Here is a 56959-nt window from a genome sequence, read left to right as displayed (position 1 = left end):
GCTGCTCGATAATAGGCTGATGATTCCAGTTGTTCCCGTTAAACCATGTCATTGTATATTTCCCAAACGTAATACTGTCATACATACCGGAGGACACATAGTTTCCTTGTGCATTTTTGGTAAACAACTCAACCTTCGCCTTAAAGTTGTTAGCAGGTAAAGTTTGAATCTGCGACAAGGACGTTACACTGTTAGCGAAAGCTTCATACGGCTTGATTTTCCCGATTGGCATGCTTTTCGCTTTCGCTGCTGCTATGATCGTATCCGCTTTAGTGCCAACACTGGCTTCATCAGGGTAAGTGGAGGTAGGGCTGGCTACGTCCTTTATATAAAGCGTTGTGTTTGAATCTGCAAAGCTCGCGATCGCAGTCTGCGCACCATTTGCATGATCCGCATCCAAATGGGAGAGAGCAATAAAAGACAATTTGGCCGATCCAAGTACGGAGGTCAAGTATGGCGCTACATAGGTTGTGAAATCCGCACTCGTTCCTGTGTCAACCAGCCCGTAGCTGGCCGTAGTGCCGCTTATTGTTTTGACTAGAGTGGCATTCCCTTTACCGCCGAGGTTAATAAAATAGACACCGGCTTCCGTAGGAGCAGCTGCAGATAATACCATCGGTAATACAAACAGGCTCATACAAAGCAGTACAACCATTGCCGCCTTCATTTTCCATTTTGCTTTCATGACATCCTCATCTCCTTTTCGATTTGGATCAACGATCGTATGGGCTCGATCGATGGAGCTTCCCCTAAATGATCCTTATTCACCTCCTTTCAACATGCTGCCCAGTTGTGACAACGCTTACAAAACGACGGGAACTGAATTCCGGACTCCATATTCTGGTTTAGATAACATATTTTATTTCATCATACAAAGCGCATTATTACTTGAACATACACTATTATTTCATGTGAAATATACTTTATTTCACTTGAATCTGCGGTGTCAGTGAAAACTGACTGCCGGACGCCATGTTTTTGTTGAATGTAAAAAAATAAACACAAAAAAACCGTTTTTTCCTGTAAAATGAAAGAAAGAGGCTGAATCAGTCAAGCACGCACATTCAATACCGGCACCTCTCAATCTGTCAAAGTTGTAATGATGAGAATGAGTGAGATAGCAGGGAAAAACATTACTTTAATAGTGGGAGGAATTTTCGTGAGCGGTTCGCAAGAGCAGAGCTATCGGAATCATAAAATGTTTTCGCCTTTGTATCATTTTGGAGTGATGCTGATCGCGCCGATCGTATGGATTGCGTCGGTCGTGTACTTGATCAAGGACCGGTTCAGCTATGCGTCCGTTGTGCTATTCGGTCTTTCCGTCTGCGTCGTGCTGCTTGCCGTGCTTGTGCGCACGTATGCGCTCAAGCTTCAAGACCGCATCATTCGGCAGGAAGAGAATTTTCGGCACATGTTCTTAGCGGGCAAGCCGCTGGATGCCAGGCTGACAATGAAGCAGATCATTGCGCTGCGCTTCGCCGAAGACGAAGCCTTTCCGGCGCTTTGCACGAAAGCGGCCGAAACGGGCATGTCGCCCGATGAGATCAAGAAATCCATTACGCGCTGGCGCGCCGATCATTACCGGGTTTGACGGCAGCGCGCTTCCTCGCATGAGCGCACATGATGGAATGCTGGACAGGTCGTGCTCCATTGCTTGGCCCGATTTAAGACTTAACGCCGCAGCGTTCGACGCCGCGGCGTTTGTCATGCGCTGGAGCGGGGTGCGGTGCAGCGTCGTACATAGGCAGCGCCCGGTACATCGCTGAGCTCGTTACGCCAGCTTGGCCCCGAGCCGCTTCACCTGCTCCAGCCATTTGGCGCGCTGCGCATCGGTGGATGGCCGAACGGCGCTAATTTCGGTTATGCGCACCGGCGTAATTCCGCAGAACTGCAATATGTTATGCTTCATCACCCGGTGTCCGGCATGCCTATAAATCCACCGGTTGTACCAGGACGGCGTATCCATCGTCACGATCAAGCGCGCCGTTTTACCGGTCAGCAGCTTATCCCACAACGGGGAATGCTCGCGGTATTTGTAAGCGAAGCTAGGCAAAAAGACGCGGTCGATGAAGCCTTTCAGAATGGCCGGCATCGTGCCCCACCAGGTCGGGTAGACGAAGACGAGATGATCCGCCTGCCGGATGTGCTCCTGTGCCTCCACCAGATCTTGCTCCAGTTCCGTTCGCTGCCGGTAACCGTATTTCAGAATCGGATCAAAGCGGATTCGGCTCAAATCAATGGTGTGCACCTCGGCGCTGCGGTCGGCCGCGCCAGCCCGGTAAGCGTCGGATAACGCGGAGCAGAAGCTGTGCGGATCGGGATGTCCGTTAATAATGACGATCTTCGGTTTCATGTGGATATTCCTCCTTGGAAAAAGCGCGGTCAAGCGGATGATCGCTGATCTTTGCGCTGAATTGCGATATGATGGGTGAGGCGGGAAACGATATATTCAGTGTAAGGGTCTGCCTGTTATAAATGAATGATCGATGACGCAAAAAACATGCGAATTCGCGCAAGGAGGGGTTCCATTTTGAAAGATGCGGGAGTGGCCGCTTCGATGGTATATCCGATCATGAAGACGCTGGTGCGCAAAGGAGTTGACACGGGGGCATTTTGCCGTTACGTCTCGTTCGATGAACGTTTGCTCCAGGACGCGGAAGCGCGCATCCCGGCGGAGGAGCTGGAACGGCTGATGCTGGCGGCCGCCGCATATACGGAAGACGAGCATTTCGGACTGTATCAGGGACAGGTGATGGAGTTCGTCGATCTGGGCATTCTCGGCTATGTCATGATGCATTCGCCCACGATTGCCGATGCGCTGGATGCATACGAACGGTACAACGCCATCGTGTATAGCGGATTCCAGCTGACGCGGGAAGTGCAGGGAGACGACTTGCTGCTCCGGCTGTTCTTGCAGCATTCGCGGCCGATGTCCCGCCATTGCGTAGAAGATATGGCAGCGTCGGTCTATCACTTGATCCTCCGCCTTAGCGACCGGCGCATTGGATTGCGCGGCGTGCAATTCGCTCATGACGCCCCGAGCGATGCGAGCCCGTACGTGCCGGTGTTCGGGCTCGCGCCGCAGTTCGGCTGTGAGGGGAACATCCTGCGCATGAGCGCCGAGGTGCTGGCGTATCCGGTGCTGTATTCGGATGCGAAGCTGCTCCGCCTGTTCGAAAGCATTGCGCAGGAGACGGAGGCGAAGCTGACGCAGTCGGGGTTGTTCTCGCAGCAGATCGTCCGGTGGATCCAGCAGTGCATACCGCTGTATGTCCCTTCGCTGCAGCAGACGGCGGAATCGTTCCGGACGAGTCCGAGAACGCTGCAAAACAAGCTGAAGCTGGAACGTACTTCCTTTAACGATCTGTCCGCCAAAGTACGCATGGAACTGGCCATGAGCTATCTGAAGCGGCAGGAATATTCCGTCGGCGAGATCGCCTATGCGCTGCATTATTCGGAGCCCAGCGCGTTCCAGAGCGCGTTCAAGAAATGGACGGGAATCACGCCCGGGCAGTACCGTGCCCAAGCGAAGCAGGGCCGCTCCGGCGTGAACCGGTAAAGTTTGTTTATAACGATCTCGGGTATTGACTTGAATGGAAGGAACCTTTATGTTGTAACAGATAAATATTTTATATAGAGAGATTTTTCGGAAAAGGAAGTGGAAGTATGAAGCAATACAACACGAAGGCCATTATGGCGTCGCTGCTGATTTGCGGTTTTGTCGGCATGTTCAGCGAGACGGCGCTCAACATTGCGATCAGCAACTTGATGGAGATATTCCAGATTTCCGCGTCGACCGCGCAGTGGCTGACAACGGGATTTCTGCTGACGCTCGGCATTCTGATGCCGATGACCGGATTGCTGCTGCAGTGGTTTACGACGAGGCAGCTGTTTATCGGCTCACTCGCCAGCTCGATCGCAGGTACCCTGATCGCAGCGCTCGCGTTTAATTTCGAGATGCTGATGGTCGCCCGCGTTATGCAGGCGATTGGCATGGGGCTGCTGATCCCGCTCATGTTCAATACGATACTGGTCGTGTATCCGGCGGAGAAGCGCGGAGCCGCGATGGGCTTCGTCGGCCTCGTCATCATGTTTGCGCCGGCAACCGGCCCGACCGTAGCCGGACTGCTGATCGAATATTTGACTTGGCATTATATTTTCTGGCTCTCCTTGCCTTTTCTGGTCATTGGGCTGCTGGTAGGACTCAAATATTTGGAAAATGTCACAGAAGTCACGAAGCCGCGGATCGATCTGTTGTCCGTATTGTTCTCCACAATCGGCTTCGGCGGCGTCGTGTTCGGATTCAGTAAAGCGGGAGAAGGCGGGGGAGGGTGGTCCGGCTCTGTCGTGACCGTGTCCATTGCCATCGGACTGGCGGCGCTCGCGGTGTTCGCGCTGCGGCAAATTTTTATGCGCGAGCCGATGATGAACCTGCGCGTCTTCAAATACCCGATGTTCATCGTCGGGCTTCTGATGGTGCTGTCCTGTATGATGATCATATTGTCGAGCATGATTATTTTACCGATGTACTTGCAAAAGGGTATGAAATTATCTGCGTTCGCCGCAGGACTCATCCTGCTGCCGGGCAGCGCGCTGAACGGGATTTTATCGCCCAAGATGGGCCGTTTGTTTGACAAGTACGGGCCCAAATGGCTCGTTATTCCCGGTCTTATTATTGTCGCGGCGACGCTGTGGTTTTACTCGGGGATTACGCCCGCTTCGTCGGTCGCCTTCATCGTTGCGCTGCATATCGGCTTAATGATCGGCATTTCCATGGTATGGATGCCGGCGCAGACGAACGGCTTGAACCAGCTGCCGCCGGAGCTGTACCCGCACGGCACGGCCGTCATGAACACGCTGCAGCAAGTCGCAGGCGCCATCGGTACCGCGGTGGCCATCAGCATCCTGACGAACGGCATGGAGAAGTATCTTAGCGAATCGCCTTCGCCGAATGAGCAGACGGAACTGGCTAATGCCATGACGTTCGGCTCCCAGCATGTATTTTCATTCGCGATGACCGTGACGGTCATCGGATTGGCCACAGCGTTCTTTATTCGACGCGTCATCGTTCATCGCGCGGCCGTCAATCCGATGCATTAATACGTCATCGCAGCGGACGATAAGGCCATAACCGTCCTCGAAGGCCATAGACTCCTACCGGCATAAGTTTGCTGGTAGGAGTTTGTTTGTTATAAGGGTGCAGCAATAACGCAGCTTCAAACATTTTTTTATGATGTTGTCACAACCGGCTCCTCTTGCCCGTCATACCGGTACAAAACCGAAAGGGATGAGTTGGATGATGAAATACGACGTAGCTGTTGCAGGTGGAGGCATTGCCGGGTTAACCGCAGCGATCTATGCGGCCAAGGCGGGAAAGCGGACGATTGTCATGGAGAAGCGGGAGCGGCTCGGCGGGCGAGCCGTTACCGACAAAATCAACGGAGCCTATTTCAATTTGGGCGGCCATGCCTTGTACTTTGGCGATGCGCAGACGACGTTCCGCGAGTTGGGAGTCCGCTTGCAGGGCAATCAGCCTTCGACGGAGGCGCTCGGCATTTGGAAAGGAAAAGTAAGCACATTTCCCATGGGGATCGGATCACTGCTCGGTACGCCGCTGCTTTCCTTGAAAGGCAAAGTGGAGCTTGCCGGATGGCTTGCCAAATTCGGCAAGCTGGATATGCGCGCATATGACCGGATGAGTCTCCGTGAATGGATGGAGCATAGCGTGCATGATCCTATGGTACGCCATATTTTTTATTCTTTGCTGCGTACGGCAAGCTTTGCGGCCGCGCCGGACTTGCAAGCGGCAGGTCCTGTCCTGCAGCAGCTGAAAAACGCCCTTCAAGGCGTGTTGTATCTCGATCGGGGCTGGGGTACAATGATCGATGAATTGACCCGAATCGCCTTGGAGCATGGCGTTCAAATCGCAACAAGCAGCAAGGTCATTTCGGTCGGGCATCGCGGCGGCGCCGTGCGGCACCTCCTGTGCGAGGACGGAACGCAAGCGGAAGCCAGCCATATTATTCTCGCTATGCCGCCTGCCGCCGCTTATCGGCTTGTGCCACAGGCGGAAGCGACGGCGCTGCATACGTGGAAAGAACAAGCGATTGAAATTACGACGGCTTGTTTGGATGTAGCGCTGCGGCGTCTCCCGAAGCCGAAGCAGCAATTTGCGTACGGCATCGACCAGACCGTGTTTCTTAGCAACCAGTCCCGCGCGGCTTACTTAAGCGACGATGGCGCGCAAGTGATTTCACTGTTGAAGTATCAGGGCACAGACCCGAATCCCCAACAAGATTTGCTTGAGCTGGAACAAACGCTGGATCTCGTTCAGCCGGGCTGGCGGAGCGAGCTCGTAGAGAAGCGGTTCCTCCCCCGAATGACGGTTTGCCATGATTTTATGCATATGAAACGCGTAGAGAGCCCGGGACCGGCCGTTCCTGAAATTGCAGGGCTGTACGTGGCCGGGGAATGGGCGACGCATGGCGAGATGCTGGTCGATGCGGCGACGGCAAGCGCCAAACGAGCCGTGCAGCATATACTCTCGCACAAGGATACCGGGAGGGCACCTAACCATGAGCACAGAGACGCTATATAAAGCTTACAGAACTCCTCTTTTTTCGATGGCTTATCGGATGCTCGGCAGCGTCATGGATGCGGAAGACATCGTACAGGAGGCGTTTATTGCTTATGATCAGCTGCCCGACGCCGCTTCCATTCGCAATGAAAGGGCGTTTTTGTACAAAATCGTAACGAACCGCTGCCTGGATCTGCTGCGCTCATCCGCCAAAAAGCGAGAGCTGTACGTCGGTCCGTGGCTGCCGGAGCCGCTGCTTCCGACGGGCGCCGCAATGGCGGACCCGTCGGACATCTATTTGCAAAAAGAAACGATTTCCACGGCGTACCTGCTGCTGCTGCAGCAGTTGAATGCGGTAGAACGGGCGGTATTTTTGCTGCGGGAAATCTTCCATTATTCGTATGACGAAATCGCCGATATGATCGGAAAGAGCAGCGCCAACTGCCGGCAAATCTTTCATCGCGCCCAGAAGAGCATCCATTTCGATCCGGAGCATGTGCCGCCCGTTTCCGTGGCGGAGCGGCAGATCAAGGAGTTCGTCAACTCCTTGATTCAGGGCAACACAGGCAAGCTGCTCGAGCTGTTAAGCGAAAATGTGGTGTTCTATTCCGACGGCGGCGGCAAAGTCAAAGCGGCTCAAGTGCCGATCACCGGTCTGCAGCGGGTTGCCGCCTTGCTGCAAAATTTGCTTCAAATGTATGCGGGCAAAATGCGGTACACGTTCGAGCTTGTGAACGGGATGCCGGGCATCCGGCTTATGACCGACGACGGGCTGCAATATATATTTTCGTTTGCCTTTCGCCAGCAGCGGATCGAAACGATCTATAGCGTAGCGAATCCCGAGAAACTGCGGCATGTATAAAGCATGCATAGAGCATTGACGGGTCGATTGTTTTTCAATATAATGAAAATCAAGTTCATAAGGCGATGGAGTTCGCCATAACCGCCTGCGAAGGCTAATGACTCCTACCAGCGTATGTTTGCTGGTAGGAGTCTGTTTATTTTCAGACGTATAACAAGAAGGAGAGCGGCGCACGTTATGGAAAATGTGGAAGAGCAGAACGCAAACGACGGGGGAAGGTTTGGGCGGCCGATGGCGCGATGGTATGCACTTATCAAATGGATCATTCTCGGCAGTGGCGTAGGGATGTTGACCGGAACCGCGTCGGCGCTGTTTCTTGTTAGTCTGGACTACGTCACCGGACTTCGAATGGAGCATACCTGGCTGTTGTTCTTACTGCCGGTCGGCGGCGCGATTGTCAGTTATGTGTATGCCGCGTACGGCAAAAATAGCGCAAAGGGCAATAATTTGATTCTGGAGCAAATTCACGGCGGCGGCGAAACGATTCCGCTGCGTATGGCGCCGCTGGTGCTATTCGGGACGCTGATGACGCATCTGTTCGGCGGTTCGGCTGGCCGGGAAGGCACGGCTGTGCAAATGGGAGGCAGCTTGTCCGAATGGCTCGGCAAGCTGCTGCGGGTGAACGCAGCCGATCGGAGGCTGCTGCTGATCTGCGGCATCAGCGGCGGCTTCGGCTCGATCTTCGGCACCCCGTTAGCCGGTACGGTGTTCGGCCTCGAAGTGCTCGCAATCGGCGTGATCAGCCACGAAGCGCTCGTTCCCGCCTTCGTCGCCAGCTTCGTCGGGAACCTGGTCACGACGAAGCTCTGGGGCGTGGCGCATCTTCATTACGACGCCGGCGCCGTTCCCGGACTGACCGCGGCGGTGCTGGGCAAAGTGATGATCGCGTCCGTGCTGTTCGGCCTGGCGAGCGTCGCCTTCAGCGAGCTGACCCATGCCTTGAAGCGCGGGTATGCCCGGGTCTTCGCGAACCCTGTCTTGCGAAGCGCGGCCGGCGGCGTGGTCGTCATCGGTCTTGTTTATGCAGTGGGAACGCGGGATTATTTGGGGCTCGGCATTCCGCTGATTCAGCAATCGTTCGAGCAGGATGTTGCGCCGCTGGCGTTTCTGTGGAAGCTGGTATTCACCTCGCTCACGCTGGGAGCAGGGTTCCAGGGCGGAGAGGTGACGCCTTTATTTGCGATCGGGGCGACGCTCGGCAACGCCTTGTCTTCCATACTGGGACTGTATGGGCCGTTTCTGGCCGCGCTTGGATTTATCGCCGTGTTCTGCGGGGCGACGAATACGCCGATCGCATGCTTCCTTATGGGGATCGAGTTGTTCGGCTCAGGCGGCGCGATTTATATGTTTATGGCGTGCCTCGTCAGCTACGTCGTCTCCGGACATACGGGCATCTATACGTCGCAGCTTATCGGTACGCCGAAGTACAGTGGCGCTCCTGCCTTGAAGGGCTCGACGCTGGCGGCGCTCAAGCAGTTGAAGGCAGCCCGGGGCAATCCGGAGAAAGCACGGCATAAGTAAGGCGGAGGGCTGTCGTCTTTTTACAATACGGCCCCTGAAGTTTGTGGTATTCTGGGGCTTAACGAACGTGAAAACGGGAAAGCGAGGAATTTGCCCATGACCATCCATATTGCATTGCTGCGCGGGATCAATGTAGGCGGCCACAACAAGATCAAGATGGCGGAGCTGCGGGAAGCGCTGGGAAGCCTGGGTCTTGCCCGGGTGCAGACCTACATTCAGAGCGGCAACATCTTGTTCGAATCGGACGAGACGGAGGAGACGCTGCGTGAGCGGATCGAGCAGGAAATCGACAGGACGTTCGGGATTTCGCTCCATGTGATTTTGCGGACGGCAGCGGAAATGAGAGGAATCATGGAGAAGCTTCCTTTCACGGCGGCGCAAATCAGCGAAGCGCAGGCGTCGGCGGAGGGCGAGTGCCTGCATGTCTCCATGCTCGGGCGCGAGCCGGTTACAGAGCGGGTGGACAAGCTGAAGGCGTTTGACTTCCAGAATGACCAGTACCGGATCGAGGGCAGGGACGTCTATCTGTTGTTCGGCAGCAGCATCCGCAACTCGAAGCTGGCAGTCCAAGTGGAGAAGCTCGGTGTCGCGACGACGACGCGCAATTGGAAAACGATCAGCAAGCTGGTCGAATTGGCCGATCACATGGAGCCTAAGGCCTAGCGGAGCACGGGATCGATAGGGACTGCAACGAATGACGGAACATGCCGCACGCCGGCGTGTTTTATTTTTGTACATATTTTACAAAATTCGACATTTTTCTTGACAGATTTCGGCATTCGGCAGTAAGCTATTACCGTTAAAGAAAAGTAAACAGGGCCATCGGCGTTCTGCGATTACATCAAAAACGAGGTGATGACAGTTGAAACTGCATAAGAAATACGAGCATCTTACGTTTACATTTTTAATGGCGCTGGGGATGTCATGCATTATTTCATTTTTTGCGATGCTGATTAATGCGGGAATTCATTCCTTTTATATACAGAGATGGCTTTCGTCCTGGGGAATCGCCTTCCTGATCGCTTTTCCGACTGCATACTTTTTGCCGCGTTATATCCGAAAGATCATGTCCGTCATTACGTTTGTAGAAGAGAGCCGATAAGAGGGCTGCCGCATTCGCGAAGCACAAAAGCCGCTATACAGCAGGAATTCCTGTGTATGGCGGCTTTTTTATTGTGTTATTGGAAAATAATGTATATTTTATTTTGGACCCACGATTAAAATATAATACTACAACGGAAAGTATAAGTCTATACTTTTTTGCGGATTCCTCTATACTTATCCCTATTCTTGCGAGGAAAAGAGGGATCTGCATGACCATTCATTCAACGGAAGCGGAAGAACGAGCCTACGTGAAGGAGGTCGCAGCCAAGCTTCACGATGCGCTGCGAACGATCGAGAACCAAATCGATGCGACCCGGGTTGAAGTGATCGAAGCCAAGACGTACGTTTGGGCGAACAGGGCCGGGCTCGATCCGGCGGAACGGGCAGCCAACCGGGTCGATATCTCGCTTGCGATCGATCAAGGCGAACGAGCGGTAGAGCGGCATCGGAGGCTGCAGAAGCTCATCCGGTCCCCGTATTTTGGAAGGGTGGACTTTATGACCGCTGGCGGCACGGAAGCGGATGCCTATTATATCGGCGTGCATTCGTTCGGCGAGGAGGACAGCCGGCGCAATGTGATCTATGACTGGCGCTCGCCGGTCGCGAGCCTTTTTTACGACTACCACGCGGGCCGGGCCGCTTATGACGCGCCGGAAGGCGTAGTGGAAGGCGAGATCCGCTTGAAACGGCAGTATAAGATTATAGACGGCGAATTGGAATATATGATCGAAAGCGCGATGCACATTAACGACGAGGTGCTGCAAAAGGAGCTCAGCCGCGTCTCGGACGAGAAGATGAGGAATATCGTAGCGACGATCCAGAAGGAACAAAACATGATTATCCGCAACGAGCATTCCCGCGAGCTGATTATTCAGGGGGTGGCCGGTTCGGGGAAAACGTCGGTCGCGCTGCACCGGGTTGCCTTCCTGCTGTATCGGTACAAAGGGACGATCAGCTCGCAAAACATTCTCATCATCTCCCCGAACAAAGTGTTTTCCGACTATATCTCAAGCGTCCTTCCCGAGCTGGGGGAAGAGAAGATCCTGGAGACCGGCTTTGATGAATTGGCGGCCGGCGAGCTCGACGGCATATGCAGGTTCCAGACGTTCGCAGAGCAGGTGTCCCGGCTCACCGTATCCGCCGACGAAGCTTTGATTGATCGCATCCGTTTCAAAGCCGGCCTGTCCTTCGTTCACTCGATCGAACAGTTTGCGCGGCATTGCGCGGAAGCGTATTTCGTCCCGGTTGATGTATCGTTTCCTTCCGTAACGATTGCCAAGGAAGACATTGTGAGCGCCTACGTTGCGGCGGGCAGCCTGCCCGTCAAGCCGAGGCTGGAGAAGACAGCGTTGATCGTCGCCGGAGCGGCCAGAGACGAGGACGGAAATAAATTAAAGCCGGCGGCGGCCGGCAAAGTCAGAAACGCGATCAAGAAGATGTTCAAGACGCTGAACCTGCTTTCGCTCTATAAAGATTTGTACACATATATCGGCCAGCCGGAACAGTTCAAGCTGCTCGGGCCGAAGACGCTGGAATATGGCGACGTGTTTCCGGCGATCTACTTGAAAATGCTGCTGGAAGGCGTGCAGGGCTTTGATTCGATCAAGCATGTGGTGGTGGACGAAATGCAGGATTACACCGCCGTGCAATACGCCGTCATCGCCCGCCTGTTCCCGTGCAAAAAGACGATTCTCGGGGACGCCAACCAATCCGTCAACCCTTACTCGTCCTCATCGCTCGCCGAGATCCGGCAGGTGTTTCCCGAAGCCGATACCGTCGAATTGGTCAAGAGCTACCGCTCGACGTTCGAAATTATCGAGTTTGCGCGGCAAATCCATCCGAACAGCCGGATGATTCCGGTAGAGCGGCATGGCGACAGCCCCCGAATCATTGCGTCCGGCAATGCGCAAGGGCAGCTGGCGGCGATCGGAACGGCGATCGGTCAATTTCTGCAGTCGGAGCACCGGTCGCTGCTCCTTGTGTGCAAAACGCAGGATCAGGCGGAGCGGCTGTTTCGGGAGCTGAAGGATCAGCACGACGGCCTTTGCTTGCTCGATTTCAACAGCGAGAAATTCCGCGAGGGCATCCTTATCGCTTCCGCGCATATGGCGAAGGGATTGGAGTTCGACCAGGTCGTCGTGCCTTATTGCGATGCGGGCAATTATGCGACAGAGCTGGACCGAAGCCTGCTCTATATCGCCTGCACCCGGGCGATGCACAAGCTGGCGCTGACGTATGACGGGGAAGCTTCGCCCCTGCTGCCGGCAACCTGAAGGCGGAAGGGGCGAGTATACGCCAGCGCAGCCGATGCGGCATCATTACGTGGGCAATCGCTTAATGCTGCGTAAGAAAGGACAGGAACCATACGGCGTGATTTTGTTCATCCGCCGCAGCGCGCCGGAATGCTTCCTTGATGTAAGGGTCTCTCGCCGAATCCGAAATCTCCAGATAAAAATCGACGGTTTCCTGTTCGTCCTTGAATGCGCTTTGTACGGCTTCCCGGTAAGTATCGGGACATTTCTCCGTCATCTGCGGCTTCGGATGGTTGCCGGTTAATGTGACATAGAGGTGCGAGAACGTATGGAAATGCCGAATTTCGTCTTTACGTATTTCAAGAATCCGATCGCGCTGCTTTTCGTCCGGAGCGAGCTTTGCCATATGCTCATAACACAGGATAGCGGTATACTCGCCGTCAATCGCTTTTTCGATTTGCCGAATCAACTGCCCGTCGTACGAAGGACGGGTGTAATCATAATACATGCGGAATACTCCTCTCAGCGGTTATTGCTGATGTCAGCCTATGCGGTTGGCTGGGCATATGCACATTGTCCCGGAGAAGATCGGACGCCTTTACGCGAAAGGCTGCAGTCGTTACAATCGTAATGAGGCGAAACGCCAAGCTTGGCGGAACGAATCCAAACATTATGAATGGGTTGTGGGAGGCATACGATCGCAATGAGTCAACGCTATCGGATTTCAAGAGCATTTCGGGAAGAGGAAGGCGCGAGCGCATCCATCACGCTGGATGAATGCAAGCAATATTTTGAAACCAAGCCCGACTTTACGTATACGAGCGTATATACGATCGAAGGCGCTACCCGCGTCTCCATCGAGGGCGATTTCTTCATGTGGCGCTGCGGCGAAGCGAGCATCCCGTTCCGGCATTATCAGGGAGATCTGTACGTATCGGGTACGAACGAAGCGGTCATCCCGAAGATGCTGGAGATTGCCTCCGAACTGGGAGCAGATGTGGCGGAAGGGTAAGGGGAAGGACGTACAATTCAATTAGGATGGGGATGTTGACATGCGGAAGCTTGTTTTTTTCCTGGGAGCAGCCGGCGCGGGGAAGACGACGCTGGCCAAAGCGCTGGCGAAGAAGCGCCGGGCGGCTTTCTTTGATATGGATACGTTGTCGCGGCCTGCGGCGGAGGCGATCATGTCGTTTTCGGGTCTGGATCCGAACGATCGCGATTCGCCGGTGTACAAGACGCGCTGCCGCGACTTGGGCTACCGTCTGACGATGGATGCCGCTCTGGAGAACCTGGAGCTGGGGATGGACGCCTATGTCGTCGGGCCGTTCACGAAGGAGACGGACGACCCGGCATGGCTGGAGCAGGAGCTGGCGCGAATCGGCGCTTCGCTAGGCGACGTGGACGTCAAGGCGGCCTGCGTCTATCTTCCGGATGCGGAGCATTACCGCGAGCGGATTCAGGTCAGGCGTTCGCCGATTGACGCGTGGAAGCTGGACAACTGGGATGAATTCAGCCGCACGCTGGCGCGGCGTGAACTGAAATGGCCGCTTCCCGAAGCATCGATATTGTATTTCGATAATGCCGGGCCGCTTACGGAGGAGAAAATATCGCGGATCGACCGGTTCGTGTATCCTACTTCGTAAAATAGTCTTTCAAGCCGGCGGCGATGGCAGCCGCCGCTTGCTTCTGGTAATCGGCCGTACGGACGATCACCTCGTCCTTCGGATTCGACAGGAAGCCGAGCTCCACGAGCGCGGCCGGCTTCTCATTTTCCCGCAGCACATGATAGTCGCCGTACGAGATGCCGTTGCTCTTCAGCTTCAGCGACTTGTTCAGCTGGGCTTCGATGGTTCTCGCGAGCGGCTCGTCCTTCGATTTCGAATAATAGAACGTCAGCGTTCCGTTCACCGGCTTCGGAGACGCATTGTAATGAATGCTGATGAAGGCGTCGGCCCGTTTGTTCTTGCTGACTTCCGCTCTTTCCGATAGCGCGGGGTTGTCCTTATCGCTGGTGCGGGTCAGGATGACTTGCGCTCCGGCTTGCCGAAGCAGGTCGGATAAGTAGCGGGCCGTATTCAAATTCAGCGTCTTCTCGCTGGATTTATATTTGGTGCCGATGACGCCGTGATCGATGCCTCCGTGTCCGGGATCGATGACGATGAGTTTTCCCTTCAGCCCTGAGGAGCTTTTCGCTTGGGAAATCGTCGCTGTCTTCGGACGCTTGTCCGTTTCGGCGGCGGCGCTCACTTTCTGCAGGTAATAACCCGCGACCCAGCCGGAGACGCGGCCGGAGCTGATTTTGATCCATCCGTACGATTCTTGGGAGTAAGATACCAAGGTGTCTCGCGCCAAAGTCCCGACGATCTTCGACTTTTGATCCGGTTCGCTGCGTACGTTCAGCAGGGAAGCGAGTACTGTCGCTTTATTCGCGTCCGAGGCTTGCGCAATCGCTTGATGGAACCAGGCTGTGTTGAACATCATCATGATGCTGATCAGGCATGTAATCACGAGTGCTTTGAACTTTATTCGAATCATAAGCCCTCCTCTTCCGAACGGTGTCAATTAATGTATAAATATAGCAGAAACGGGCTGGCACTTAAAGGGCAATATTGCTTATTTTTCCCACGACGGCCCGGCAAGATGCATGCCTCCGCTGCACGGACGAGGGTGAGGCGCGGCGCTGCGGCCGGACGCTTGCTAGAGCGGTTCCGGTTTTTTTGCAAAATGCACCGTTTCTTGTAGCGGTCCCCCATGTTATGATGAAAAGGCATGCGCAAGCATCGAACTTATAAATACGAATCATCTGGAACGGGGATAATCGCTTTGAAAACATTTAAGAAGGTATATATAGAAATTACGAGCATTTGCAATCTTGCCTGCAGCTTTTGCCCGCCCACGGAGCGCAAGGCCAATTTCATTACAACGGAGGATTTCTCGAAACGGCTGGACGAGATCAAGCCGCATACCGATTATATTTATCTTCACGTGAAGGGAGAGCCGCTGCTTCATCCCCGAATCGACGAGCTGCTCGATCTCAGCCATGAGAAAGGGTTCAAGGTCAATATTACGACCAACGGGACGCTGATCGCGAAAAACCGGCATAAATTGCTTGGCAAGCCGGCGCTGCGGCAGATGAATTTCTCGCTGCACAGCTTTGACGGGCATGAGGGCTCGACTAACCGGGAAATGTATTTACGGGAAATTCTTTCGTTCGTGCGGGAAGGGGCGGAGCATAAGATCATCTTCTCGTTCCGTCTGTGGAATTTGACCCAGGACAATATGACCAACTTGCAGCGGAAGCGGAACCGCCAAACGCTTGAAGTGATCGAGAAGGAATTCGGTCTCGATTACAAGATCGAAGAGAAGGTCGTGCCGGGCGAGGGCTTAAAAGTCGCCGACCGCGTCTACTTGAATCAGGACTATGAATTCCAGTGGCCCAGCTTGACGGCTCCCGAAGATGACGGCAAAGGCTTCTGCCATGCGCTTCGCACGCAGGCTGCCATTCTCGTGGACGGGACGGTCGTGCCGTGCTGCCTGGATGGGGAAGGCGTCATCCGGCTGGGCAATCTTCATCAGGCCTCCTTCTCCGATATTGTAGAGGGAGAGCGGGCGAATGCGCTCGTAGACGGCTTTTCCCGCAGGGAGGCTGTCGAGTCGTTATGCCGCAGATGCGGGTACCGCCAAAGGTTCGGGACATAGCTGCCTCGGACAAGAGGGCACTATAGGAATAAGCGATTGGGCTGCCGGGATTGAGACGGCGGCTTTTTGGCGTTGTGCGCAGGAGTGCGAATCCATGAAAATAGGAAAATCGCCCTCTGCGAGTTTCACTTTATCGACGGCCGGTAATCCGTATCATTAGAACCGTAACGGGATCAACTTGGACCGGGTTACCCGAATCCATATCAACGAACGATATCTATTCATAGGAGAAGAGGCTGCGATGAAAACGTATGTGTATATGATCCGCCACGGTGAATCGCCGAAGGCAGAAGGCACGGAGCGAACAAGAGGACTGACGGACCGGGGGCACGCCGATGCGGCGCGATTGACCGATGCGCTGGCGGAGGAGGGAATCGACGTATTCGTCTCCAGTCCGTACCGGCGGGCTGCATTGACGATGGAGCCGTTGGCCCGGAGAGCGGGGCAGCCGATTACGATTATTGAAGATTTGAAGGAACGTATCTTTACGCAGGAAGACGTCCGTATGCCCGATGAGGAGCTGATGCCGATGCTGGAGAAGTCGTTCTCCGATCCGAGCTATGCTTTGCCGGGCGGGGAATCGAACAGCGACTGCCAGAAGCGGGCGGTGGCCGTCCTGAACCAGCTGCTCGCGGCGCATCCAGGGCGCGCCATTGCGATCGGCACGCACGGCGCCGTCATGACCTTGATGATGGGGCATTATGACAAGCGGTTCGGCTTGGAATTTTTGCTTGGCACGACGAAGCCGGATGTGTACAGGATGGAATTTGACGGCTTGCGCTACGTTAGGACAAGGCGGCTGTGGGATCGCGTTCAAGCGGCGGGCCAAGGGACGCCGGAGCGGGAGGCGGCGCTAGAGTCGGAGTAATCTGTGCCGCGGGATGTTATACTGAAAGGAAGACGATTCCGAAAGGGTGGGACAGCTGTGGATGCTTTGGACCAGGCGACGTATCACGTGACGGATACGTGGGATGAAGCCCGCTGGGACGCTGCGGAGCCAATATACGAGCAGTCGTTCCCCGGTGACGGCAAAAAAAACCGCGGCATCATTCGCCGCATGTTTGAACGAGGAATGTGCCAGCTTCACACCATCGCGCAAGGACAGGAAACGGTCGGTATGGCGCTTACCGGATTCGACCGGGAAGCGGATGCCCTGATCATCGATTACTTGGCGGTTCGTCAAACGATGCGCGGCAGCGGCTATGGCGGATACATGCTCGATCGCATCAAGCAGTGGTCGCGCCTCACAGACGCGCAGTGCAGGGGAATCATCGTTGAAGTGGAGTCCGACCAGATAGAGGCGAACCGCCGGCGCATCCGCTTCTGGGAGGCGAACGGCTTCCATCTCACTGACTATATCCATCAGTACATCTGGGTGCCGGAGCCTTATCAGGCGATGTATTGCAACTTCGACGAGACAAGCCCGCTGCCGAAGGACGGAGAGACGCTGTTTCGCAGCATTACGCGATTCCATGAGCGAGCGTACCGCCGCAAGTAAATGCGCTATTGAGATTTCGACGCTTGCACTTGACGTAACGTCATGTTTTATAATTTAGCTGCACGGCAGGAATGCTGGACGAGCTGGTTGTCATTTGGAGAGCGTTTAACCTACTTTACCATGCATAGGAGGAACAGGAATGACGGAACAACATGCGGCAAATCGCGAAATCAGCGCAGCGGAAGATTGTGAATTTGTAAACACGCGGGTGATCAATGCTTCTCCCGCTCTAGTTTACGAAGCCTGGACAAAACCCGAGCATTTGGCGCAGTGGTGGGGTCCGAACGGGTTTACGAATACGTTTCACACATTTGATTTACGGCCGGGAGGGAAATGGGAGTTTGTGATGCACGGACCGAACGGAGTCGATTATCCCAACAAAAGCGAATTTGTCGAAATCGGGCCTGAACGGATCGTGCTGCGGCATCTTGGCGCACCTTATTTTCAGCTCACGGCAATCTTCGAGGATCTTGGCGGCCAGACCAGACTGACTTGGCGCCAGCTGTTCGAAAACGCAAGGGAATATAGCGCCATCAAGCATATCGCCGCTCCGGCCAACGAGCAAAATCTCGACCGGCTCGAAGCGCAGTTGCAGAAGATGTCCGTCTGAGAACCGGAGCAATAAAAAGCGAATACGTTCAATAAACCAGCGGCTGCCCACGACCTTAAATTTTGTGGTCTGCCGCTGGTTTTATATTGGAATCAGTCTAGCGCTTAGTCCCCAAATTGATTCCAGACGACGGTACGGCTTACCGGGAAACGTCCGGATGGGCGGGCCGGAGCGGCCGCCTTGCCGATTGCGACGAGCAGAACCGGTATGTACTGTTCCGGAACATGGAACGTCTCGACGAATCGGGCGGCATCATACCCGCCCATCGGGCAAGAGTCGAGCCCTTTCGCTTTTGCCGCGAGCATGAGCTGCATAGCGGCAAATGAAGCATTGCGGATCGCTTCATCGCGCGGCACGGTCGGGATGTTGGCATAGGCGTAGTCAATCTGTTCGATCAGGCCCGTCTTGATCTTTTCCGGCATCAGACCGGCTTGCACAGCGGGGCCGTAGATCGCTTCCGCATTCCGGTTCGCCTGCAAATTGCCGAGCACGGCAACGACGACGGAGGCGTCGACGACTTGCTGCTGCCCGTACGCGATAGGCAGCAGATTTTGCTTGGCTGCCGGATCGGTGATGGCGAGGAACGTCCAATGCTGCAGGTTCCATGCCGACGGCGCGCTGCCGGCAATGTCCAGAAGCTCCAGAATCTCTTGCTCGCTTAATGTAAACGCGGGGTCGTACTGCTTGACGGCATGACGTTCCCGGACCACTTCGAAAAAATCGGCTTTTAGGGTGGATGACATAGAAATGATTCAGCTCCTTAAGCTTGGGTTGACTTGCTGATTGTTATTGTTTCCTGCCGCACGAACCCTTTATCCAGTCGGCGTGGCGGCGCGCGGCTTCGCTTTGTTTCGGCGGGAGCGCATATTCGCCCCGGTCACGCCGGCAAGAATGAGCGCCGATCCGATCGCATGGTACCATGTGATGTTCTCGCCGAGAATCAAGGCTCCCGCCGCGAGGGAGACGACGACGGACAAATTGGAGAAGACGCTCATCCGGGAAGCCTCCATCTTCGACAAGGCGTAATTCGCCGTCAGGGCGGTCACAAGCGAGGACAATATCCCGAGATAGCCGATTGAGACGAGGAAGCCGCCTGACGCAAGAGGGGCGACGAACGAGCCAAGCGTCCCCGCGGCGGCGTGACCGGCAAGCGCTACGGCGCTAAACGCAGCGAAGCCGACGCCGAGCGTCAAGTATGTAATTTCCGCCGGGCTGAACGTTCGAAGCAACGAGCGGGCCAGCACACTATAACCGGCGAATGCAAGGCCCGACAAGAACAGCAGCAATATCCCCGTTACGTTCGACCAGTCGATGCCGCTTCCTTTCATCGTAAAAATGAACACCACACCGAACACCGACAAGAAAATGGACAGCTTCTGCCGCAAGGTGGTCGCTTCTTTCAAAAAAACGGAGGCGAGCAGCAGGGTAAGCACCGGAGTGAACGCATACAGGATGCCTCCCTCGGAAGAGGAGGCGTGCTTCAGCCCGTACGTCTGGAACGTAAAGAACCCGAGCGGATAGGCGGCGGCCAGCAGCAGCGCTTGGCCTGTCGGCTTACCGCGATATTGCAGCTTCACCTGGCCGAGCAAGACCGGGATCGACATGACGGCGAACGATAGGGCGAACCGGAATGCCAACGTATCGATCGGACTCGCATGTTCCAGCGCCATCTTCGTAAACAAGAACGATAGGCCGATAATCGAAGCGTTCACGACAACCATGGCATAAGCAAGCTTCTTTTCTTGAGGCAATAGCAATTGAATCAGTCCTCCTTTCCAATGGACACCGGAATTGCGCTGGCGCAGGCAATCGGCGATCCGGTAACGCCATCGTATGACGAAACGCAGGTTCGAACAATACAGGATTACGGCAACTGTATCGATACAGTTAGGTTGAGCAGTTATATATGCAGGAAAGAAAGGGAGAGGGAGTCATCCGTTTATTGCTCATCGCTACGCGGGGCATCTTTCTGGAGCATCATCTCAAGAGGTTCTTTGTTTGTTGACACATATGTCGGATCGACATATAATTCATGTATCGGCAACATATATCGATTCGACATATATGAGGAGGTATGAGATGTACGAATTGTTTGTGCTGGGCGAGCTGATGACGGGGGAGAAGCATGGCTATATGCTGCAGGAAATACTGAAGAACGCTGCCGGACCCGGTCGGCAGATCAGCTCGGGAACGCTGTACCCGCTGCTGTCCCGTCTTGTAGACAGCGGACTCATTCTGCTTCGGCACGAGGAGGAGTCGGAAGGAGGGAGACTGCGGAAGGTATATGCGCTGACAGAGGCCGGCCGCGCCCGGTTTCACGAGCTGATGGTGGAACCGATCGAATCCCATGCGGACAGCGAGCGTCTCGTAAATTTCAAGATGGTTTATTTCCAGTATGTGACCAAGGACGTTCGGCTTGCTTGTCTGAAGCAGTATTTGGCCCATCTTCAGGCGATACGAACCTATGTGAAAAACTTCGAAGCCCAGCTGCTGAAGCATCGGCCGGAGCCCGCCATGCAGCGCGTCCAGCTGCTGCGCGTCTTTGACCACCGGCTGCATGTAGGCGAAGCGGATATCTCGTGGGTGACGCAGGAAATCAAGCGAATCGAAGGGGAGGAATAACGATGGAGCGGTTATGGACCCGGCCGTTTATTCAGATGACCGTCGCGATGCTGTTCTTGTTTACCGCTTTATATTTGCTGCTGCCGACGATGCCGCTGTACATTAAGCAGCTTGGAGGAAGCGAGTCGCAGGTCGGGCTGGCGGCGGGGGCATTCACGCTGGCCGCCGTCGTGTTCCGGCCGATCGTCGGCGGGCTGCTCGACCGGTACGGCAGGCGGCCGTTTATGATATGGGGGCTGCTCGTCTTTGCGCTGTCGATGTATGCGTACGACTGGATCGCCGGCATTGCGGCGCTCCTGGCTTTGCGGGTACTGCACGGCGTTAGCTGGGCGTTCTCCACCACCGCGGTCGGCACAACGATCACGGATATTATCCCGGCCAGCCGCCGCGGGGAAGGAATGGGCTGGTTCGGCATGGCGATGACCGGGGCGATGGCGATCGGCCCGGTGCTCGGGATCTGGCTGATGAACAACCATTCCTCCCGCGTATTGTTTTTCGCCGCCGCGGCAAGCACCGCCATCGCGCTGCTTGTGGCGTATGCAACAAAAATCCCGTTCCAGCCGAAAGCGGGAGCGGGACGCATCGCCTTATTCGAGAAATCGGTGCTGCCCGTATCGGCTGCAACGTTCTTCCTGGCCGTCGTATACGGCGGGATTACGGCGTTCGTGCCGCTGTTCTCCGAGTCGATCCAGGTGAATCCGGGTACGTTCTTCCTCGTCTATGCACTCGCCCTTACCGCGATCCGGCCCGTCGCCGGCAAGCTGGCCGACCGGAAGGGAGCGGCCTACGTCATCGTGCCTTCACTGATCGTCACGGGCTTGGCGCTGCTCACGTTAAGCGCTGCCGCAGGTCTGGTCGGCATCATTCTGGCCGCCGTATTGTACGGCATCGGATTCGGCTCAGCCCAGCCGGCGCTGCAAGCGGCCAATTTGCGGCTGGCCGATCCGGACAAACGAGGGGCGGCGACGGCCACCTACATGACCGCCTTCGATCTTGGCATCGGCCTCGGGTCCATCGTGCTCGGGTGGGTATCCCAATACGCCGGTTACCCGTTCCTGTTTGCAATAAGCAGCATTTCCGTCGTCATTTCGCTGATCTTGTTCCTTCTGTTCGTCAGACGGCCGTTGACCGCCTCTCAGCCGCGGCACAGCGCCGCGGGGTAAAGGGATGACCGCAGTACATTTCACTGGAATGCCACAAGGAGTCCGCTGTACTGCAGCCGTATGCGATCGCGGCGTTCACTTGGGGTAGTAAGTAAAGCCCGGATGCTTGACGACCGGCGACTTGACCTTTTGCAGCCGCTCGATCAGCTCGGGCCCGACGTTCAGATTGCTTTCCACCAGCTGCTTCGGGGTTAGGGCCATCCACTGGTTTAAGGATACATCGACGAACCGGTCGCTTTTGAATATTTCCAGAAACCAGAGCGTGTCATCGCCGGTGTTCTGAATATAATGGCCGAAGGCGAACGGTACATAGCCGACATCGCCGGCCCGGTAATCGAAGGTGCGCGCCGCGCCGTTGCCGGCGAAGACGGTCATGCGTCCCTGACCGGTAAGATAATACTGCCACTCGTCGTTGTTCGGATGCCAGTGCAGCTCCCGCATTGCGCCGGGCTTGATCTCGACGAGAGCGACGGCGACCGTCTTGGAGATCGGGAAGTTGGTCGAGTCCGCAATGCGCACGGAGCCGCCGGACGTTTGCAGCGGCGTTTGCGCCAGCAGCCGGTGGCTGCAGCTGAGCGGCACGGTGCCATAGGGCGAAGCGACTTCCTGACTGGCCAGCGGGCCCGGCGGATGGTCCTGGTAAATATACACCTGGTTGGATGGGATGGCGTCGAATGCGCTTTCCGGGACGCCGAAATTGGCGGACAGGACGTCCTTGGGGGTATGCGCGAACCAGTCGGAAATCGACAAGGTGTTCAGGTCGGAAAAATGGCCGTCATCGAATACGAGCAAAAATTCGCAGCCTTCCGACAGCCCTTGAATCGAGTGCGGCAGGCCCGGCGGAAAATACCACAGGTCACCCGGTCCGACGTCGGCAATAAAATTACGCCCGTTCGCGTCGATCGCGGTAATGCGCGCACCGCCCCAAATCATGTAAGCCCACTCTGCCTGCTGGTGCCAGTGCAGCTCGCGCACGCCTCCCGGGGTCAGGCTCATATTGACTCCGGCAAGCGTCGTGGCAATCGGCAGGTCCCTGACCGTGATCTCTCGGGACCAGCCTCCCGAATTGAGCTGCATATGCGTGTCGGAGAACGACATCTTCAAATTCGGGAGCAGTCCGGCATCCGTCACCGGAGGGACCAGCATATCCGGATTTTCTAGGTCCCGCATCACATCGCGAGGACCCAGATCCGGTCCTCCTGCGCTGTCAGCCCGGATCGGCTGCGGGACGCTAAGCGGTTTTCCGCTGTTCGGCGGATCGGTTTTCATATAGGTATCCCCTTCCTCCAATACGTGAATATCTTTTGCGGGAAAATTTCGGATGACACGTACGTATATCGTCATTTTATGAGCCCGCAGAGTTGAATATGAAAACGTCCGATAGCGCTCCCGAAGACGCAAAAATCGCGATTCCCGAAGGGTCGCGATGTAAAGGTCATGCATATGCCGGCGCCAAGCGCTCGTCAAGCTCTCCGTGCCGGTGGTGCTGCGCTTAATAACCGTATCCATAGCCTTGCCCGATGCCGTAGACAGGCTGAGGATACTGCGGAAATTGCGGGAATTGCGGAAACTGCGGAATTTGCGGATACCCGTAGCTTGGGCGGTGATACTGGCTGGAATACGGCTGATTCGGGTGAGACGGATTCGGATAAGCCGGATTAGCCGCCGTCTTGCCCTGCACCTGCGTCTGCTTGCAGTCGTTCGGCGGGCCGATGAAGACCGTTCCGGTAATTGGAGCGAGCGTCTCCTTCACCTTGGCTTCGTCAAGGCAGTACGTATGTGCAAGCACACTGGCCGGCGTCAATCGCAGCAGGTCGGAGCCTCCGATGAATTCCGGAATCGGCGCGTCGAAGATGGCGATGAGGTGCGTGTTATCGACCGTGGCGATCTCATAGTGCCACCAGCCCTGCGGCACATTCGCGACTTGCCCCGGCTGAATGGGGAAGTTGAGCAGCTCCTTCGTGAATGGATTCACCAAGGAAACGACGGCGCTGCCGGAGACGCAGTACACGAGCTCCGAAGCGTTTTGATGAATATGCGGCTCGACGACATTGCTCGTGCTGAGAAATATATCGAGCAGCGATACGTTTCCAAGCGTGTTCAACTGTTTGACGGACAAAGCATTGATGTAGTTTTGCTCGTCTTTTTTGAAGAATTGATTGTTGCTCAAATCGAAAGTAAATTGCACCTGCGGCGAGGTGTAATCCATATAGGAGATCGCCATGTTGTTCCCTACCCTTTCCAGTCGTAATGTGGGCTTTTGCCCGATAGCATACCATATGCATTCGCCCAGAGGAGGGTGAACCCGAATAACGACCGGCACAGACGATATAAAAAATGAGATTCATGGCGGTTGACAAACGGATTCGCATGGCCTATTATTGTCAATAATCAATTCAAAATTCAAATGTTGCGATTAGAAATAGTAGAAGTGAGTTAACCTTTCAGAGAGCCGTTGGTCGGTGCGAAGCGGCAGCGTTAATCATTTCGAACTCGTCTATGAACTGCTACCTGATATGTAGGGTAAGCCGGAGTTCCACCGTTACAGGGATAGATGGTGATGGCCATCGAAGGAGCTCATTTCGCAAGAAATGAATTAGAGTGGTACCGCGGGTTCAACCTCGTCTCTATACGTAGAGACGGGGTTTTTTTGTTGGTTAAATTCCGGGTTTAACCGACCCCGCTTCATATATAGATAATCCATTTTCCCAGGAGGAACCGAGAATGAACCGTAAAATTATCGTATTCGACACCACGCTGCGCGACGGAGAGCAAGTGCCCGGCGCCAAGCTGAACATACATCAGAAGATTGAGATCGCCCAGCAGTTGAAGCGGCTGAACGTAGACATTATCGAAGCCGGGTTTCCCGCTTCGTCCGCAGGCGACTTTCATGCGGTGCAGGAAATCGCCCGCAGCGTAGGCGACAGCGTATCGATTACGGCGCTCGCCCGTGCGGTGCAGAAGGACATCGACGCCGTCTACGAGAGCGTGAAGCTGGCGCAAAACCCGCTCATCCATATCGTGCTGGGCACCTCCAACATTCATGTGGAGAAAAAGTTCAATCGCTCCAAGGATGCCGTCCTGCAGATGGGCATCGACGCGGTCAAATACGCCAAAACCTTGCTGCCGAACGTGCAGTACTCCACGGAGGACGCATCAAGATCGGATTTTGAATATTTGTGGAAGACGATCGAAGGCGTCGTGAAGGCGGGTGCGACGATGATTAACGTGCCGGATACGGTAGGCTATGCCGTCCCCGAGGAATTCGGCGACCTGATCCGCAGACTGAACGACCGCCTGAAAAATTTGAACGACAGCGTCATCCTCAGCGTGCACTGTCATAACGACCTGGGACTGGCGACGGCCAACACGCTGAGTGCGATCAAGAACGGCGCGCAAAAAATCGAGTGCACGATCAACGGCCTCGGCGAACGGGCCGGCAACGCTTCCCTGGAAGAGGTTGTGATGGCGCTGAAAGTAAGAGAGGGCTCCTACAACTGCCACACCGGCATCAACACGAAAGAGCTGCTGAGAACCTCCAGACTGGTGAGCCATCTGACGGGATTGGACGTACAGGTGAACAAGGCGATTACGGGCGAGAACGCCTTTGCCCACTCCTCCGGCATCCATCAGGACGGGTTGCTCAAGGATAAGCAGGTATACGAGATCATGTCGCCGGAAGATGTCGGAGCCGAGAGCATGGAGTTGATCTTGACGGCGCGTTCCGGCCGCCATGCCTTCAAAAACGCCGTGGAAAAAATGGGCTTCGATACGAGCGACGCCGCGGACTTCGAGCTGTTGTTCGAGAAGTTTTTGACACTGGCCGACGCCAAAAAAGAAGTGTACGATCACGACGTCTTCTACCTTGTCACCAATCACCGCACGTTGGGCGACGGGAGCACGCATCTGTACGAGCTCGAGTCGTTCCAGGTCGTAAGCAACGATCTGTATCCTACGGCGACGATCAAGCTGCGAAAAGGCACCGAGACGATCAAGGGCAGCAGCGTGGGCGACGGCCCGGTCGATGCGCTGTACAGCGTCATCAAAAATTTGGTCGGTCTGGACGTACAGCTGAAAGATTATAAAATCAGCAGCTTATCCCGCGGCAAGGAAGCGATGGGCCGCGTCAACATTCGCATCGAATACGAAGGCCGCATCTACTCCGGCCGCGCCATGGATACGGATATTATTAAAGCGAGCGCCAACGCGTTCCTGAACGGGATCAACGCCGTGCTGCTCGACGCGGCGAATAACTAAAGCGAGGAACGAACTCACCGCGATCATGCACACATACCGTCACACAGCAATCCCCCGCAGGCATCAGTTATCGCCTCGCGGGGGATTGCTGTTGTTCCGGCATAGGTTTTGCTGCGGCTCAAGCATTGCGGCTGCGGACATATTGCAGCGGGGTGGTGCCGACCGCAGCCTTGAAGTCTTTGCTGAAATGGGCTTGATCGGCATAGCCGAGCGCCAGCGCCAGCTGCGCTATATCCATGCCGTTTTCCAGCAATTCGCCGGCTTCATGCATCCGGTATCGCTGGATGACCCATTTCGGGCTCACGCCGACATCATCGTGGAACAAGCGCTGCAAGGTCCGCTTGGGAACGCCGAAACGGTCGACGAGCTGATCGACCTTGGTGATGCCGCGGTCATGAATGACGGCATCGATGATCTCGTTCAGCAGCTCCACCGTATCATCGCGCTGCGGCATGCTGCGGCGCAGCAGCGATTCAACGAGTCCGATCCGCTGCTCTGGATCCTCCAGCGCGAACAGCTGCCGTTCGTAATCGCGGCTGTCGATGGCGAAGCATTCCGTGACGGGAACGACGCGGTCGGTCAGGGCGGACATCGGTCCGGGGTAGTAGAAGCGGAACGCTCCCGGCCGGAACAGTACCCCTACAATTTGTCCTTCCCCTTGGAGCACGTGAGCGGATTTCTTGCTCTCGATCCCGCTGATGCGGGATTGGCCCCGCTCGAAGACGACGTTGACGCCGGGATGCTGCAGCACCTCCTGAGCATAGGGAGGTTGTCCGCGCAAATCCCACTCGATGAGCCAATAATGCTGTACGACAAAGCGGAGGTCGTCGGAAGGAAGACGGCGAGTCAGCGAGAATTTCGTTTTACCTGTATCGTAGTGCAGTATTCCTCTATTCGGATTGCGTTCCTCGGTCACAGCGGGTTAACCTCCTTGCCTTGGCGCGTTTTTACAAGAATCTGGCGGCGCTCCGTGCTATTGTTTCTATGGAATGGACGATTCTGCGGCAGGCGGCTGCCGCTGCGGGACAATTCGTTCATTCTCATGAAAGGAGACGATGGCGATGAAACTGGAGTATGTCTTTTATATTGGCGCGCATCCCGATCAAGTGTGGGACGTGCTGTTCGACCCGGCACGTTCGTTTCAGGCGTTTCTGGGCGGGGTCATCCGCTCGACCTGCCGCGTGGGCGATCGTATCGAGTTTGTAGGTCCCGGAGCCGACGGCGAAGAGACGGTTCATATTTACGGCACCGTGCTGGCGTATGAACCGGGCAAAGTATTGAGCTATACAGACCATCCCGGTCCTTCCCATTACGCCGAGCATGCCGATATGGAAAGCCGTGTTACGCTTACCCTCGAGCGGGTCGGTTCTTGCACGAAGCTGCATCTCCTCAACGATCAGTGGACCGACAATAACCCGCTCTTCGGCAAAACCGAGCAGTACTGGTGGATGATCTTGAGCAATATCAAGTCGATCGCGGAAACGGGCAAGCCGCTTGACTTTGGCTTCGGCAAGTCCCCTTAAACTTAAATTGTAGCAAAGTATTTATGTATGACAAGGGATGACATGGTTATACTCTACAATCGAATGGAATCATTCATTCGAGGAGGCGAAAGCCATGAAACCGTTAGCCGGAAAAGTAGCTTTGGTGGCCGGGGCGACCCGCGGCGCCGGACGGGGGATCGCGACGGAATTGGGAGCGGCCGGAGCGACCGTCTATGTGACGGGGCGGACGACGCGCACGCAGCGGTCCGAGTATAACCGTCCCGAGACGATTGAGGAGACGGCGGAGCTTGTGACCGCAGCAGGCGGGACGGGGATCGCCGTTCCGACGGATCACCTGATCCCTGCTCAAGTGCAGGCGCTCGTCGAGCGGATCGAGCGGGAGCAGGGGCGGCTCGATATACTGGTCAACGACGTGTGGGGCGCGGAGCATATCATGGAGTGGGACGTACCCGTGTGGGAGCATTCGCTGGACAAGGGCTTCCGGCTGCTCCGGCTTGCGATCGATACGCATATCGTGACAAGCCATTATGCGCTGCCGCTGCTGACGCGGACCGGGAACGGGCTCGTCGTCGAGATTACGGACGGCACGGCGGAGTACAACCGGAACAACTACCGGCTGTCGCTGTTCTATGATTTGGCCAAGTCTTCCGTCATCCGCATGGCGCAATCGCTCGCGCATGAGCTCGCGCCGTATCGGTGTACGGCCGTGGCGCTGACGCCGGGGTGGATGCGCTCCGAAATCATGCTCGATCACTTCGGCGTCACGGAAGAGAACTGGCGCGACGCGACGGCGAAGGAGCCGCACTTCGTCATCTCGGAGACGCCACGCTTTATCGGCCGCGCGGTCGCGGCGCTGGCCGCCGATGCGGAGGTCGCCCGCTGGAACGGGCAATCGTTGTCCAGCGGACAGCTCGCGCCCGTATACGGCTTCCGCGATCTCGACGGCTCGCAGCCGGATTGCTGGAAGTATATCGTCGAAGTGCAGGACGCGGGCAAGCCGGCGAATGCGGCCGGATACCGGTAATCAGGCGTGCTGCCTGCCTCTGCCGGGCGATCGTGAGCAAAGAGAAGGGCGCAAAGTCTAGACGCTGCGCCTTCTCACTGCGGTAATGTATGGTTAGTACAGACCGGGTTACAAATTCCGTCAAGCGCTCCGCCCCATGCTGCATCCGTTCTTGATCGTATGTCCGGCTTGGCTTTTGATCTTGTCCGCCGTTGATGCTTTCCAAGATAACGAGTTTATGTCATGCTGGAAAGAAAATCATGGCGAACAAAGGAGACATAGCGCATGGTTACGCGGAAGAACGAATTCAATTCCTTTGCTCAGCAGCAGGGCAAGCAGCCTCAAGTGCTGAGCAGACGCGCGCTCAATCGCGCACTGCTGTCAAGACAGATGCTTTTAGAGCGGGCGAATATTCCCGCCCTGGAAGCCATCGAGCGTCTGGTCGGGATGCAGGCACAAGCTCCGAACGCCCCCTATGTTGGCTTGTGGAGCAGACTTGCGCATTTTGAGCATCGTGAATTAAGCCAACTGCTGCTGGATCGGAATGCTGTGCGCATCGTGCTTATGCGCGGTACGATCCATCTGGTCTCCGCCCGTGATTGTCTCGTTGTCCGCCCGTCCGTTCAGCCCGTGCTGGACCGCTGGTTGCAAGGCGCATTAGTGAAGCGGCTGGAGGGCGTTGACCTTGAGGAATTGGCCTCCGCGGGGCGGGCTTTTGTAGAAATAGAAGCGCTCACATATCACGAGCTGGGTATACGACTTCAGGAGCGATGGCCGGACTATGAACCTGAAGTGCTCGCCAATGCTGTTCGCGCGCAGATTCCTTTGGTTCAGATTCCTCCACGCGGTATATGGGGAGCAAGCGGTCAGGCCGCTCATACTTCGGCTGAAGCCTGGCTCGGCAAGCCGCTTGCGGCCGAATCGAGGGTTGAGGAGCTGCTGCTGCGCTACTTGGCCGCCTTTGGACCGGCTTCGGTCAAAGATATGCAGGTCTGGTCCGGTCTCACGGGACTGAACCAAGTTGTGGAGCGGCTTCTCCCTCACTTGCGGAGCTTCCTCGATGAGGAAGGCCATGTGCTGTGGGATCGGACAGACGGTGCGCTTCCTGATGAAGACACAGCTGTACCGATCCGTTTTCTCGGAGAATTTGACAATATGCTGCTGTCTTACCATAACCGCACCCGGATTATGGCCGAAGCCGATAAACCGAGCGTCTTCACGCGGAATGGCATCATTCGCGCCACCGTTCTTATCGATGGCTTCGTCAGCGGCTTATGGTCGATAGAAGAGCGGCGCGGGACAGCCAGTCTGCAAATCAAGCTGTTCAAGTCCGTCTCGGCCGCAGAAGAAGCCGCTCTGCACGAGGAAGGCTCGAAGCTGCTGCAGTTCGCCGCAATGGATGCGGAAGAACATGAGATTCGCTTCGTTTCGGCTATCCATTCGTAAGGATGCCGGATCTTCGCCGCATCCCAAAGAGCCCGGCCCTCATGAGCGGACCGGACTTAAGCAAGGAAGGCATGACGTTATTGCAGCCAAGAAAACTCGTCTTTTTTCTTTTTTGTTGTTTTAGCCTTTTTGACGATCTTCGGCAGATGCTTGTAGCTTCGAAGCATTTCTCCTCCGCATAACGGGCATTCACGTGAAGACGCAGATAGCTCCTCGCGCACCCAAGCTTTACATTCGGCATTTTTGCACTTCAAGATTGGGGTGGGGAACAGCTCCGGCTTAGCATCGTCTTTTTGCAAGGTCAAACACCTCCCGCTATAACGTTTCCCGATCGCTTTATGTTCATACCATAATTATGATGTAATAGTGTAACGCAGCCAGTAATCCGCGATCGACATACGCCGTGATCGCCCTCTTGCTTTTTTACAAAAACTGCCGTATGATGGTTACAAATGAAAGTGAACACTTGCATTTTGTGCGGCAAGATGCCAGCGGAAGAAGCGGCCATGGAACTGCGAAGCCGCAGCAGAAGGCAGCGGACCGTCATGGAAGCGGAGGAGAGGGGGGCCATATCGTTAGCCAGGTAAGAAGCAGCAGCGAGAAATTGATGGCGGCCGTCATTGATTTGGTCGCGGAGAAAGGATACCACGGCGTTTCCACCAAAGAAATTGCCGCCGCCGCCGGCGTGAATGAAGTGACGCTGTTTCGTCAGTTCGGCAGCAAGCAGCATTTGCTCGAATCGGCGTTTCATCATTTTCATTATACCGAGGAAATGAAGAAGCTGTTTGGCGAGAAGCTCGTCGGAGAGCTGTACGACGACCTGCTGCTGGTCAGCCGGACGTACCACGGCATGATGTTCCGCAACCGGAAGATGATTCTGATTGCGCTCAAGGAAAGCGGCATTTTCTCGGCATTTCGCGAGAAAGCGAATAAGCATCCGCGGCAGCTGAAAGAACTGCTCACCGATTATTTCAATGCGATGTACGAGAAGGGCAAGCTGATCGAGACGAATACGGAGATGCAGGCATTGTCGTTTATGTGGATGAACTACGGCGCCTTCATCAGCAATCTGCATTCGGATGACGCTTCGTTTCCATCGGTGAAGATGGACGCGTTCATCGAACAAAGTGTCCGAACGTTTACGAGAGCGCTAACGCCGTAATGTAATTGAATAACAACAGTTCTAAGTGAACAGGCTCCGAACCGGAGCTTTTGTTTCACCCTAAATGCAAGTAAGTACATGCATACATTTTTGTGAGTGCATCCTATGAATGCATGATTAACGAGAGGGGTAATGATCTATGGAAAAACCATTGCAGACGCAGGCGCCGATTCAAACGCAGGCGCAGCCGGGAGACCGATTGCTCCGCGTTCTGATGTTCACGCTGATGGTGTCGTCGATGAGCGCTTTAATGTTCAATTTTGTGCTGCCCGACATCAGCGAGCAGTTCGGCCTTTCGATCGCGCAGGTCAGCTGGCTTACTTCGGCGTACACGCTTATCTACGCCATCGGTACGGTGACGTACGGCAAATTGGCCGACAAATTCAAGCTGAAGCATCTATTGACTGCCGGGCTGCTGCTGTTTGCCGCCGGCTCCCTGATCGGCTTGGCTTCGCAGTCGTTCTGGATGGCGCTAGTCGGCCGGTGCATCCAATCCGCCGGAGCGTCCGCCATCCCGGCGACAGCCGTCCTTATTCCGGTCCGCTACATCGCTCCGGAGCGGAGAGGCTCCGCACTGGGCATGACCGCCGTCGGACTTGCGCTCGGCAGCGCGCTCGGTCCGGTCGTGGCTTCGGTCATCGTCAGCATAGCCCATTGGCGCTGGTTGTTCTGCGTACCGCTGCTCCTCCTGTTGACCCTTCCGTATTACCGCAAATATTTGGGCGACGAGCAGGGGACAGCCGGGCCCTTCGACTGGCTTGGCGGCGGGCTGCTGGCTGCGTCCGTCGCGCTGCTTTTACTCGGCGTGACAAATGGTGCGTGGCTGTGCATCGCCGGCAGCGCGATCTTCGGTGCGCTGTTCATCGCACGCATTCGCTCTGCTGCCGTACCGTTCGTGCCGCCGGGTCTGTTCGCCAATCGAAGCTATCGGCTGGGCATCATGCTCGCCGTGCTCATTAACGGCATCGGCATTTCGCTCTATTTTCTCAGCCCGCTGCTGCTGTCCCGCGTCTTCGAACTCCCGTCGTATTGGATCGGCTTCGCCATGGTGCCGGCGGCCGCCGCTTCCGCAGTGCTGGGGCGCAGGGGCGGCAAGCTCGCGGATGCGAAAGGGAATGCATATTTGTTTTGTATCGCTTCGGGTTTGCTGCTGGCTTGCTTCGCGCTGCTCTCGTCGTTTACCGCCGTGTCCCCGCTGCTCATTGCCGCCTTCCTGATCTTCGGCAATGTCGGGCAATCGTTCATGCTCATCGCGATGTCCAACTCCATCTCAAGAACGATGCCGAAAGAGCAAGTAGGCGTAGGCATGGGCATCTTCTCGATGCTGAATTTCATGACGCAAGGCATCGCCACCGGCGTGTACGGCAAGCTGGTCGATCTGCCGGGCGCCGCCATATGGAATCCGGTCAGCGCCAATGCCGGCAGCGCGGTGTTCAGCAATATTTATATGGTGCTGGCCGCCCTGCATGTAGTCATATGGCTAATATATTATGCCCGATTCGTCCCGAGGAAGAAGACCGGCGTGCAAGTCGGCAGCTAACGGCAAGCTGTTCCAAACCATACCAAACCATACCACATAAGGGAAGGAGCGTCATTAACCATGGGAACCCTCATTGAACAGCTTCAAGCGGAGCTTCTCGCTTGGGAGGGCGTAACCGTCTGTCCGCACCGCTTCGGCGGGATCGAGTTTCAATACCGCGGGAGGGAGCTCGGGCATTTGCACGGAGACCGCGTAGCGGACTTTCCATTTCCGCGGGCCGTGCGGGATGAGCTGGTGGCAAGCGGTCGGGCGCACCCGCACCATCGATTCCCTGATTCCGGCTGGGTTACGTTCTATATTCGCGGTGCGGACGATGCGGCGGACGCCGTCGCGCTGTTCCGCTTGCAGTACGAGCGGATGCATAGCGGCAGCACCCGGCCGACCGCCGGTCCGGCGGAGCCGTAAGCGCACAGCCGTCCGCTAGGAAGTAAATAAGAAACGCATCCCCCGCAGGAGATGCGTTTCTTTCGAATGAAGATGCGCACGCACGGAACGATGCGGCTGCGGCGGAGCATGCGCGTGCAGCCGCACCTTGCCGCTCGGGTCTCCGCGCTCTACTGCCGGATAACCTGTGCGTGAATACAGAGCATATTATTTGAACGTTGAATTGGACATCGCCGTAATAATATGCCTTTGAGCAAAAATAAACACGACGACGATCGGCAGGATGACCGTGACGCTTGCCGCCATCAGCAGATGGAACGACAGCGCCTCGTTGCCTGCGATGGAATCCCGCATCTTGGCAAGGCCGACCGTCAGCACGCGCATTTTATCCGAATTGGTCATGACGAGCGGCCAGAAGTACGAATTCCAGCTGCCGATAAAGCTGATGACGAGCATGGTCGCGACGGTCGGCAGCGCCATCGGAGTCAAGATGCTGTACAAAATGCGCAGCCGGTTGGCGCCGTCCATTTTCGCCGCTTCGATGACGTCGTTATTCATTGAACGGAACGTTTGGCGAAGCAGGAAGATGCCATAAGCCGATGCGGCATGCGGAATAATGAGCGCAAAATACGTATCGATCCAGCCGATCTTGGACAGCAGCACGTAGATCGGGACGAACACGACTTGATCCGGCACGATGAGCGCCGCCAGAACAAGGAGAAACAGCTTGTCCCTGCCGGCGAACGTGCCTTTGGCGAACGCAAAGGCGGCCATCAATGCAATGTTGATCTGCAGGACGACGATGCCTGCGGTCTGGATGATCGTGTTCAAGGAAAAGCGGGCGAACGGAATCGTCTCAAACACGTTCAGAAAGTTGCTCCACATGAACCTCTCCGGCCAAAATGTGGGCACGGCCAGCCGGAGCTCCTCCGGGCTTTTCAGCGCGGTAATCAGCATCCAGTAGACGGGAAAAAACATGATGGCCGCAATGGCCAGAGCGGCGGCGGTCCGGGTAGAGACGAGCAGCGGATGTTTCATAGCGGTCAGCCTACCCTTCGTAATGGACTTTTTTTCTGGATACGATCATTTGCACGACGGTCAGAAGCACGATAATAATAAAGAACATAATGACGAGCGCCGATGCCCGGCCCGTGCGGAATTCGCCGAACGCCATCTCGTAAATCCAGTACACCATCGCTTTGGTCGCTTCCAGCGGGCCGCCGTTGGTCATAATGTCCACGGACTGGAACACCTGCATCGACGAAATGAAGTTGGTGATGAACAGGAACAGCGTCGTCGGCGACAGCAGCGGGAACGTAATGCTCCAAAACTGATGCCATCTGGTCGCCCCGTCGATCGCGGACGATTCGTAATATTCGAGCGGCACGCCTCGCAGCCCGGCGATGAAGATGATCATCGTGAAGCCGACGCCTTTCCAGACGGACACGACGATCAGCACCCATAACGCCGTATTCGGGTTCGTCAGCCAAAGGACCGGCTCGAAGCCGAACTTCTCCAGCATTTTGTTCAAGACGCCGTACTGCCCGTTGAAAATCCACAAGAAGACCATGGACACAATAACCATGGAAATATAGTGCGGCATGAAAATAATCGAGCGCATGAAGCCGAACAGCTTCGACGTATGATTGAACAGCAGTGCGAGGAGCAGCCCGATCGACAGCGTGAGCGCTACGTCCAGCACCGTATACGTTAACGTAATCTTCAGCACCTTGTAGAACGTGTCGCTGGTCAGCAAATACGCATAGTTGTCGAAGCCGACAAATTTCTTCGTCGGCCTGGTCATATTCCAGTTCGTAAAGCTCAAGTAAAGCGAATTCAGCAGCGGATAGTATACGAAGATCAGCAAGCAGAGCAGTGCGGGTACGGCAAAAGCAAAATCTTTGAACCCTTCCATCCGGCGAAACCGGGCCCGCTTTCGTAACAAGTCGGCAGAATGCGGCTGCAGGCGGATCTGCCGGTCGTCGATCGCCTTCATTGCGGTGTTCCTCCTCCATAAGTAAAAGTTAAAGTAGAGTAAAAGCTCTACACGTCAGCATTCAGGCGGCTAACCCTAACGCTCCGCTCGGCGAGCCGTCTCTTACTGGTAACTGCCCAAAATATCGTTCATTTCCTTCACGGCGCCTTTCAGCAGCGGAAGCGGATCGGCGTTTTCCAAAATCATTTTGCCGACCACTTCCGTGTATTTCTTGCTCAGCTCCGGATAAGCCGGATGCTGCGGCCGGCCGACCACGTTATCGAAGTTGTCGAATACCGTTTTGTATTGAGGCAGTTTCTCGAAGTACTTCTTGCCTGCCTCCGTGCCCACGACCGACTTGCGCGTCGGCAAGTAGCCGGTGCCTTCCGCCCATTTGACGTTGTTTTCCTTATCGGTTACGAATTTGATGAACTTCCACGCAGCCTCCTTCTGCTTCGCCGAAGCTTTCTCCATCATGACGATGCCTGCTCCGCCGATATGGGATTTGCGTTCCTTGTCGCCGGGAATGAACGAGACGCCGACTTCGAATTTTGCGTTATCCAGGTAAGTCGCCTTGAGCGTCGCGGACGAATGCTGCACCATGGCGACCTTCTCGTCGAGAAACATTTGGCGCATGTTATCGGAAGCGCCGGGACCGTACCCCATCTGGACGGAGCCTTCCTGGGTCCATTTGCGGAAGTTCTCCAGCCACCTCCAGCTTTCCGGCTTGTCGAAGCCGACCTTCTTCTTGTCTGCGGTCAAGATCGCGCCGCCGCCGTTGCTGATCCACGGATCGTAATACCACGGATCCCAGCCGGGCACGGAGAACGCATAGCGGGTCGTTTTGCCGCCTTCCTTCACCGTCACTTTTTTGTTGAAATCCTCGATCTCGGCCCAGGTTTGCGGTGGCTTGACGCCGAGCTTGTCGAGCAGCGTCTTGTTGTACATGAACACGCTTGTGCTGACGATCAGCGGAAAGCCATACTGCTTGCCGTTATAGGCGTATGCCTGGAGCATGCCTTTGGAGAAGTCGTTCAGATCGACCTGATCGCGCTTGATGTAAGGCATGAGGTCGGCGAATACGCCGCCGTCCGCGAAGTTCGGAAGGGAGGCTACCTCGACGTTCGTTACAGCCGGGACGCTGCCCGCTGCGACGGCGGCCAGCAGTTTTTTATGCAGGTCCGCATATCCGCCCTGGTACACTTGTTCCACCGTGATGTAAGGATATTTTTTCTTGAATTCGTCGATGGTGGCATTGACGATAGGCATCTGTTTGTCGGCGTGGGAGTGCCAGTATTGAATCGTAATCGGCGTCGTATCTTCGACTGCCGGCGCTTCCGCCGCCGGACCGGAATCAGTCCCCCGGGAGCAGCCGCTGACCGCGACGGCCGCCATGGCGGTGATCGAGACGAGTGTCATCCATTTGTTCAAGTGTGTCATGATTTGTAATAACCCCTTTCGTTGTTTTCAAAAGTGAAGGCCGTGCGTAAAAAGAGACCATAAGAACGCAAAAAGACATCGGATTTATCGTCTGCACGACTCCTTGTCTCTTGGGTAATCTCATGGTCTCCGAACCCAGAGGAAAATGAAGTTTTAGAATTCAAAAATTCAATTACGGTTTGAGAACGTCTTTGTAATAAATGCTGGTCTGCTTGCCGGTATTCGTGGAGGAAATGTAGGATGCAAAGCCGAATGCGAGCCGTGCGGCGCCCGGATTGTTCATATCCGGTATTTGGATTCCCATGCCTTCCGGTTCTCTGAACAGCAGCGAGTAGCCGGCTCTCGTCCGCTGCTTGTCGACGACCGCCCCGGTGTTCAGGTTGACGGCGGTAATGTACGTATTGCCATCCGGTGACACGGACCCCGACTTCCCGTAGGCCGTGCCTTCGAGCATATACACATAGCTGCCGTAGGACGTATAGCCTTGGAACGACGTGTCGACCAGCGGCTGCGCAATATCTGCCAGCGATACGTAATTGCGCTGCTTTACCTGCTCCAGGTTGTACACGCCGAACCGGTATTCCCCATTGAGACGGTACCGCATCACCAGATTGCCGTGCGCCATGTCGATGCTTACGGTCGTGTTGAATGAGCCCGGCACGATCGTGTGCTTCTCCAGCCACGGCGTATTCGGCGTCACAACGGCGCCGTCCGTGAATGGAAACCGGGCGACTCTCGACCCGCGTCCGCCGGATCCTTCGTCGAAGGAGTCGATCTCCGTCCACAGGTAGGCAACCGGCTGTCCGTTCTGTCCGATCCCGGGCTCGACGCCGATGGATACGCCGTGTCCTGCGCCTTTCACGAACATGTAGCTAATGATATTGCCGGCAAAATCAAGCTTCGTAATGCATAAATCCCCGTTGGAGCTTCGGGTCGCCGCCGGAGCGGCCGACGATTCGCCAGGCAGCTGCAGGCCGCCGCCGATGAGCTGCGCCGTATAAATGTGCTGATTCACGTTATCGAAGGCCAGCGATTGCAGCACGGTGCTTCGGTGCAGCGGCTTCTCGCGGATCAGCATGTCCGAGCTGTCGCTCAAATCGAACACTTTCGACGTCGGCAAGCTTCCGAGCGCGGATGCCTGCCTGTCGGGCGGCAGGGTCGGGACGAGCAGGGCGGCGGTCAGCGCGACTGCGCCGATTTTGACAAGCAAGCGCCGCCGCAGCCACGTAAGGTTACGTTGTTTGTTGGGCGAAGGCAAAGAAATCAAGCGATAGCACCTCCATCGATATTTTCGCGTAATGATTCCCGGCGTGCGGGAACATGCCTGTCGAGCGGTGATCACCTCGCTTTGCTGCGGTCCTGCCATACTCTATAAATGAAAAATCCCAATCCATCTACGGATGGTAGAGATTTATGGCGGCAATGCGTTAGCGGAGCTATCCATGATGCCGAAATATGAAAGCGTATTCAATCGTGACGTAGTGAGAAACCTTCTGTTCATGCGCACGAAAGCGCAAGTTCCGAAATGAAAATTATCGAATAAATTAAATCATAATCGATCATTTTAACAATCCAATTCGAATTGTTTCGAACATTTGATAAACCATATTATGCACACAAATGTTCAACTTTGCAACATTTGTCCAAAAATAATATAATTCTTGCCTGGATAAGCTTCTGGATTTCCGTTGCCAGCACAGCTTTGCTGCCCGGTTCGAACACGATTGGCGGCGTCATCGGCAGGTTGGGTCCGATCCATCAGGATCGCGTATTGACATTAAAAAAGAGGAATGATATAAAAGGAAAGGAGTGGCACTCATGAAGTGAGAGTGCTAATAATATATCGAAGCCATCATTGTCGACTGCGGAAATCGGCGGCAGCCGATGGAGCGGTTACCAAGCTGAGAGGGGAGATTTCTATGGAGAAAAAGCAGTTTCAGGCAGAATCCAAGCGTTTGTTGGAAATGATGATCAATTCGATCTATACGCAAAAAGAAATCTTTTTACGCGAATTGATTTCCAATGCCAGCGATGCGATCGATAAGATTTATTACAGAGCGTTGACGGATAAAAATTTGGTGTTCGATAAAGACAACTATTTTATTAAAATCGTTCCGGACAAGCAAAACCGCGTGCTGACGATCAGCGATACCGGGATCGGGATGACGAGCGAAGAGCTGGAGAATCATCTCGGCGTCATCGCCAAGAGCGGGTCGCTCGCCTTCAAATCGGAGAATGCGGCACAGGAAGGACATAACATTATCGGCCAGTTCGGCGTAGGCTTCTATTCCGCGTTCATGGTCGCCGATGTCGTGACGGTCATCAGCAAGGCGCTCGGCTCCGACACCGCGTACAAGTGGGAATCGACCGGCGCGGAGGGCTATACGATCGAACCGTGCGAGAAGGACGAAGTCGGCACTGACGTCTTTTTGAAAATTAAAGAGAATACGGAAGACGAGAGCTACGACGAGTACTTGGAAGAGTACCGCCTGAGATCGATCATCAAGAAATATTCCGATTTCATCCGTTACCCGATCAAGATGGACGTAACGGGCCGCAGGCCGAAGGAAGGCAGCGACAGCGAATTCGAAGACTACACCGAGGAACAGCTCATCAACAGCATGGTTCCGATCTGGCGCAAAAACAAAAGCGAGCTGACGGCGGAAGATTACGAGAAGTTTTACGCAGAGAAGCATTACGGCTTCGATAAGCCGCTCAAGCATATTCATATTAGCGCGGACGGTGCGGTCGTCTACCAGGCGATCCTGTTCATCCCCGAGAATATTCCGTTCGATTATTATTCGAAGGAATTCGAGAAAGGGCTGGAGCTGTACGCGAACGGCGTCCTGATTATGAACAAATGCGCGGATCTGCTTCCCGACTACTTCAGCTTCGTCAAGGGGATGGTCGACTCGGAGAGCTTGTCGCTCAATATTTCCCGAGAAATGCTGCAGCATGACCGCCAGCTCAAGCTGATCGCCAAAAACATCGAGAGCAAAATCAAGAGCCAACTGCTCGGGATGCTGAAGGACGAGCGGGACAAGTACGACACGTTCTACACGTCGTTCGGCCGGCAGTTGAAGTTCGGCGTGTACAGCGATTACGGCACGCATAAAGAAGTGCTTCAAGACCTCATCATGTTCTATTCTTCCAAAGAGAAGAAGCAGGTGACGCTCGATGAGTACGTGTCGAGAATGCCGGAAGAGCAGAAGTACATTTACTATGCCACCGGGGAATCGAACGAGCGCATCGAGAAGCTGCCGCAGACGGAGCTTGTCGCAGACAAAGGCTACGAAATTTTGTACTTTACCGACGACATCGACGAGTTCGCGATTAAGATGCTCATGAAGTACAAGGACAAAGAATTCCGGTCCGTATCGAGCGGAGATCTCGGCATCGAAGCGGACGATTCGCAGAAGGAAAGCGAAGCAAGCAGCAACGAGAACAAGGAATTGTTTGATTATATGAAAGAGCTGCTGTCCGGCAAAGTGACGAGCGTCAAAGCTTCGAAGCGGCTCAAGACGCATCCGGTCTGCTTGTCCACCGAAGGCGAAGTGACGATCGAGATGGAAAAAGTGCTCAATGCGATGCCGAACAATCCGAACGTCAAGGCGGACAAGGTGCTCGAAATCAACACGAACCATGCGGTGTATCAATCGCTCAAGCACGCTTTCGACAGCGATAAGGAGAAGCTGAACCTGTATACGAATCTGCTGTACAGCCAAGCGCTGCTGATCGAAGGACTGCCGATCCAGGATCCGGTTGAATTTACGAACGACATTTGCAAAATCATGGTGTAAACTTAACGAAATGCGGCAGGCCGTCCTTTCTCCATCGAAATGATCGGAGAGAGGACGGCCTGTTTGCTATGAATTGCGTACGGACGCGCCCAGCCGAAGACGCCCGGGATGCCGCAGCGCGTGCAGCGCACGGAAGCTGAGCCAGAACACCATCGCGCAGCAAGGGACATATATCGAATAGTACAGCCCGTACGAGATGTAGACATGTAGGATGCCGAAGCGGATCAGGAAAATTTGCGATGCGAGAATCAAGGCCATCGCCAGCCCAATGGATATCCAGCGGGCTTTGCGGGTCCAATACGTTGCGTTGACGATAACCGCGGCTTTGGCGAACGCATACAACACGGTGACAAACACGTCGTCGCGGTCGTTATGGTCGTACAAGCCGGAAGCAAATTGCCGCAAGCCGAACAGGATGAAGGCGAACACGAGCGTATCGGTCAAGCAAAAGACGTACGTGAAATAAGTAACATATCGAAGTACGGCATTGCCCGCCTGTACTTGCCGCATCCACATGCGGGTTAACCAGAAGAAGAAGAGCAAAGAGACAACCGTGTACCCGATGGTCCACCAATGATGAACGTACACGCCGAGGCGGAGAAATCCCCATTCGATTGCGCCGAATAGGCAGGCGAAGATGACGATCCAGCGGCTGCGCAGCTGCAAAGTCCCGATCAGCGTGGCGATGATAGGAACGGCGATGAAGTTGGAAACGACCGCTCCGACCATATTGTCTTTGTAGCGGTTCGGAAAAATGCCCGGGGCGTATTCATAGGCATCCAGGATGACAATAATGAAAAACTCGAAAATATAAATCATACCGACAAAGCTGAAATAAAGAGCGATCGTATGGAATTGCCGCGTATGACAGAGGAGCCATATCAGGACGGGGACGATGCACAAAATGAGCAGCAAGTAGGGAATGACGTTGGGCATGGCATACGCACCTCGCAGCGATATGGAACATAGGCCGTCCGTAGGGAGACGGCAAACGTTGCAATAACCGGCCATATTCCAGTTTTAACCGGTTTCTGTATGTAGTATGCGCGGTTTGCCCGTTTCCATTCGCTGCGCGCATGCCGGGCGCACCGGGGAACCGGCCGCACCCTCCGCGTCACGCGAAGCGCCGCGCTGCCTTATGCGGCGCATCGCATGAAAAAACCGCCCGATGGGCCGGCGCGCCACGATCATCAGGCAGTGGCGGCGGTCCAATGGAGCGGCTGCGGACAAGCAGCAGCGTGCTGCTCTATAACGTTATGGACATCATGTCGGATGCGAGCGTGACTTTGGAGCGCACCGCTTCGCTGCATTCGGCCAGCACTTCGCCATACGGCTCGTTGTCGGTCAAATGGACGGCATACAATTGGCCAATGCGTTCCATAGGATAGAAGCGGACGACATCCTCCAGACTCGTATGGGTTTTCATTTTGCCTCGCGCTTTGGTAGCTTCGTGAATGAGCAGGTCGATCTTCGGCTCGCTGCAAATCCGTTCGTTCGGGCTGGTGTCAGCGGAATAAATCAGCACGCGATCATCCGCTTCCACCTTGAAGCCGACCGTAGGCACGCCGTGCAGGCTGGGGAACGTCGAGACGGACAACCCCTGCTCGCTGAACAAGGGGGACGGCTCGGTCCAATCGAACGCATGGATGCGCAGATCGAACTTGATCGGCCACTGCGCCACTTGATAGCCTTCGAGGATGGCGCGCAGCTGCGCTTCGCCCGTAGAAGAGCAGTAGATCGTAAAGGGAGCGGTTCTTCCCCCGATCCACATGCCCCACAGCAAGGACGGCAGCCCGTACATATGGTCGACATGGAAATGCGTCAGCATCACGCCCTTGATCCGGTCGAGGGGGATGCCGGCCTGCTTCAGCTTGCCGAGCGGGTTGCCCCCCGTATCGATCAACCAGCAATCCTCGTGATGACGAAGCAGCAAATAAGTATTGTCGCGCTCTGTACTCCCTGCTGCGGACGCGGTTCCCATGAAAATAATATTCACTTGTCAGTCCTCCCAATCTGGCTTAGAATACAAAATATGTTATCCGTGTTCTATTGAATCGTCAATAGTTTTTGATCGGCGCGGCACGGTCCGGGAGCTTGTTTTTTTCAAGCCGGACAGCGTGTCTCGCGTCGTAACGAACTGTATTGTCAGGCAGAATAGCGCGTGATAGAATAAGGGAATCGAGCATTTGACAGTCCGGTGAACAAATGCTCAGAAGGATTGGGGATGGATATGAAGTCTATTGATTTGAACGAGAGCTTGTTTCAAGGCGCCGTTTCGATTCAGGCGACGGAAGACTGGGTGAAGCCTTGGCGTGTGCCGTTCCGCGACGCGGAGCTGTTCCAGCCGGGACATATTAACGGCAAAGCGGAAATTCCCGCCGGCGTGCGGCTCAGCTTTCGCACGGATTCGTCCCGCGTTCAGGTACGGATCGTTCCCGAGGCTTACGGGCTCGCCATGGATTGCGTCGTCGACGGCGTCCTGACGCAAACCGCCTTGATCGAAGCGGGAGCGGAGTCGGCATTGTTCGAGTCGCTGCCCGAGGGAGAGAAGCTTGTCGAGGTGTACTTGTCGCAGAAACATCCTGTACGCATCCGGGAAGTGAGCATCGACAGCGGCGCGTCTTACAGCGCATCGGCAGTACGGAAGCCGCGCTGGGTCGCTTACGGAAGCTCGATCACGCAGTGCAACGAAGCCGCAAGCCCTTCGCAAACGTGGCCCGCTTTGGCCGCAGCCGAACTGGGGCTTGATCTGACATGTCTGGGGTTCGCGGCGAACTGCCACATGGAACCGATGGTTGCCCGGATGATTCGCGAATTGCCGGCCGATTTCATCTCCGTGTGCGTCGGCATCAACATCATGGGCGGTTCCTCCTACTCGGAACGAACGTTCCGTCCTGCGCTCATCGGTTTTCTGCAAATCATTCGCGAGAAGCATCCGGATATCCCGATTGCCGTCATTTCGCCGATCTACAGTCCGGACCGCGAAACGAACGAGAACAAGGTCGGTCTGAATCTTCAGAAGATGCGCGAACAAATCGAGGACGTTGTCGCTTTGCTTGAGCGTCACGGCGATGACAAGCTTTACTACTTGCACGGGCTTCACCTGTTCGGAGAGACGTACGGCTCCTTATTGCCGGATCGGCTGCATCCGAATGCGGAGGGGTACCGGATCATGGCTAATCGTTTCGCAGAATGGGCTGGTTCCACAGTACCGCTGCTTAACCTTAACCGGCATACCCGATAATGGGATGCTGGTTGTTTCATATTTTTTTGAGAGAGTCCAGGAGGTAGGTCGAACGTATGAAGGAACAAATCAAGAAACACGGGTTCAAAATGGCGGGCGTTATCGCTGTAAGCGCTTTACTGATTACGGCCGCTTGCGCGCAAATTAACCCGGAACCTAAGCAGGCGGCTGCCCCGGCGCCGTCGGAGCCGAAGAAGGATGAGGCGCCGCCGCTCCGCACGAAGGAAGTGTTCGACACCCAGAAATACAAAGGAATGCTGCAAATCCGCTATTTCCACCTGAAAGATCCGAAGGTAGCCACCGGTGACAGCTACCTGATCACGACGCCGGATGGCAAAAACATGCTGATGGACGCGGGCATCGCCGAAGCGGGCAAGCAAATCGTCAAATATTTGGACGATCTCGGCATCAAGGAGCTGGACATCGCCTACAACACGCATCCGCATGCCGACCATCTGGGCGGCTACGCCGAAGTGCTGAGGGCGAAGGATGCCAAAGCTTATTACCGGCAAAGCCATGATTACACCGCTTCAAGCCAGTACCGCAATGCGATTTCCCAAGTCACAAGGAAAAATATCCCGCAGAAAGTATTGAAGGCCGGGGACACGTTCGAGCTGGGCAACGAAGTGAAGTTCGAAGTGCTCTCGCCGAACGAATCCGAGCTGAACAGCGTCATTAAAAACAACGAAGCTTCGACGATCAACTTTTACTCGCTCGTTCTGAAAATGACGTACAAGGACAATTCCTTCCTTTTCCCGGGCGACATCTACAAGGACCGCGAAGCGCAGCTCGTCGAGCAGTACGGCAGCAAATTGGACGTCGACTTCGTTCATGCGCCGCACCACGGTCACGCAACCTCTTCGTCGCCGACATGGGTTGATGCGCTCACGCCGAAAGTGACGATATTGAGCAACAATATTTTCAGCAGTCTCGACGTGCTGAAGCGTTATGAGAAGAAGGGCTCCGACGTCTATTCGACGGGACTCAACGGGAACATCCTGATCACATCGGACGGGAAAAATCTGAAGGTGATTACCGAGAAGGATAGGGTTTCGACGAAATGATCCGCCGCTTCTTAGCCATGATCGCGCTGCTCACGCTGCTGACCTCCTGGCTTGGCGTTTCCGCATGGGCGCATAACTACAATAACGGCTACTCCTACTTGCATATATACGGCGATCGGGTGGAGTACGAGCAGCTGCTTCCTTATCCGGTCATGCTGCAGTACGATACGAACGGGAACGGTGCGATCGAAGAGGACGAGGTCGTCAAACAGCGTGCGGCCATCGAAGCGTATTTTTTGGAGCATCTGATTCTTTTCAATAACGAGCAGCGGATGGACGTTACGATCGATGACGTCAAAACCGTCATTCAGGAAAAAACCGAGGACCCGATGGTTCGCGTGCTGCTTAATTTTACTTCACCGTTGGAAATCGGCAATTTGACGATATTGTACAATCTTATCTTCGAATTCGATGACACGCATCAAAATTACATCGTGCTCTCCGACGCAAACGATACGATGCTGGAGCACTGGGTCGTGGAGAAAGGCGCCGGTTCCGTCCGGTACATGCCGGACAACAAATTCCGCTTCGACTTGTCGCTCATGGCTCAATATGCGGTGCTTGGCGCACAAAAGATGCTGTTCAGCGTCTACTGCTGGCTGCTCCTGCTGTTTGTGCTGCTGACGGCGCCGACGGTGAGGGAAGCGGCGCTGTCCCTCGGGATCGGCACGCTCTATACGCTGCTCGGACTGATCGTAACCGACAGGCTTGGCGTCAATCCGCTGGCGGACTGGCTTCATCCTGCGGCGCTTGTTCTTTTCGCTCTGTTTGCGGTGTATACGGTATTCGCCGGGCGCGGCGCTTATCCCAAAGTGGTGTCCGCCTTGTTCGGGCTCGCTTGGGGTACCGGCTCCGTCTCGCTGATTCAAAGCCTGTACCTGAATCATCAATTCAAGGTCGTCTCGCTTGTTTTCTACTATCTCGGCGTCGCTCTGGCCTGGGGAGGACTGTTGTACGTCCTGTACATCGGCATTTCGCCCTTTCTGCGTTCCAGCCGATTCGGCAAGAAAGCGCGGGCGCTGCTATGGCGCAACCGGTCCGGCTTTGAATTTAACGAATGAGGGGAGAAGGCTCGCTTGGATTTGTTAACGGTTGTCTTTATGTACATCAATCTCGGCCTGGAGCATATCATTACCGGCTACGACCATTTGCTCTTCCTGCTCGGCTTGATCATTATTGCGGAGCGGTTTAAGTCGATTCTGAAGATCATTACCGCCTTCACGATTTCCCACAGCCTTACGCTTTGTTTGGCCGTGCTCAATCTGGTGCCGGTATATCCGAAATGGATCGAAGTGGGAATTGCACTGACGATCTGCTACATCGCGGTCGAAAATTTATTCGTCAAAACGTTCAAATGGCGCTGGGCGCTTACGTTTGTGTTCGGTCTCATCCACGGGCTCGGGTTTGCGAGCGGGATTAGCGAGATCGGGTTTCAGAAGAGCTACCTGGCGACATCGCTCATCTCGTTCAACGTAGGCATCGAGCTTGGGCAGCTGGGCGTCGTTGGCATTTTGCTGCCGATCCTGATTCGCTTCCGGGAGAAGAACAGCGCGTATTATACGATCTTTTTCCGTACGGTTTCGGTCTGTATCTTCTTGATCGGGCTGTACTGGGTGTTTATCCGGCTCAAGGGCTTTTTGTAATCGCCGCCGGGATTGCGAGTATCCGTGTCGTGGGCTTGCCTCGTCCGAGACCGCTTCACGGCATGCAGATATGAAAACAAAGAACGGCTCTTTCGCTTCGATTGTGGCGAAAGGGCCGTTCTTTGTGCTGCGCCTCGTTCCAGGGCTAAGCGATCACGCTTGGACGACAACCACTCAGCTTCTGACGATGTCGGCAAGCATTTCGTAAGAACGCAGGCGGGCATCATGGTCGTAGATTTGCCCGGCGGCAATAAATTCGTCGGCGCCGGTTTCGTCGAGCAGCGTCTGCAGTCTCGCTCTGACGGTCTCTCGGCTTCCGACTGCGGAAAAGCCCAGTTGTTTGCGGATATATATCTTTTCATGCTCGGACCATAATGCGTCCATGTCGTCGACCGGCGGGCTCAGCATGCCGGTGCGGCCGCGGACGATATTGAGGAATTGCTGCTCCTGCGATGTCGCCAGCCGGCGCGCTTCCTCGTCCGTATCGGCGGCAATCACATTGATGCCGACCATCGCGTAAGGCTTCTCCAGCACCTCCGACGGGCGGAAGCTGCTGCGGTACAGCTGCAGCGCCTGCAGCAAGTAGTCGGGGGCGAAATGGCTGGCAAAGGCGAACGGCAGGCCCAGCTGGCCGGCGAGCTGGGCGCTGAAGCCGCTGGAGCCAAGCAGCCAGATCGGGATGCTGAGGCCTTCGCCGGGGACGGCGCGTACCCCGGGCGGCCGGCCTTCGCGGGACGGATCGAAGTAGCTGCGAAGCTCGTTCAGCAGCTCGGGGAAGTCGTCGCCGCTGCTGCCGAGGCCGCGGCGCAGCGCGCGGGCCGCCGGCTGGTCGGAGCCGGGCGCACGGCCGAGCCCGAGATCGATGCGGCCCGGGTAGAGCGATTCGAGCGTGCCGAACTGCTCGGCGATGACGAGCGGCGCATGGTTGGGCAGCATGATGCCGCCGGAGCCGACCCGGATCGACTCGGTGCCGGCCGCGACATGGCCGATGACAACCGAAGTCGCCGAGCTGGCGATGCCGGGCATATTATGGTGCTCCGCCAGCCAGAAGCGGCGGTAGCCCCAGCGCTCCGCATGACGGGCAAGGTCGAGCGTACGGCGCAACGCATCCGCCGCCGTGGCGCCGGTGACGATCGGAGCGAGATCCAGAATCGAGAACGGTATATGCTGCAATCGCTCGGGTGAGCTTCGATGTTCCTGCATGAATGACAAACCTCCCTGATAGGAATGGGTTCCCGGAGGAACCGCCCGCGCCGTTAGGCTGGCCGACGGGCTGCGCGATAGAAGCCGCTTTATTCATTATGTGTCATGTGGTGTGGAAATACAAGTACACATATTTTCGTAAGTAAGTATTTTTAAATAATCAAGAAGCGGTCAATGACCATGTTGTCATGGCGGGGAGCTTGATCGCGATCGTTTCGATGATCGTGCTGTTCATTATCGCCGGGAAACATATTATATCGGCAATGGCCTATTCTACCTTTAAATAAGGTGTGCAAACTAGGTATAATCTATTTACACACTAAATTTCGTTATGATAGAATGGGGATATTATGAACAAAACAACTAATGGTGAACAAACGTCCAAGGACAGCTTTCTGGAACGCATCGCCCGCATGTATTATGTGCTCGGCATGAATCAGCAGGAAATATCGGAGCAGCTGAACATCGGCCGCTCCTCGGTCGCACGCTTTCTGAATGAAGCAAGGGAACGCGGCATCATTCAATTTCAGATCCGTTCGGATCTGGAGAACAGCCGCCATACTGCACTGGAGAAACAGCTCGCGAAGCAGTACGGGCTCAAGGATTGCGTCGTGTTCCGCAGCGACGATTCGCCTAACGCGTTCGAGACGCTAGCCAGTCAGTATTTGAACTCGGTGCTCCCTACGCACGGGTCGATCGGACTCGGATGGGGCCGGACGCTTTACTCCATCGGCACGCAGATGCACTTGTGCGATCCGCGGCCGGGGCTTAAGGTCGTGCAGCTTTCCGGTGGATCGGGAGCGAAGGAAGAACTGGTTCCCGCGGCATCGGTCATCCAAGTATGGGCTCATGCGCTGCGCGGCAAGCCTTACTTGTTCCCCGCGCCGGCGATTGCCCGGACGGAGGAGAGCAAGCTCGGATTCCTGAACGATCCGAGCATACAGGAAATTGTCGAGGCCATTCGCAAGGTGAGCGTAGCTGTCATCGGCATCGGGCATACCGGCGAGGACGCATCGATCATCTCGTCAGGGCTCGTTCCCGGTCTCGACAGCGCAACGCTTAGCGCGACGAGCGTTGGCGACGTCATCTTCCATTTTTACGACGATCAGGGGACGTTCTCTAATCCGGCGCTTAGCGAACGCGTGGTCGGCGTCTCGCCCGAAGATTACTTGAATATTGAATTGCGTATCGGAGTCGCCTATGGCACGGGAAAAACTAGAGCGATCAAAGGCGCGCTGAACGGCCGTTTGCTCCATGTGCTCATGACGACGGAGGAGACGGCTTCCACGCTGCTGGACTGAGCATTGATCGCAACAAACGAAAGGTTGAGGAAGAATGAACATGCTGGTGACGGCCCCTTACTCGAACGAAGCGCTGCAACAACTGGAGCGGTATGGCACCGTCCATTTCCGGCCGTGGAAGCCGCACGGCAGAGCTTTTCACTCGGATGAATTGATCCGGCTGCTTCAGGAGACGGGAGCGGACGCTCTGATCACGGAGCATGACCATGTGGATGCGTCTGTCATCGAGACCGCCAACTTGAAATTTATCGGCGTATGCCGGGGCACGCCTTCCAATGTAGATGTCGCCGCTGCGACACGTCGCGGCATTCCCGTCTTCAATACGCCGGCCCGCAACGCGCAGGCGGTAGCCGAGCTTGTAACGGCGGCGCTCATCGTGTTCTTGCGGAAAATGCGGGAAGGCGAGGCGTGGCTGAAGTCCGGGCAATGGAAGCAGGACGCGCATGAATCGTATCTTTACTTCCGCGGACATGAACTGTGCGGCAGAACGGTCGGCATGGTCGGCTTTGGCGGCGTCGGCCAACGGGTGGCGGCCGTATTGTCCGGGTTCGACTGTAAAATCCAGTATTACGATCCGTATTTGAAACAGCCGCCGAAGCCGGAGTATGTCCCGCTGTCGCTGGAAGACATTTTTTCGACGAGCGACATTGTCTCCATTCATTTGCCGGTAACGGCAGAGACGACGGGCTCTATCAACGAACGATTGTTCGGGATGATGAAGCCGGATGCGATCTTCGTCAACAGCGCCCGGGCGTCGGTCGTCCAGAGGGACGCTTTGTACAGCGCGCTCAAGGAACGGCGGATCGGCGGAGCGATTCTCGATGTATTCTATAACGAACCGCCGGACGCTTCGGACTACGAGCTCATTTCGCTGCCGAATGTGTACGCGACGCCGCATATCGCCGGCGCTTCGTTTGAAGTGGACGGATACAGCGTCAAGATTATGAACGATGTGCTGAAGGAATGGTTCGTTCACGGCAACCGCAGCATTCGTCAGCTCGTGAACCCGTCTGTTCTTCCTTTGCTGGAATCGCAGCAGACCGCTTTATAATAGAAGGAACTCGAAAGTAACGGTTGCAGCGCAACGGACAACCGGCTGCTTGTTAAATGGAGTAACGGTTGCAGTGTAGCTGACAACCGACTCCATGTTATATGGAGTAACGGTTGCAGTATAGGAGGGGAGCAGCATATGCCGCAGCAACGACCTGTAGTGATAGGTGCGGACATCGGTACGCAAGGCGTGCGCGTGATGGCGGTGAACGACCAAGGCGAGCTGCTGTCGTCGCACGCGGTTGCTTTTTCCATCGAGGGCTCGCGGGAGGAGCAGTCTCCCGCCGGGTGGTGGGACGACCTGCTGGCCTGCTTGGCCCGGTTGACGGGAGACTTGAACCGGCTCGTACTGAAGCCGGAGGTCAAGGCGATCTCCGTCACGTCGACGTCAGGGACGATGATCGCGCTTGACGCCCGGTATGAACCGGTCAGCCCGGCGCTTATGTACAGCGATCCCCGCTCGTTCCGCGAGGCGCAGCGGTGCAAGGCTGCCGCAGAGCGGGCCGGACTGACGGGCTATACGGCGTTCAACGCCTCCTCCGGGCTTCCGAAAATGCTATGGTTCCGGGAGCATGACCCGGCTGCGGCGGAACGAATCGCCCTGTGGGCGCATGCGGCCGACTATGTGATCGGCAAGCTGAGCGGGGTGTGGGGCGTGACGGACTATTCGAACTGCCTCAAGACCGGCTATGACCTTGGGCATCATCAATGGCCCGGCTACGTGACCGGTGAGCTCGGCATTCCGGCGTCGTGGCTGCCGAAGGTCGTCCCGCCGGGAACCGTGCTGGGCTCTGTGACCCCCGAGGTGGCGGAGGCGACCGGCTTGCCGCGAAGCGTCCTCGTCGTGACGGGGATGACCGACGGCTGCGCGTCGCAGATCGCTTCGGGCGCGATTCGCCCGGGCGAGTGGAGCACGACGATCGGAACGACGCTCGTCGTTAAGGGCGTCACGCGCGAGCCGATCGCCGATCCGCTCGGGAGGCTGTACAACCACAAGCATCCGCAGGGGTACTGGATGCCGGGCGGCGCGAGCAATACGGGCGGCGACTGGATATCCCGCGATTATGTGGGGGCGGACCTCGCCGCATTGAACCGCGAAGCGGCCAAGCTGGCGCCGACGCCCTGGATAAGCTATCCGCTGCAGCAGCAGGGGGAGCGCTTCCCGTTCGTCGCCGCGCAGGCACGCGGCTTCGACCACGCCGGCTTGACCGACGTAGAGCGGTTCGCGTCGCGGATGGAGGGCGTCGCTTATTTGGAGCGGCTCACCTACGATATGATCGAGTCGTTATCCGGCGAGCCGGTAACGGCTGTATATACGGCGGGTGGCGCAAGCGCAAGCGCCGTGTGGCTCGGCATCCGCAGCAGCGTGCTGCGCAGGCCGATCCGCAAGATGAGGCATGTCGAGGGCGCCGTCGGCGCGGCCGTGCTGGCCGCCTCGGGCACGCTGTTCTCGAATCTCGAAGAAGCGGGCGCGGCGATGATCGCGCCGGAGCAGCTGATCGAGCCTTGGGACGCACCGGTCTGTGACAAATACGATGACAACTACCGCCGCTTCGTCGAACAATTAAGAGCGCTTGGCTATTTGGCGGGAGAAAGCGAGAGTGAACCGGCATGACGCGATTTTATATTATGCGGCACGGACAAACGGAATGGAACCGCGATCACAACCGCTATTGCGGCAGATCGGATATCGACTTGTCCGCACAGGGGAGGGAGCAGGCCGAACAGGCCGCACGCTATTTGCGCGGGACGCCGATCGACCGCGTCATGGCTTCCGATCTGCGCAGGGCGGTCCAAACGGCCGAACCGGCAGCAGCGCAGCGCGGCCTTCCGGTGGAGCAGGACGAACGGGTGACGGAGATCGACTTCGGATTATGGGACGGACTGCACTATCCGAACATCGTAGCGCAGTACCCGGAAGCGTGGCAGCGCTGGTACGAGGACCCGGAACAAGCGAGTGCGGGAGGGACGGGTGAGACGGCTGCGCAAGTATTTGACCGGATGAACCGTTTTTTTGCGGATACGGCGCAGAAGCATCCCGAAGAAAATATTCTGGTCGTCAGCCACAGCACATCGATCCGTATTTACATGGCGGGAATGCTGTCGATTCCGTTTCGCAATTACAGGCTGCTGGCGAAAGCCAACACGGCGCTCACCGTGCTGGAGACTTCGCAGGAAGGCATGCGTCTGCTGCATTATAATGTGATCCCGAGCGAGGCGCCGTTTCTTTAATCGGGGCGGCTGACCGCCTCGCACCGCCACATGGGCGGCAGCGGAGCGGAAAACCTGCGTAGACGGTGCATCCGTCGAGCTCGCACGGAAGAGGCGTACGGCATATACTTACGGCCGAACGATCGTCAGGTACGGCTGCCGCTCTGGAGCGGCGGCAGGAGGCTGCTTGCGCCGGTCCTAACGGGCTGCACAGGCGAATCGAAGCGACGAAGGAGTGAATGAGGCGCGATGAACAATACAGCGGGAATGCGAATCATGACGGTCAATGTCCGGCATGCGACCGATCCGAGTCCGAATTCATGGGAAGAGCGTCTGCCGCTATTAGAGATGCTGTTGAAGCGCGAGGCGCCGGATATCGTGACGACGCAGGAATGTTTCTACGGCCAGGTGAAGGACATGCTGACCGTGCTGCCCGGCTATGATTGGCTTGGCCTCGGCCGCAAGGGCGGCAGCGGCGGCGAATACATGGCCATATTTTACCGGAAAGACCGTTTCGAGCTGCTGGAATACGATCATTACTGGCTTTCGGCAACGCCGAATGTCATCGGCTCCGTTACGTGGGGGAACGCGGCTCCGCGGATGGTGACGTGGGGGCGGTTTCACGACCGGGAGACGAAGCGTTCGTTTTACTTATGCAACACCCACTTTGACCACAAATCGCCGGAATCTCGTGTTCTAGCGGCGCAGTTGATGGTGGAGCGGGCAAAATCATTCGATCCCGAGCTGCCGGTCATCATCGCGGGAGACTTCAACGTCGGACCGGATTCGGAGGCATACGGCGCGTTTACTCGTGAAGGCGGTTTCACCGATACTTGGCTGTCGGCCGGCGAAACGATCGGCGAAGGGCTCGGTACGTTCAATAACTTTAACAATCCTGCCGGCCGCGGCCCGTCTTGGCGCATCGACTGGATCTTGACGCGCGGCCCGGTAGCGGTGCAGCGGATTCAAATCGTCAGCGACATCATTCAGGGACGATTCCCCAGCGATCATTATCCGTTAGTGGCGGAGCTTCAGTTATCATGAAGGGAATGGAATCTATGAAGGTAAGAGGCATCGCGCATCGGGGATACCCCGTCAAATATTATGAGAACACGCTGCCGTCGTTTCAGGCGGCGTGCGACTTGTCTTTCACTCAGCTGGAGCTTGACGTCCATTTGAGCAAAGACGGCGTGCCGATGGTCATGCATGATGCTTCGCTTCAGCGAATGACTGGCGCGCCCGGCCAGTTTAAGGATTACACGGCGGCAGAGCTTCGCGAGCTGCGCATCGGCGGCACGGAAGTGATCCCGACGCTGGAAGAGTCGCTGCGGCTGCTGAAGGACAAGCTTGTCGTCAGCATCGAAATGAAGCAGACCGGCGACCTGTACCCGGGACTGGAGGAGGCGGTGGTCGACGTCGTGCGCAAAACCGGCATGGTCGATCAAGTGTACGTCATTTCCTTCGATCATTTTTCCGTGGCCCGCCTTCGCGAGCTGGACAAGGATATCGACGTCGGTCTCGTCTTCAGCGGAAGCATGCCGTATGTGTTTCCGTTCATGAAAGAAATCCGCGGCAAATATTTGGCGGTCAAGCTGCCGTTTTTGACGGAGAAATACGCCGGAATGATTGCCGATCACGATCTGGAGCTGATCGCCTGGCCGGTCGATACCGAAGAAGAGATGCGGCTGATCAAGGACAAATACCCGCAGGCGCTCATTTGCACCAATGAGCTGGAACGGTGGAGCGCGTTTGTTCAGCAGCATATGTCGTGAGCCGGCTCGCCATCGCGTAACCTTCGGCCGAATCCCGTTATCTCTGTCATGGACAGCGCATAGCGGGATTTTTTTGTGCGCAATCCGACCATTTTGCTGAGTAATCAAGGTGAAACGACAATAAATAAAGAAAATAATCATCAATAAACAACAATAAACAAAGATAAAAATCAGAAAAATGATTGACAAATAATACTTTGAGTGCAAAAATGATAGTGAACTGAATACATATAGTTACAATACATCAATCGTAATATGCTCAAACGACAGCATCTCTGGTGGTCACGTTTTCGAGAAAAGGGGGGAGCCGGCCTCGATCGAGCGGGCGTTCGGTGGCCAAGCGGCCGTCCGTCCGAAACCAGGTACGATCTTCCACCCATAAGTTACGGCGAGGGTATGCAGCTCATCTCTTCAATGCAAGCATTCCAGCCGGTGGACGTACTGACCGACGGCGGAACGCTGAAAGCGGCGAAGAGGATCGTGTACTGGATGTACCCCTTTTACCGTTCGTACTTCGAAGAAAAAGGTTCACTACGAAGGGGAGGTGGGGTAAAATGACAGCAAGTACGGTTTTCTGGAAGTCGCCGCAGACCGTCTTCGCCGCCCTGGTTACGCTTCGGATGATGATGTCCCCTCTATCGGCTGCTGATTGCGGCGCTGAAATTTCCGGTGGTGCTGCAGCCGCATTTGGGCCTGCTGGCCGCACATGCTTTTTGCACAAGGGCGTTCTTGGGAAGGGGCAATGATTTTTTCTTCGTGCTTGCTGCGCTCATGATCCCGAGCATGTATTTTTCGTGCCGGTGTAGTCATGCTGTCGAAGATCAACTGGCTGGATACGTTTTGGGCGCTTATTACTTGGCGTGACGTATCCGCTTACAGTATTTTTTTTGCTGCGCCGATCGTGCTTTTAATTGTATTTGTCCAAGAAATACGTTGTCAGCGCGATGGCGAATTCCACTTTCAAATAAGACCGTTGGGGGATGCGAGTCCATGAAGAAGCTCATGAATGTACCGAATGATGTAGTCGATGAAATGATCGAGGGCTACGCCGCAGCTTATCCGCAATATGTGAGAATATGCGCCGAGAACAAACGATCCGTCGTCAGCTCGAAGCCTGTGCGCCCGGGGAAGGTCGGGATCGTGATTGGCGGAGGCTCGGGGCATGAGCCGGCGTTTATGGGGCTGATCGGTCCCGGTTTCGCCGACGGCGCGCCGGTCGGGAACGTATTCGCCTCGCCGCCGCCCGATCCGGTGCTGCAGGTTACCAAGGCGGTGAACGGCGGAGCCGGCGTTCTATATATGTATGGCAATTATGCGGGGGACTGCATGAATTTCGATATGGCGGCCGAGCTGGCGGGCATGGAGGGCATTCGCGTAGAAACGGTGCTTGTCACCGATGACGTGGCGTCCGCTTCCAAGGAGGAAGCGCACCGCCGTCGCGGGATTGCCGGAGGGTTCCTCGTGTTCAAGGCGGCGGGTGCCGCCGCCGACAAAGGGTATGCGCTGGACGACGTCGTACGTGTGGCGCAGAAGGCGAACGCCAGCATCCGCACGATGGGCGTGGCCTTATCTCCGTGCTACGTGCCGCAAACAGGCAAACCGAGCTTTATGCTCGGAGACGACGAGATGGAAATCGGCCTCGGCATTCACGGCGAGCCGGGCGTCAAACGCGGCAAGCTGGGGACGGCCGATGAGGTGGCTGATTCGCTGCTCTCGACAATTACGGCGGATATGCCGCTTGCGGCGGGCGACCGGGTGGCCGTCATCGTCAACGGGCTTGGCTCTACGTCGCAGATGGAGCTGTTCATCGTCTTCCGGCGCGTAGCCCGGCTGCTTGCCGACCTCGGGGTCGAGATTCATCGGTCCTTCGTCGGCGAGTTTGTCACCTCGCTGGAGATGGGGGGCTGCTCGGTGTCGGTGATGAAACTCGATGATGAGCTGGCCGAGATGGTCGACCATCCGGCGGATACGCCGCTTTACGTTCAGAAGTAACCGAACCGGAATCATTTACTTTAGCACAACGGCGGCGGCCGGTGCGGACGGCATCGCCCGCTGCCGCCGTATCAAACGGGAGGCGGACGCATATGAAACTGACCATAGCACAATGGAAACAACTGCTGCGCGCAATAGCGGAGCAGATCGAGAGCAAGAAAGACGAACTGTCCGAATTGGACCGGGCCGTCGGCGACGGAGACCACGGCGTGACGATGTCGCTCGGTTGGCAGGCCATCGTGCACAAGCTGGATGAGCACAACGGAGAAGATTGCGGCGCGCTGCTGAACGAAGTGGCGATGTCTTTCCTCAATGCGGTCGGATCGTCGGTCGGCCCGCTGTACGCGACGGCTTTCATGCGCGGCGGCGCCGTGCTGAAAGGGAAGGCGGAGCTGGAGGACGACGACGTCGTGCAGTTTTGGACGGTGGCGGTGCAAGGAATTCAGGATCGCGGCAAAGCGAAGCTCGGCGATAAAACGATGATGGATGCGTGGCTGCCGGCGATCGACGCGCTGCGGCTGGCCCGCAGCGAGGGCAAAGGATTGATCGACAGCCTCGACGAGGCGGTCCGGGCCGGAGAGCAGGGAATGCGTGCGACGGCGACGCTCGTGTCGCAGCTCGGCCGTTCCAGCCGGCTAGGCGAGCGGTCGACAGGCCATATCGATCCAGGTGCGGCATCGGCCCATCTGATTTTGTCTGCCTTCACGGATGCGCTGCGCGAGGTAAGCTAACTATCGGGAGCGGCGGCTCCTGCTGTTTCCATGGAAGAAGCGCTGTATCCCGTACGGATGCGGCGCTTTTTGCGTTTCAATCCGAACGGGCGGCAGCGGAGCGGGAAGCCAATGTAGCAATTCAGAAGAAATGTTCGTCGCGCAGCTGTGATAAAGTAACGGCAAGAGAACAATTGGGCTCTATGCCAATGGCGAAAAAGGAGAAATGAAGTCTGAAATTGACGTTGCTTTACCGCACCCAAGTAGAATGGCATAGCAAACAAGCCACCCAAGCGATGACCTAATGGTAAAATATGGTTTTTGTAAGCTGTTAAGTTGCAATCGCCCT

General features: G+C 55.9%; 56 protein-coding genes, 1 riboswitch and 1 other annotated feature (1 of these 58 cut by a window edge). Of the genes, 38 read left to right on the top strand and 18 right to left on the bottom strand.

Features of this window, described 5'->3' with window-relative positions:
* Positions 1 to 685, bottom strand: partial view of a ComEC/Rec2 family competence protein gene (locus tag KXG62_RS25320; protein WP_218094811.1) — the 5' portion only. 551 nt of this gene lie to the left of the window's left edge; the window shows 685 of its 1236 coding nt (coding positions 1–685); the start codon lies at positions 683 to 685; its stop codon lies beyond the left edge, outside the window.
* Positions 686 to 1159: 474 nt separating this feature from the next.
* Between KXG62_RS25320 and KXG62_RS25315 the strand changes: the two genes are divergently transcribed.
* On the top strand, positions 1160 to 1591 hold the full coding sequence (locus KXG62_RS25315) for a DUF6526 family protein (RefSeq protein ID WP_218094810.1): 432 nt from the start codon (positions 1160 to 1162) through the stop codon (positions 1589 to 1591).
* Between the two features lie 180 nt (positions 1592 to 1771).
* On the opposite strand, the gene KXG62_RS25310 is transcribed toward KXG62_RS25315, so the two are convergent.
* On the bottom strand, positions 1772 to 2353 hold the full coding sequence (locus KXG62_RS25310) for an NAD(P)H-dependent oxidoreductase (protein ID WP_218094809.1): 582 nt from the start codon (positions 2351 to 2353) through the stop codon (positions 1772 to 1774).
* 177 nt (positions 2354 to 2530) lie between these two features.
* Here KXG62_RS25310 and KXG62_RS25305 point away from each other — a divergent pair, with 177 nt between their 5' ends.
* The 8 genes from KXG62_RS25305 to KXG62_RS25270 all read left to right on the top strand — a co-directional run bounded on the left by KXG62_RS25305 (position 2531) and on the right by KXG62_RS25270 (position 12337).
* A complete protein-coding gene (locus KXG62_RS25305) occupies positions 2531 to 3559 on the top strand; it encodes an AraC family transcriptional regulator (protein ID WP_246627634.1) in 1029 nt (342 codons plus the stop codon).
* A 107-nt stretch (positions 3560 to 3666) separates the two neighbouring features.
* Positions 3667 to 5100 carry an MDR family MFS transporter gene (locus tag KXG62_RS25300; protein WP_218094808.1) on the top strand — a complete coding sequence of 478 codons (1434 nt, stop codon included), beginning with the start codon at positions 3667 to 3669 and terminating at the stop codon, positions 5098 to 5100.
* A gap of 196 nt (positions 5101 to 5296) precedes the next feature.
* The gene (locus KXG62_RS25295; protein WP_218094807.1) at positions 5297 to 6598 is read left to right on the top strand and encodes a phytoene desaturase family protein; all 1302 of its coding nucleotides are present in this window, start codon (positions 5297 to 5299) and stop codon (positions 6596 to 6598) included.
* Positions 6576 to 7439, top strand: a complete 864-nt coding sequence (locus KXG62_RS25290; RefSeq protein ID WP_218094806.1) for an RNA polymerase sigma-70 factor — start codon at positions 6576 to 6578, stop codon at positions 7437 to 7439. Before KXG62_RS25295 ends, KXG62_RS25290 begins: the two co-directional genes overlap by 23 nt.
* A 52-nt stretch (positions 7440 to 7491) precedes the next feature.
* Positions 7492 to 7553: riboswitch (Fluoride riboswitch) on the top strand.
* Positions 7554 to 7670: 117 nt separating this feature from the next.
* Positions 7671 to 8960: a voltage-gated chloride channel family protein gene (locus KXG62_RS25285; protein WP_218094829.1), complete on the top strand. Its 1290-nt coding sequence runs from the start codon at positions 7671 to 7673 to the stop codon at positions 8958 to 8960.
* Between the two features lie 96 nt (positions 8961 to 9056).
* Positions 9057 to 9623 carry a DUF1697 domain-containing protein gene (locus KXG62_RS25280; RefSeq protein WP_218094805.1) on the top strand — a complete coding sequence of 189 codons (567 nt, stop codon included), beginning with the start codon at positions 9057 to 9059 and terminating at the stop codon, positions 9621 to 9623.
* A 199-nt stretch (positions 9624 to 9822) separates the two neighbouring features.
* Entirely contained in the window at positions 9823 to 10062 is a 240-nt protein-coding gene (locus KXG62_RS25275; protein WP_218094804.1) for a DUF2798 domain-containing protein, read from the top strand.
* A 211-nt stretch (positions 10063 to 10273) separates the two neighbouring features.
* A complete protein-coding gene (locus tag KXG62_RS25270) occupies positions 10274 to 12337 on the top strand; it encodes a HelD family protein (RefSeq protein ID WP_218094803.1) in 2064 nt (687 codons plus the stop codon).
* A gap of 61 nt (positions 12338 to 12398) precedes the next feature.
* Here KXG62_RS25270 and KXG62_RS25265 read toward each other — a convergent pair whose 3' ends face one another.
* On the bottom strand, positions 12399 to 12824 hold the full coding sequence (locus KXG62_RS25265; RefSeq protein WP_218094802.1) for a ferritin-like domain-containing protein: 426 nt from the start codon (positions 12822 to 12824) through the stop codon (positions 12399 to 12401).
* 195 nt (positions 12825 to 13019) lie between these two features.
* Between KXG62_RS25265 and KXG62_RS25260 the strand changes: the two genes are divergently transcribed.
* Positions 13020 to 13328, top strand: coding sequence for a hypothetical protein (locus KXG62_RS25260; RefSeq protein WP_218094801.1), 309 nt, complete (start codon positions 13020 to 13022; stop codon positions 13326 to 13328).
* 40 nt (positions 13329 to 13368) lie between these two features.
* The gene (locus KXG62_RS25255; protein ID WP_218094800.1) at positions 13369 to 13959 is read left to right on the top strand and encodes a P-loop nucleotide/nucleoside kinase family protein; all 591 of its coding nucleotides are present in this window, start codon (positions 13369 to 13371) and stop codon (positions 13957 to 13959) included.
* Here KXG62_RS25255 and KXG62_RS25250 read toward each other — a convergent pair.
* Positions 13949 to 14851: an N-acetylmuramoyl-L-alanine amidase gene (locus KXG62_RS25250; RefSeq protein ID WP_218094799.1), complete on the bottom strand. Its 903-nt coding sequence runs from the start codon at positions 14849 to 14851 to the stop codon at positions 13949 to 13951. The two genes, KXG62_RS25255 and KXG62_RS25250, sit on opposite strands and share 11 nt — an antisense overlap.
* 288 nt (positions 14852 to 15139) lie before the next feature.
* Here KXG62_RS25250 and KXG62_RS25245 point away from each other — a divergent pair, with 288 nt between their 5' ends.
* From KXG62_RS25245 to KXG62_RS25230, 4 genes are all read left to right on the top strand, one after another.
* Positions 15140 to 16015, top strand: coding sequence for a radical SAM/SPASM domain-containing protein (locus KXG62_RS25245; RefSeq protein ID WP_218094798.1), 876 nt, complete (start codon positions 15140 to 15142; stop codon positions 16013 to 16015).
* A 241-nt stretch (positions 16016 to 16256) separates the two neighbouring features.
* Positions 16257 to 16883, top strand: coding sequence for a histidine phosphatase family protein (locus KXG62_RS25240; protein ID WP_218094797.1), 627 nt, complete (start codon positions 16257 to 16259; stop codon positions 16881 to 16883).
* Between the two features lie 57 nt (positions 16884 to 16940).
* Positions 16941 to 17513 (top strand): GNAT family N-acetyltransferase, encoded by a 573-nt coding sequence (locus KXG62_RS25235; protein ID WP_218094796.1) that lies wholly within the window; start codon positions 16941 to 16943, stop codon positions 17511 to 17513.
* A 139-nt stretch (positions 17514 to 17652) separates the two neighbouring features.
* Positions 17653 to 18123 (top strand): SRPBCC family protein, encoded by a 471-nt coding sequence (locus tag KXG62_RS25230; RefSeq protein ID WP_218094795.1) that lies wholly within the window; start codon positions 17653 to 17655, stop codon positions 18121 to 18123.
* Between the two features lie 104 nt (positions 18124 to 18227).
* On the opposite strand, the gene KXG62_RS25225 is transcribed toward KXG62_RS25230, so the two are convergent.
* Together KXG62_RS25225 and KXG62_RS25220 are read right to left on the bottom strand one after the other, a co-directional pair.
* The gene (locus KXG62_RS25225; RefSeq protein ID WP_218094794.1) at positions 18228 to 18866 is read right to left on the bottom strand and encodes a nitroreductase family protein; all 639 of its coding nucleotides are present in this window, start codon (positions 18864 to 18866) and stop codon (positions 18228 to 18230) included.
* A 69-nt stretch (positions 18867 to 18935) separates the two neighbouring features.
* Positions 18936 to 19844 carry a DMT family transporter gene (locus KXG62_RS25220; RefSeq protein WP_218094828.1) on the bottom strand — a complete coding sequence of 303 codons (909 nt, stop codon included), beginning with the start codon at positions 19842 to 19844 and terminating at the stop codon, positions 18936 to 18938.
* A gap of 358 nt (positions 19845 to 20202) precedes the next feature.
* Between KXG62_RS25220 and KXG62_RS25215 the strand changes: the two genes are divergently transcribed.
* Both KXG62_RS25215 and KXG62_RS25210 read left to right on the top strand, forming a co-directional pair.
* On the top strand, positions 20203 to 20745 hold the full coding sequence (locus tag KXG62_RS25215; protein ID WP_218094793.1) for a PadR family transcriptional regulator: 543 nt from the start codon (positions 20203 to 20205) through the stop codon (positions 20743 to 20745).
* Positions 20746 to 20747: 2 nt separating this feature from the next.
* Positions 20748 to 21908 carry an MFS transporter gene (locus KXG62_RS25210; protein WP_218094792.1) on the top strand — a complete coding sequence of 387 codons (1161 nt, stop codon included), beginning with the start codon at positions 20748 to 20750 and terminating at the stop codon, positions 21906 to 21908.
* A gap of 75 nt (positions 21909 to 21983) precedes the next feature.
* Here the strand turns inward: KXG62_RS25210 and KXG62_RS25205 are convergent, their stop codons facing one another.
* Positions 21984 to 23177: an oxalate decarboxylase family bicupin gene (locus KXG62_RS25205; RefSeq protein ID WP_218094791.1), complete on the bottom strand. Its 1194-nt coding sequence runs from the start codon at positions 23175 to 23177 to the stop codon at positions 21984 to 21986.
* Positions 23178 to 23400: 223 nt separating this feature from the next.
* On the bottom strand, positions 23401 to 24132 hold the full coding sequence (locus KXG62_RS25200; protein WP_218094790.1) for a cupin domain-containing protein: 732 nt from the start codon (positions 24130 to 24132) through the stop codon (positions 23401 to 23403).
* Between the two features lie 179 nt (positions 24133 to 24311).
* Positions 24312 to 24540, top strand: a binding site (T-box leader).
* A gap of 92 nt (positions 24541 to 24632) precedes the next feature.
* On the opposite strand from KXG62_RS25200, the gene KXG62_RS25195 reads away from it, so the two are divergent.
* Entirely contained in the window at positions 24633 to 26165 is a 1533-nt protein-coding gene (locus tag KXG62_RS25195) for a 2-isopropylmalate synthase (protein WP_218094789.1), read from the top strand.
* 118 nt (positions 26166 to 26283) lie between these two features.
* Here the strand turns inward: KXG62_RS25195 and KXG62_RS25190 are convergent, their stop codons facing one another.
* The gene (locus KXG62_RS25190) at positions 26284 to 27081 is read right to left on the bottom strand and encodes a helix-turn-helix domain-containing protein (RefSeq protein ID WP_218094788.1); all 798 of its coding nucleotides are present in this window, start codon (positions 27079 to 27081) and stop codon (positions 26284 to 26286) included.
* 145 nt (positions 27082 to 27226) lie between these two features.
* Here KXG62_RS25190 and KXG62_RS25185 point away from each other — a divergent pair, with 145 nt between their 5' ends.
* From KXG62_RS25185 to KXG62_RS25175, 3 genes are all read left to right on the top strand, one after another.
* Positions 27227 to 27688 (top strand): SRPBCC domain-containing protein, encoded by a 462-nt coding sequence (locus KXG62_RS25185; RefSeq protein ID WP_218094787.1) that lies wholly within the window; start codon positions 27227 to 27229, stop codon positions 27686 to 27688.
* Between the two features lie 94 nt (positions 27689 to 27782).
* Positions 27783 to 28694 (top strand): SDR family oxidoreductase, encoded by a 912-nt coding sequence (locus tag KXG62_RS25180; protein WP_218094786.1) that lies wholly within the window; start codon positions 27783 to 27785, stop codon positions 28692 to 28694.
* A gap of 264 nt (positions 28695 to 28958) precedes the next feature.
* A complete protein-coding gene (locus tag KXG62_RS25175) occupies positions 28959 to 30119 on the top strand; it encodes a winged helix DNA-binding domain-containing protein (RefSeq protein ID WP_218094785.1) in 1161 nt (386 codons plus the stop codon).
* 77 nt (positions 30120 to 30196) lie between these two features.
* Here KXG62_RS25175 and KXG62_RS25170 read toward each other — a convergent pair whose 3' ends face one another.
* The gene (locus KXG62_RS25170; RefSeq protein WP_246627633.1) at positions 30197 to 30418 is read right to left on the bottom strand and encodes a cold-inducible protein YdjO-related protein; all 222 of its coding nucleotides are present in this window, start codon (positions 30416 to 30418) and stop codon (positions 30197 to 30199) included.
* A 308-nt stretch (positions 30419 to 30726) separates the two neighbouring features.
* Here KXG62_RS25170 and KXG62_RS25165 point away from each other — a divergent pair, with 308 nt between their 5' ends.
* The 3 genes from KXG62_RS25165 to KXG62_RS25155 all read left to right on the top strand — a co-directional run bounded on the left by KXG62_RS25165 (position 30727) and on the right by KXG62_RS25155 (position 33226).
* On the top strand, positions 30727 to 31281 hold the full coding sequence (locus KXG62_RS25165; protein ID WP_218094827.1) for a TetR/AcrR family transcriptional regulator: 555 nt from the start codon (positions 30727 to 30729) through the stop codon (positions 31279 to 31281).
* Positions 31282 to 31420: 139 nt separating this feature from the next.
* Complete coding sequence (locus KXG62_RS25160) at positions 31421 to 32821, top strand: MFS transporter (RefSeq protein WP_218094783.1); 1401 nt, start codon at positions 31421 to 31423, stop codon at positions 32819 to 32821.
* Between the two features lie 60 nt (positions 32822 to 32881).
* Complete coding sequence (locus tag KXG62_RS25155; RefSeq protein WP_218094782.1) at positions 32882 to 33226, top strand: luciferase domain-containing protein; 345 nt, start codon at positions 32882 to 32884, stop codon at positions 33224 to 33226.
* A 186-nt stretch (positions 33227 to 33412) separates the two neighbouring features.
* Here KXG62_RS25155 and KXG62_RS25150 read toward each other — a convergent pair whose 3' ends face one another.
* The 4 genes from KXG62_RS25150 to KXG62_RS25135 form a co-directional block, all read right to left on the bottom strand.
* A complete protein-coding gene (locus tag KXG62_RS25150; protein WP_218094781.1) occupies positions 33413 to 34243 on the bottom strand; it encodes a carbohydrate ABC transporter permease in 831 nt (276 codons plus the stop codon).
* A gap of 10 nt (positions 34244 to 34253) precedes the next feature.
* On the bottom strand, positions 34254 to 35120 hold the full coding sequence (locus tag KXG62_RS25145) for a carbohydrate ABC transporter permease (protein WP_218094826.1): 867 nt from the start codon (positions 35118 to 35120) through the stop codon (positions 34254 to 34256).
* A 183-nt stretch (positions 35121 to 35303) separates the two neighbouring features.
* Complete coding sequence (locus tag KXG62_RS25140; RefSeq protein ID WP_218094780.1) at positions 35304 to 36620, bottom strand: ABC transporter substrate-binding protein; 1317 nt, start codon at positions 36618 to 36620, stop codon at positions 35304 to 35306.
* A gap of 172 nt (positions 36621 to 36792) precedes the next feature.
* A complete protein-coding gene (locus tag KXG62_RS25135) occupies positions 36793 to 37887 on the bottom strand; it encodes a phage baseplate protein (protein WP_218094779.1) in 1095 nt (364 codons plus the stop codon).
* A 652-nt stretch (positions 37888 to 38539) separates the two neighbouring features.
* Between KXG62_RS25135 and htpG the strand changes: the two genes are divergently transcribed.
* Positions 38540 to 40420 carry a molecular chaperone HtpG gene (htpG, locus tag KXG62_RS25130; protein WP_218094778.1) on the top strand — a complete coding sequence of 627 codons (1881 nt, stop codon included), beginning with the start codon at positions 38540 to 38542 and terminating at the stop codon, positions 40418 to 40420.
* Between the two features lie 66 nt (positions 40421 to 40486).
* Here htpG and KXG62_RS25125 read toward each other — a convergent pair whose 3' ends face one another.
* Positions 40487 to 41356 carry a hypothetical protein gene (locus KXG62_RS25125; protein ID WP_218094777.1) on the bottom strand — a complete coding sequence of 290 codons (870 nt, stop codon included), beginning with the start codon at positions 41354 to 41356 and terminating at the stop codon, positions 40487 to 40489.
* A 310-nt stretch (positions 41357 to 41666) separates the two neighbouring features.
* Positions 41667 to 42416 (bottom strand): MBL fold metallo-hydrolase, encoded by a 750-nt coding sequence (locus tag KXG62_RS25120; protein ID WP_218094776.1) that lies wholly within the window; start codon positions 42414 to 42416, stop codon positions 41667 to 41669.
* Positions 42417 to 42644: 228 nt separating this feature from the next.
* Between KXG62_RS25120 and KXG62_RS25115 the strand changes: the two genes are divergently transcribed.
* From KXG62_RS25115 to KXG62_RS25100, 4 genes are read left to right on the top strand one after another with little or no spacing between them, the layout of a single operon-like run.
* Positions 42645 to 43664 carry an SGNH/GDSL hydrolase family protein gene (locus tag KXG62_RS25115; protein WP_246627632.1) on the top strand — a complete coding sequence of 340 codons (1020 nt, stop codon included), beginning with the start codon at positions 42645 to 42647 and terminating at the stop codon, positions 43662 to 43664.
* Positions 43665 to 43720: 56 nt separating this feature from the next.
* Positions 43721 to 44728, top strand: coding sequence for a ComEC/Rec2 family competence protein (locus KXG62_RS25110; RefSeq protein ID WP_218094775.1), 1008 nt, complete (start codon positions 43721 to 43723; stop codon positions 44726 to 44728).
* Positions 44725 to 45789, top strand: coding sequence for a hypothetical protein (locus tag KXG62_RS25105; RefSeq protein ID WP_218094774.1), 1065 nt, complete (start codon positions 44725 to 44727; stop codon positions 45787 to 45789). Before KXG62_RS25110 ends, KXG62_RS25105 begins: the two co-directional genes overlap by 4 nt.
* A 15-nt stretch (positions 45790 to 45804) precedes the next feature.
* On the top strand, positions 45805 to 46371 hold the full coding sequence (locus tag KXG62_RS25100) for a HupE/UreJ family protein (RefSeq protein ID WP_218094773.1): 567 nt from the start codon (positions 45805 to 45807) through the stop codon (positions 46369 to 46371).
* A 174-nt stretch (positions 46372 to 46545) separates the two neighbouring features.
* Here KXG62_RS25100 and KXG62_RS25095 read toward each other — a convergent pair whose 3' ends face one another.
* Positions 46546 to 47574, bottom strand: coding sequence for an LLM class flavin-dependent oxidoreductase (locus KXG62_RS25095; protein WP_218094772.1), 1029 nt, complete (start codon positions 47572 to 47574; stop codon positions 46546 to 46548).
* Between the two features lie 350 nt (positions 47575 to 47924).
* On the opposite strand from KXG62_RS25095, the gene KXG62_RS25090 reads away from it, so the two are divergent.
* The 9 genes from KXG62_RS25090 to dhaL all read left to right on the top strand — a co-directional run bounded on the left by KXG62_RS25090 (position 47925) and on the right by dhaL (position 56631).
* The gene (locus KXG62_RS25090) at positions 47925 to 48875 is read left to right on the top strand and encodes a sugar-binding transcriptional regulator (protein WP_218094771.1); all 951 of its coding nucleotides are present in this window, start codon (positions 47925 to 47927) and stop codon (positions 48873 to 48875) included.
* Positions 48876 to 48909: 34 nt separating this feature from the next.
* A complete protein-coding gene (locus KXG62_RS25085; RefSeq protein ID WP_218094770.1) occupies positions 48910 to 49926 on the top strand; it encodes an NAD(P)-dependent oxidoreductase in 1017 nt (338 codons plus the stop codon).
* A 138-nt stretch (positions 49927 to 50064) separates the two neighbouring features.
* Positions 50065 to 51540 carry an FGGY-family carbohydrate kinase gene (locus KXG62_RS25080; RefSeq protein ID WP_218094769.1) on the top strand — a complete coding sequence of 492 codons (1476 nt, stop codon included), beginning with the start codon at positions 50065 to 50067 and terminating at the stop codon, positions 51538 to 51540.
* Complete coding sequence (locus KXG62_RS25075) at positions 51537 to 52157, top strand: histidine phosphatase family protein (protein ID WP_218094768.1); 621 nt, start codon at positions 51537 to 51539, stop codon at positions 52155 to 52157. Before KXG62_RS25080 ends, KXG62_RS25075 begins: the two co-directional genes overlap by 4 nt.
* Positions 52158 to 52385: 228 nt before the next feature.
* Complete coding sequence (locus KXG62_RS25070) at positions 52386 to 53180, top strand: endonuclease/exonuclease/phosphatase family protein (RefSeq protein ID WP_218094767.1); 795 nt, start codon at positions 52386 to 52388, stop codon at positions 53178 to 53180.
* Positions 53177 to 53908, top strand: coding sequence for a glycerophosphodiester phosphodiesterase (locus tag KXG62_RS25065; protein WP_246627631.1), 732 nt, complete (start codon positions 53177 to 53179; stop codon positions 53906 to 53908). The genes KXG62_RS25070 and KXG62_RS25065 overlap by 4 nt, the downstream gene beginning before the upstream one ends.
* Positions 53909 to 54462: 554 nt before the next feature.
* A complete protein-coding gene (locus KXG62_RS25060) occupies positions 54463 to 54654 on the top strand; it encodes a hypothetical protein (RefSeq protein ID WP_218094766.1) in 192 nt (63 codons plus the stop codon).
* Between the two features lie 244 nt (positions 54655 to 54898).
* A complete protein-coding gene (locus tag KXG62_RS25055) occupies positions 54899 to 55900 on the top strand; it encodes a dihydroxyacetone kinase subunit DhaK (protein WP_218094765.1) in 1002 nt (333 codons plus the stop codon).
* Positions 55901 to 55992: 92 nt separating this feature from the next.
* Positions 55993 to 56631 carry a dihydroxyacetone kinase subunit DhaL gene (dhaL, locus tag KXG62_RS25050; protein WP_218094764.1) on the top strand — a complete coding sequence of 213 codons (639 nt, stop codon included), beginning with the start codon at positions 55993 to 55995 and terminating at the stop codon, positions 56629 to 56631.
* On the opposite strand, the gene KXG62_RS25045 is transcribed toward dhaL, so the two are convergent.
* On the bottom strand, positions 56628 to 56959 hold a 332-nt coding region (locus KXG62_RS25045; RefSeq protein ID WP_218094763.1), incomplete at its 5' end, for a hypothetical protein. The genes dhaL and KXG62_RS25045 overlap by 4 nt on opposite strands.

It is taken from the genome of Paenibacillus solanacearum (genome assembly GCF_910593845.1).
GTDB lineage: Bacteria > Bacillota > Bacilli > Paenibacillales > NBRC-103111 > Paenibacillus_G > Paenibacillus_G solanacearum.
This window is presented reverse-complemented; position numbering and strand designations above follow the sequence as displayed.

What these genes read in the sequence shown, in the direction of transcription:
- KXG62_RS25160 (WP_218094783.1), top strand. Translation starts at nt 31,421, where the DNA reads ATGGAAAAACCATTGCAGACGCAGGCGCCGATTCAAACGCAGGCGCAG.
- KXG62_RS25140 (WP_218094780.1), bottom strand. Translation starts at nt 36,620, where the DNA reads ATGACACACTTGAACAAATGGATGACACTCGTCTCGATCACCGCCATG.
- KXG62_RS25270 (WP_218094803.1), top strand. Translation starts at nt 10,274, where the DNA reads ATGACCATTCATTCAACGGAAGCGGAAGAACGAGCCTACGTGAAGGAG.
- KXG62_RS25240 (WP_218094797.1), top strand. Translation starts at nt 16,257, where the DNA reads ATGAAAACGTATGTGTATATGATCCGCCACGGTGAATCGCCGAAGGCA.
- KXG62_RS25195 (WP_218094789.1), top strand. Translation starts at nt 24,633, where the DNA reads ATGAACCGTAAAATTATCGTATTCGACACCACGCTGCGCGACGGAGAG.
- KXG62_RS25220 (WP_218094828.1), bottom strand. Translation starts at nt 19,844, where the DNA reads ATGGTTGTCGTGAACGCTTCGATTATCGGCCTATCGTTCTTGTTTACG.
- KXG62_RS25250 (WP_218094799.1), bottom strand. Translation starts at nt 14,851, where the DNA reads ATGATTCGAATAAAGTTCAAAGCACTCGTGATTACATGCCTGATCAGC.
- KXG62_RS25110 (WP_218094775.1), top strand. Translation starts at nt 43,721, where the DNA reads ATGAAGGAACAAATCAAGAAACACGGGTTCAAAATGGCGGGCGTTATC.
- KXG62_RS25285 (WP_218094829.1), top strand. Translation starts at nt 7,671, where the DNA reads ATGGCGCGATGGTATGCACTTATCAAATGGATCATTCTCGGCAGTGGC.
- KXG62_RS25260 (WP_218094801.1), top strand. Translation starts at nt 13,020, where the DNA reads ATGAGTCAACGCTATCGGATTTCAAGAGCATTTCGGGAAGAGGAAGGC.
- KXG62_RS25090 (WP_218094771.1), top strand. Translation starts at nt 47,925, where the DNA reads ATGAACAAAACAACTAATGGTGAACAAACGTCCAAGGACAGCTTTCTG.
- KXG62_RS25280 (WP_218094805.1), top strand. Translation starts at nt 9,057, where the DNA reads ATGACCATCCATATTGCATTGCTGCGCGGGATCAATGTAGGCGGCCAC.
- htpG (WP_218094778.1), top strand. Translation starts at nt 38,540, where the DNA reads ATGGAGAAAAAGCAGTTTCAGGCAGAATCCAAGCGTTTGTTGGAAATG.
- KXG62_RS25060 (WP_218094766.1), top strand. Translation starts at nt 54,463, where the DNA reads ATGACAGCAAGTACGGTTTTCTGGAAGTCGCCGCAGACCGTCTTCGCC.
- KXG62_RS25310 (WP_218094809.1), bottom strand. Translation starts at nt 2,353, where the DNA reads ATGAAACCGAAGATCGTCATTATTAACGGACATCCCGATCCGCACAGC.
- KXG62_RS25165 (WP_218094827.1), top strand. Translation starts at nt 30,727, where the DNA reads ATGGCGGCCGTCATTGATTTGGTCGCGGAGAAAGGATACCACGGCGTT.
- KXG62_RS25150 (WP_218094781.1), bottom strand. Translation starts at nt 34,243, where the DNA reads ATGAAACATCCGCTGCTCGTCTCTACCCGGACCGCCGCCGCTCTGGCC.
- KXG62_RS25105 (WP_218094774.1), top strand. Translation starts at nt 44,725, where the DNA reads ATGATCCGCCGCTTCTTAGCCATGATCGCGCTGCTCACGCTGCTGACC.
- KXG62_RS25230 (WP_218094795.1), top strand. Translation starts at nt 17,653, where the DNA reads ATGACGGAACAACATGCGGCAAATCGCGAAATCAGCGCAGCGGAAGAT.
- KXG62_RS25185 (WP_218094787.1), top strand. Translation starts at nt 27,227, where the DNA reads ATGAAACTGGAGTATGTCTTTTATATTGGCGCGCATCCCGATCAAGTG.
- KXG62_RS25085 (WP_218094770.1), top strand. Translation starts at nt 48,910, where the DNA reads ATGAACATGCTGGTGACGGCCCCTTACTCGAACGAAGCGCTGCAACAA.
- KXG62_RS25290 (WP_218094806.1), top strand. Translation starts at nt 6,576, where the DNA reads ATGAGCACAGAGACGCTATATAAAGCTTACAGAACTCCTCTTTTTTCG.
- KXG62_RS25115 (WP_246627632.1), top strand. Translation starts at nt 42,645, where the DNA reads ATGGATATGAAGTCTATTGATTTGAACGAGAGCTTGTTTCAAGGCGCC.
- KXG62_RS25070 (WP_218094767.1), top strand. Translation starts at nt 52,386, where the DNA reads ATGAACAATACAGCGGGAATGCGAATCATGACGGTCAATGTCCGGCAT.
- KXG62_RS25175 (WP_218094785.1), top strand. Translation starts at nt 28,959, where the DNA reads ATGGTTACGCGGAAGAACGAATTCAATTCCTTTGCTCAGCAGCAGGGC.
- KXG62_RS25125 (WP_218094777.1), bottom strand. Translation starts at nt 41,356, where the DNA reads ATGCCCAACGTCATTCCCTACTTGCTGCTCATTTTGTGCATCGTCCCC.
- KXG62_RS25210 (WP_218094792.1), top strand. Translation starts at nt 20,748, where the DNA reads ATGGAGCGGTTATGGACCCGGCCGTTTATTCAGATGACCGTCGCGATG.
- KXG62_RS25205 (WP_218094791.1), bottom strand. Translation starts at nt 23,177, where the DNA reads ATGAAAACCGATCCGCCGAACAGCGGAAAACCGCTTAGCGTCCCGCAG.
- KXG62_RS25295 (WP_218094807.1), top strand. Translation starts at nt 5,297, where the DNA reads ATGATGAAATACGACGTAGCTGTTGCAGGTGGAGGCATTGCCGGGTTA.
- KXG62_RS25225 (WP_218094794.1), bottom strand. Translation starts at nt 18,866, where the DNA reads ATGTCATCCACCCTAAAAGCCGATTTTTTCGAAGTGGTCCGGGAACGT.
- KXG62_RS25155 (WP_218094782.1), top strand. Translation starts at nt 32,882, where the DNA reads ATGGGAACCCTCATTGAACAGCTTCAAGCGGAGCTTCTCGCTTGGGAG.
- KXG62_RS25065 (WP_246627631.1), top strand. Translation starts at nt 53,177, where the DNA reads ATGAAGGGAATGGAATCTATGAAGGTAAGAGGCATCGCGCATCGGGGA.
- dhaL (WP_218094764.1), top strand. Translation starts at nt 55,993, where the DNA reads ATGAAACTGACCATAGCACAATGGAAACAACTGCTGCGCGCAATAGCG.
- KXG62_RS25180 (WP_218094786.1), top strand. Translation starts at nt 27,783, where the DNA reads ATGAAACCGTTAGCCGGAAAAGTAGCTTTGGTGGCCGGGGCGACCCGC.
- KXG62_RS25095 (WP_218094772.1), bottom strand. Translation starts at nt 47,574, where the DNA reads ATGCAGGAACATCGAAGCTCACCCGAGCGATTGCAGCATATACCGTTC.
- KXG62_RS25255 (WP_218094800.1), top strand. Translation starts at nt 13,369, where the DNA reads ATGCGGAAGCTTGTTTTTTTCCTGGGAGCAGCCGGCGCGGGGAAGACG.
- KXG62_RS25075 (WP_218094768.1), top strand. Translation starts at nt 51,537, where the DNA reads ATGACGCGATTTTATATTATGCGGCACGGACAAACGGAATGGAACCGC.
- KXG62_RS25080 (WP_218094769.1), top strand. Translation starts at nt 50,065, where the DNA reads ATGCCGCAGCAACGACCTGTAGTGATAGGTGCGGACATCGGTACGCAA.
- KXG62_RS25265 (WP_218094802.1), bottom strand. Translation starts at nt 12,824, where the DNA reads ATGTATTATGATTACACCCGTCCTTCGTACGACGGGCAGTTGATTCGG.
- KXG62_RS25215 (WP_218094793.1), top strand. Translation starts at nt 20,203, where the DNA reads ATGTACGAATTGTTTGTGCTGGGCGAGCTGATGACGGGGGAGAAGCAT.
- KXG62_RS25300 (WP_218094808.1), top strand. Translation starts at nt 3,667, where the DNA reads ATGAAGCAATACAACACGAAGGCCATTATGGCGTCGCTGCTGATTTGC.
- KXG62_RS25055 (WP_218094765.1), top strand. Translation starts at nt 54,899, where the DNA reads ATGAAGAAGCTCATGAATGTACCGAATGATGTAGTCGATGAAATGATC.
- KXG62_RS25145 (WP_218094826.1), bottom strand. Translation starts at nt 35,120, where the DNA reads ATGGAAGGGTTCAAAGATTTTGCTTTTGCCGTACCCGCACTGCTCTGC.
- KXG62_RS25200 (WP_218094790.1), bottom strand. Translation starts at nt 24,132, where the DNA reads ATGGCGATCTCCTATATGGATTACACCTCGCCGCAGGTGCAATTTACT.